The following is a 56,720-nucleotide window of genomic DNA, read 5'->3' as shown; positions in this document are numbered from 1 at the left end:
CATCTACACTATTCTTTTTTAACAATGATTTATAAACAATGCTTTCCTCTTGGTTCCTAGCAAACCTAGAGTACTTCCATACAAGTATTACATCGAAGGGATGCTCCTTAGACTTGGCCATACCTATCATTTTTTGAAACTGCGGACGCTTTTCGGCTCTTTTCCCCGAGATTCCGTCATCAATAAAGATATATTGATTTGACACACTATAGTTGTTTTTCTTAGCAAAGTCCGTTAATAATCGTCTTTGTGCATCAGGTGAGTACTCAATTTGATCATCTGTGCTAACTCTTATATATAAGGCTGCTAATTTCATGCGAATCACTTCCTAAAAGATTTTACCAACATTCAACGTTGGATAGAAATAAATTATGTAATTATCAAGTTTAGTATAAATTCCATATTTTGATTTATAGCAAGATAACGCATCCTCAAAAAAATCTTTTGTTACGTCCAGAAATTCAGCTATTTGATAAACATCCTTGCATCCTGCTTCAAAGGCATTTATTATGCCTACCAATCCTATTTTTATATCGTATGCCACTTTTCGCGCTCTATATTCTTGCTTTTGGTTGTCCTGTATTTTTTGGTCAAGAATATCACCAATAGAAGTTAAATGATGTCCTATTTCTTCTGCTAGAACACATCCTTTTTCTGACTGAGTCATGTTCTTATCAATAGCTATACAACTATCATAATAAAGCCCTTTTAAGCCGTTTATCTTACTTAGATCAGTTTCCATTATAAACAGATCATCGTATTGTAATTGTAATTCTTCATATGTCAATCAATCGCCCTCTTTAAATTTAATAATAAAAAGTTAACATATCTAACGGACAAACGATGTCTACTTTTTGTTTTTTCTTGCGGCTAACAGTAATTGCTTATATTCCTCAATTTTTTTCAATTCTTCAGGAGTCCAATTTTCACTATCATCTTTATGAGCAGCAACAGTGCTAATATAAGGTGCTGTATCTTCTTTAAGTACATCGCCATTAGATAAATCATCATAGTGAATCAAGGGAATATCCTCCCATCCCATCAGATATCCTGGCGGACAGTGAAAAATTTCAGCAAGTTGAGCTATTGTCTCATGTTTAATGTTTTTTATCTCGCCGCTCTCATATCTTTGCACAGTAGCTTCCTTTACACCAAGTGCTTCTGCAACCTGTAGAAGAGTCATATCTAAAGCAAGTCTTCTTTCTTTAATTCTTTCGTTCAAAATACTCATATTTATCTATCCTTTCTATGGAATTTACAATATTTACTATATCACTTTCTTACGCGTAATGCAACATTTTTTTTGCAAATTATAAAAAAACTTACGCATCACGTATTGACATACCATAAAATAGGTGATAACATAAACTTACGTAATAAGTAAGTATGAAAGGAGGTACTATATGGCAAGTATCTATAAAACTGATATTATTGCACTAAAAAAACTAATGGTTGAAAAAGAAATTGCAACAATTAGTGATTTGTCAAAACTGTCTGGGATCAATAGAAACACGCTTTCCAGCGTGTTAAATGGAGATGCTCAACCGTCAGCAGAAGTCATGGATAAACTTGTTTCCACTCTTGATATTGAACCCGAAATAGCTGGATGTATTTTTTTTAGCCTGAACTTACGCAGTAAGTAAGAATGTTTTTTCTGGAAACAAGTACAACCAATACTGCATACAAATTAATGGAGGTGGTAATTTGAAAAAAGAAATAACATCAACTATATATGTAAGCATAAATGGAGAGTACCGCCTTTGGGATAGCTTGTCAATGGAAGAAAAGAAAGACATATCCATTAATTTAAATGATAGAGCTATGCAGGCTATTGGGTATCAACGCAAAGACAAAACCGCCTAGGCGGTTACCGGCGGACAAGCCAGAAAGGAGGACGAGCCTTGAAACATTACATAACTAAGTACGAGGAAAACGGTACTCGATATGCTGAGGCATGGTTACAAATAAATTTATTTGGTAAATGCTTATGCTTCTGGAAAAAGAAAATCAGAGTATGAGCCACTGTTTAGTCGGTAGAAAGGAGGACAAGCCTTGATATTGATATCAAAGAAGAAATTTAAAGCCTTAGAAAAGAGAATTGCTGACCTTGAAGGGCAAGTTCAGGGCCAGCAGGTCATAAGTGTAGATTTAGTAACAAATACAATTAGTTATCAGTTGCAAGAACTTCACAAAGAACAGAGTAAAGCAGTTGTCTACTAAATACGATCGATTCTGAAAATGCGAATAATGCAAGATCGGTGTTAGAAATTTTTCCATTGTCATTTGCATGTTCTTTGAGTTTGTTTTCGAAATATTTATCCGCAACTACTTTTTCACTCAAGGATTTAGATTTTTCCATTATGATTTCACTAAGTTGTTCCTTTGTCATTGAGTACATCTCCCTTCCTATGTATTTCAGCCCTTCAGCTGATAAGGAGATTATACCACAATTTAACAAAAAGTTACATGGAAGTAGGTGATAAAAACGAAACAGCAAATACAACAGCTGGCCGCATTCTTTATACTGGTAATCGGGATAGCTGCAATAGTTCTACTGACAGGAGCCATGGTCAATCAATTCATAAAGCCAGGTACATATTTATCCGGAATGGCTGTAGCAGGGATTGCACTTTATTTTGATGCCGGTTGGATAGACAAGCACTTCATTGATGGAGAATGGATATAAGGAAGGAGGGAGTACATAGTGGCAGGAAGAGTAAAACATATGAAAAGGAGCCATAAGACGATTAATAAGCATTATAACGAGTATCAACGTAAAGCATCTGTAGTAGAAAGCCGTAAGTACGAAATGTCATTGTTCGACAGATTGAGAAGTCGTTTTAAGCATCAGGACAGGTAAGGAGGATCATATGAGCAAGATATTCAACACCGGATTCACAAAGGAATTTTTAGATGATGTAGCTGAGCAGAGAGACCAGATGTACATATGCATTAGTGAAGCGAATAGAGCTGATGAATTTAGCACTTTTAATGATATTGAAATAGCAAGAGCTCAGCTTCATGAAGCAAAAGGTATGTATGCAGTTCTTAGTGGTCTTGGGTTCTTATCTGATATTGATAAAGAGACCATTTCAAAAGAGCTAGAACGACTTACTGAGAAGCTAATCTATATCAGACGGGAGAAGCATCGGATGAACGGTATATTAATGAGAACACGTTAGGAGGCTTCTATGAGAGTAAAGAAATGTGTTTATTGTAGACAGGTATGGGGTATTAGTATTCATCAATGTATTCCGCGATCAGGATACGAGTGCCCAAGGTGTACCGGTAAAAGAAAACGAGCCCAGCTGAGTGCGAATCAGCAAAGGCCCAAAGCAAAATTAATCTAAGGTGAGTATATCACTAAATTTAAAGGAGGTCAAATCAAATTATGGCAAAGGGAATTATTAGGAAAATCGATGAACTCGGGAGAATTACCATCCCGATCGAATACAGAAGGTCAACAGGCATTGAAGTATTAGAACCATTGGATTTGTATTTTGAAGGCAATGTTATTCATCTGAAAAAGGGTAAAGGCAGAAAGTTGGATGAGCTTGGTAGATATACTATCCCAAGTGAGATCCGAGAGAAGTTTGGGTACCAGGAGAGACAGCCTCTGGAGATATATTGTGAAGGCGACGAGATCTGCATCCGGAAAGAAGGGTGTGAATGGTGTAGTAGCACTGATGATCTTATTAAGATAGGTGAACATCTTCTGTGTAAGAAATGTGCTTATGCTGTTGTTGATGCAGTTATGGAGGAATAGCCTATGACTGAACTACGAATTTTTAAGAATGAGGAATTTGGTGAAATTAGAACACAAGTAATCAATGGTAATCCATGGTTAGTTGGAAAGGATGTTGCAGATGTTTTGGGCTATGCAAATACAAATGATGCGTTAATCAGACACGTTGACAAGGAAGATAGAGCTAACCTCGTGATTTACGATGGCAGACAAGAGAGAACAATGGTAGGTGTAAATGAGAGTGGCTTATATGCTCTAATCTTTGGTAGTAAGTTAGAAGCCGCAAAGAAATTTAAGCATTGGGTTACATCAGAGGTTCTTCCCTCCATCCGTCAAAACGGTGGTTACATAGCAAATCAAGAAAACCTTACGGATTCCGAACTCTTGGCGAAAGCTGTAGTACTTGCTAATAATGTGATAGCGCAGAAGGATAAGCAAATAGCTGAACAGAAACCAAAAGTACTCTTTGCTGATGCGGTATCCTCTAGTCGTACATCAATTTTGGTTGGTGAATTAGCTAAGCTTTTAAGGCAGAACGGTGTAGATATCGGTGGCATAAGGCTCTTTGAATGGCTCAGAGATAACGGATATTTAATTAAGCGCAAGGGAACTGATTGGAATATGCCAACTCAGTATTCAATGGATCTTGAGTTATTTGAGATTAAGGAAAGCACTCATCTGGATGGAAACGGCTGTAACATAACCAAAAAGACACCTAAAGTAACCGGTAAAGGACAGCAATACTTTATCAATAAGTTTTTAGGAGAATAAATTATGGCATATTATCACACTTGCTCTGAATGTGGCGCATTTCTTGATCCTGGAGAAAAGTGTGATTGCTCCAAAAAGTCAGAGCAGCTTCGAAAAAAATATGAACAATTAACTGCCGTTACCAATGACGGTCAAATAGTATTAGGAGGGAACTTAATTGAAAATTGTAAAAATCAAAATAAAAAACCTATTTGGCATTAAAGAGTATGAAGCCGATGGGAGATCAATAGAATTAACCGGTAAAAATGGAGCCGGTAAGACATCAGTCATTGATGCAATTAGGTATGCACTCACCAATAAGAGTGATAGGGAGTACATAGTAAGGAACGGAGAGACAGAGGGAGAGATTCTCATTGAAACTGATAACGGGATCAGAATCGACCGGAAACCTCGTACCCAGCAGACTGATTATAAAAGTGTCAAGCACAATGGTATGGAGGTTGGTAGCCCAGAAACATTCTTGAAAGATATTTTTACCACACTGCAGCTTTCACCGGTTGAATTTATGGCCATGGATAAGAAACAACAGAACGCAATTATCTTGGACATGATTGAATACGACTGGTCCTTACAAACAATCAAGGAGTGGTTTGGAGAGATCGTGCCGGATATCAATTATGAGCAGAACATTCTTCAGGTTCTTAATGATATTCAATCTGAAAAAGGCTATTACTTTATGAAGCGTCAAGACATCAATCGTGATGCTAGAAATAAGAGGGCCTTCATAGAAGAGATTGCGGAGAATATCCCTGAAGGATACGAAGCGGAGAAGTGGGAGAAGGCAAGTCTTAATGAGATTTATACCGAGATAGAGCGAATCCGTAAGGAAAATGAGACTATCGATAAGGCACTACAGCTTATCGAGAATCGCAACAATAAGGTACGAAAGTTTGAAGCTGATAAAGAGATTGCAATCGCAGCACTTGACCGTGAATTTGATACCAGAGCCAATCAAATTGATAGAGACATAGCAAGCCTTAAGGCCCAGATAAAAGCTCTGGAAACAGAACGTGACGGCCTTGCAGACAAAAAGAAAGACAAGTTATCTGTTATAGAAAATCAGTATACAGCAGCTGTTGCTAAGTATGATGCTGAAGTGGAGGAATACAAGGAATACGTTGGTAAAGAAAAGAAGTCTACACTAGAGCTTTCAGAAAAGGCAGCTATGGTCGAGAAGATGAAATCACACATTAATGAGTATCACCGGATGGTTAACCTGCAGAATGAGGTTGAGGATCTACTAGCAGAGTCTGCAGATCTTACGAGAAAGATAGAAAAAGCCAGAACTCTTCCGGGTGAAATTCTTGAAACAGCTACTATTCCGATTAAAGGCCTTACAGTAAAGGACGGTGTTCCCTTGATTAATGGTCTTCCAGTATCCAACTTATCTGACGGTGAGAAGCTTGACCTATGCATTGATGTTGCTATCCAGAAGCCTAATGGTCTGCAGATTATTCTTATTGATGGTGTAGAGAAGTTATCTACAGATCTGAGAACAAAGCTTTATGAGAAGTGTAAGTCCAAGGGATTACAGTTTATAGCTACCAGAACCACGGATGATGAAGATCTAACCGTAGTGGAATTATAGGAGGTAACTGATGGGAAATGAATTATCAGTACAAGACGGTTTTATGCCGGTTAAAACAAGCCAAACGGAAATGATGATATCAAGACAGGCACAGGAAGTACAAGCAGCTATGGTTATCGCTAAAAAATTTCCAAGAGATGAGTACGAAGCTATGCAAAAGATTAAGCGAGCATGTCAGAGGCAGACATTAGCGGAGCAAGCTATTTATTCTTATCCTAAGGGCGGTCAGAATGTTTCTGGTCCAAGCATAAGGTTAGCTGAAGCCTTGGCTCAGACCTGGGGGAATATTGACTACGGAGTAATTGAGCTAGAACAGAATAATGGATCATCTGAAATGATGGCTTATGCATGGGATTTAGAGACCAATACTAGGGTAACGAAAATCTTTACTGTGGAACATGTTCGAGACACAAAGAAAGGCAGAGTTGACTTAACCGATGCCAGAGATATTTATGAGGCTACAGCCAATTTTGGAGCCAGAAGAATGAGAGCTTGCATCTTAGGTGTGATTCCGGGTGATGTCGTAGATATGGCTGTTGAAGAATGCAAAGCTACACAAAAGAAAGGCTATGGCGATCTTCCAAGTCAAGAGAAGATAGCGAAGATAGAAAAACTGTTTAAGAAAGATTTCGGTGTAACTAAGTCGCAGCTTGAAGAATATGCAGGGAGGAACTTAGCTGATTTTGGAGCTGAGGAGTGTACTGATCTATGGGGTGTTTATACCGCTTTAAAGAATGCTCAGGGAAAGGTTGAGGATTATTTTAAGACAGTAGCAAAAGCTGAGGATCCTTTCAATAAGGAAGGAAAAACAAATGATCTTAACCAGTGAGAATTACCACAGCCTGGAAGCTAATAAAGAGTATCTGTCAGTATCTCAATATAAAGACTTTGCCGGCACATTAGGAAAGCCTGCATGTGAAGAACAGGCACTTGCAAAACTTAATGGTGATTGGGAAATGGAAATGACTACTGCCTTACTCGTTGGCTCATATGTAGATGCACACTTTGAGAGTACATTAGATGTTTTCAAGGCTAAAAATCCAGAAATATTCACTAAGCAAGGTCAGTTAAAAGCTGAGTATCGAAGAGCAGAAGAAATAATCAATCGTATCGAACGGGATGATTATTTTATGAAGTATATGTCCGGCCAGAAACAGGTAATCATGACAGCTGAGCTTTTTGGTGCCAAGTGGAAAATAAAGATTGATAGTTATCTTGATGACATTGCGATCGTTGATCTGAAAGTGATGGAGAGCCTTACAAAGCAATTTTGGACCAAAGATTTCGGGTACATGGATTTTACCCAATACTGGGGTTATGACATCCAGGGAGCGGTATATCAGGAAGTTGTATATCAGAATACCGGCAAGAGACTTCCGTTCTTCATAGCTGCAGCCTCTAAGGAGAAGGAGCCAAACATAGAGATCATCCAAATTGATGATGATCACCTAAAAGAAAAGCTTTATGAGGTCGAGCAGAACACTCCTAAAATTCTGCTTCTCAAAGATAAGATGGCTGATCCTATCCGATGCGGTATCTGTGATTGGTGTAAGCACACAAAGGTACTCACTAAACCTATTCATTATTCTGAACTGCTAGGTGAAGTATGAAAAGTATAGTAACAGAATTTACTGAAATTTGTTTCTTTTGCGGTAAACCTGCTGAATGTGAGCATCACTTAATATTCGGAAAGGGTAATAGAGATCTATCAGAGGAGGATGGGCTTAAAGTTCCAAGCTGCAACCGATGCCATAATATTGGTACTACTATAGAGCGTATACATGATAATTCCATGGCAGAGAGGTTGTCTAAGATGCTAGGACAGGTAATTTGGGAATCTCATTACGGAGATAGAGAAGCATTCCGCAGAAGATATGGAAAATCTTATTTGTAGTATCTCCGGTATAACATATCACAGTGTCACCGGATTAACTAAACCTTATCCGTACCGGGGCGGTTGACCGCCGCTCCCGGAGAAAGGGGAACTATGGAATATAAACTTATAATTATCGGGAAACTTCCCGGTTTGAATGAATATACAGCTGCTAATCGTACTCATCCGAAGGAAGGTGGTAGGATGAAAAAAGATGCAGAGGAAGCCGTTATTTGGCCAATTAGACAACAACTAAGAGGAATACATATAACAAAGCCTGTATTGCTGAAATATAACTTCTACGAGCCAAATAGAAAGAGGGACCTAGATAATATCTCTTCATTTGCTCATAAGGTTATTCAGGACAGTCTTGTAAAGACAGGAGTACTTGCTAACGATGGCTGGAAGGAGATTGTTGGATTTTTGGACCAGTTTTATTGTGATCCAGAATATCCAAGGATTGAGGTTACTATAAAAGAGGTTGGTGATTAGGTGGATGGATGGGTAAGCATATATCGTGAACTTACAGAAGGTTGGTTATGGGAAGACAAGCCATTCTCAAAAGGACAAGCATGGATAGATCTAATCATCTTAGCTAACTACAAGGATGCAAAAATCTCATTAGGAAATGAAATAATTCTGGTAAAGCGTGGCAGTTTTATTACTTCTGAACTAAAGCTAATGGAGCGTTGGGGATGGAGTAAAACAAAGGTTAGGTCATTTTTAAACCAGTTACAAAATGATGAAAAAATAGTGAAAAAAACAGACCGAAAAAAAACCACGATAACATTAGTAAATTACGGACTTTACCAAGATATTGAAACCAATAAAGAACCAAAAAAAGACCACAAAAAAACCAGTGAGAGACCACGAAAAGACACAACTAATAAAGGAATAATAGAATCTAATATACATATATCTATGGACCCCCAATTTCAAAACTTTATTGAAAAGAAGAGAGAACTGCTAAGTAAGACAATGAGGGATGAAAATGAAACGTAAATCAAAATTTGATCCGTACATAAATGATATTATCTATTATCTCAATTTGGGCTACCCGGTCATTCGAGTAGCCGAACAGTTGGACCAATACTTTGATGACATTGTGGACATGAGTGCTTTATATACATTCATACGATCAAGAGCATTAAAAAATACAAGTGTTAGAAAGTACCGGGTACCGCACTGTGATAATTGTGAGGATTGTCATGAGGTTATAAACACGAATGATGAGGGAATTAGAATGTGTTATTATTGCAGGCTTATACCGAACAGTGTTATTACAGCACCCTTGTGGTGTCCTAAAAGGACAAAAGTGGAAAGAGTGAGCTGATAGATCAAAATGTAATAACAGAATTTATAACAACCTCATAAGGAGGAATTAAATGAATAACGAATTAATGTTTAGTAGCCAAACAGATGAATGGGCTACACCACAAGAATTTTTTGATGAATTAGACAAAGAATTTCAATTTATGTTAGATCCTTGCGCTACAAAAGAAAACCATAAATGTAATTATTACTACACTAAAGAAGAAAACGGACTATTAAAAGATTGGAGCGGCTGTACTGTGTTTTGTAATCCTCCATATTCGAAATCAGAAAAACCCTGTAAACCTAATTGTAAAAAGAAAAAATGTGTTGAACGTGGTTATCACATAAACGAATATAAACCCGGACAAGAAGATTGGATCAAAAAATGTTACGAGGAAAGCAGAAAACCAAATACCACAGTTGTTATGTTGTTGCCTGTCAGGACGGACACAGAAGCTTTTCACAAGTACATATACGGCAAAGCAAAGGAAATAAGGTTTATAAAGGGTAGGTTAAAATTCGGAAACAGTAATAATTCAGCACCATTTCCGAGCATGGTAGTGGTTTTTAGCAACCTCGAGGGAAAGGAGTAGTTATGAGAGCCGAACACAAAAGATTAACCAGAGAAGATAAACTTGCTCGTAAATATTACTGTCAGAGGGCATCCAGAGGACTTATAAAAGGACAGAAACGATATAACCATAGAAAGTTACGAAGAATATCGAAAGGAGCTGTCAAGGAATGAAACAGGTGCAGCGTTTTAAATGTGATTTCTGCAATAAGACTACCGCCAGAGCTGACACGATGGAAAGGCATGAAACAGAGTGCGTACATAATCCGAATACAGTAAATTGCTTTATGTGTGAATTTTCATGTGTTGATGATTACGAGGATTATCAACCATGGTGTGGCAATCAGACAATAAAAGATGTTCCTCAGTGTGTATATACTCATGACATTCTTCGTCGTGGAGACGCTTTAAAATGTGAGAAATTTAGGCGGTCAAAAGAAAATAATTACTCACGCTCTTTCAGCGATGCAGAGAAAAATTACGAACGATACGAGGAAGGAGCTGCCAAGGATGAATAAGCAAGTAATACAGGAAACTATAAATGAGTTACACCGCATGAAAAAGAGATTAACAGGGGCGCAAGGATGTTCTGTAAAACATGAAGAAGAGAATAGTTATTCTGCTAAATGCCTTAGATTGGCAATATCCGCACTTACCCATCAACTAACCAATGGATGGATACCAGTAACAAAAGGATTGCCGGAGAATGAAGAAAGAGTATTTATACTCGCAAATAAAAGGAGTTATAACGGTGACATAATACAGATTAGAACAACCGCTATGTATGAAGATGGAACGCTACATACAGAAGATAGCTCGTATGTTTGGGAAGATAACGATTTTGAATATTGCGAGGAAACAGATGATTATATTATTCCAGAAGGTTGGTTTGAACAGAATATGTACTGTGAAGAATATGGGATTATAGATGATTTCGTTACTCACTGGATGCCATTGCCGGAATTACCAAGGGAGAGTGATTAATCATGACAGGAGCAATTGAGTTTTTACGGAAGGCAAAGGCGATATGCGAGATTAGAGGATGCATTGGCGTTAAGGATAAATGTCCTGCATACAACCTTTGCCACACTTCCGCAGGAAAAATAACCGATGAAGCCGATCTTGTACGCAAGGTAATGGATTATAGATTGGAGGATGTGGATGCATAGAGAAATTAAGTTTAGAGGACGGAGCATTGACACTAAAGAATGGGTATATGGATTTTTATACATAAACTCCAATGATGGAAGAACCTTTGTTTTAGTCGATGGAGATTTGACTGAAGATTTCACAGCAGTTGTAGTTATTCCAGAAACAATCGGTCAATACATTGGATTAAAAGATAAGAACGGTAAAGAGATTTATGAGGAGGATATATTTTGTCACCCAAATGCACCTAAGTATAAATACGTTGTTGAATGGGAAGATGGAGGATTTTCAATTTTTATCGAAGATACCGGGTTTAAGCATAATTACATCGAGGTTATCGGTAATATCCACGAAAACCCAGAATTGATTAGCTGGTAAGCGGAAAGGAATGTTATGGTAAGATGGCATGATTTAAAATGTTTTAATCCATATTTTCAAGATATTTGGGACGGAAAGAAAAATTTTGATATCCGTAAAAATGATCGAGATTACCAAGTAGGTGAAATGCTTGTATTACGCGAATATTCGATTGCAGCCGGGTATCGTGGTCGGGCGATGCATAAAAAAATAGGATATATCTTAAAAGACTGCCCTCAATTCGGGTTACAAGAGGGGTACTGTATTTTAGGATTAGAAGACTAAACTGAAATTTAGGTTATAAGCGGAAAGGAGTATTATGGATAAGTGTAGACACTGTCTAGGAAATATCGAAAAGAATGAGATAGATGAAGATATTTGTTTTTGTGAACTGACTGATGAATATGAAAATGTAACATTGGGTGAATGCCTTGGGAATTGTGAATCGCAGGAGTGCTGATAAGCGGAAAGGAAGATATGGATAAAATAGTAGAAGCAAGAGAAAGATTAAAAAAAGCAATATGTGTAATAGCAAGCGAATTAGACATCGACCCTGGACTAACCAGAGCCTGTATACAAACACTTACCAAAGATGAATTAATAGATAAATACATAGAGTTAAAGGATTTAAGATTAAAAAAAGAAAACATGAGACTTGTTGACTTGTTGATTAGCTAATAAGCAGAAAGGAAGATATATGACAAAAAGTTATTCCAGAGGACATGAGATTTATTATGACGGAACCGATTGGAGATACACTAATAATGAAAAAGTGATTGATGAACATAGGCCGTGTAAAAAGTGCGGAAGAACACCAACACCAGAAGGATACGATGCGTGTCTTGGGCATATTGACGGTGCGTCATCAGCATGCTGTGGACATGGAATTGAAAATCCTTATACAATTATTGATTAGCTGATTAGCGGAAAGGAAGATATATGAATTGGGCAAGAAAAGCAAAGAAAAGTGTTCCTGGTGAATGGAATATGAATGACATGCCAGTTATTAAAGCTTTGGAAAAAGGCGAAACCTATACATATCCGCCTACTATGGTACATGGAGCAATGTGGTATAAATGTGAGAAGTGCTGTAAGAAGTGGAGAATGTGGTTGGAAAAAGGATTGGAGGATAAAATACAGGACAAGTTAGAACCTGATAAACACAAACCTGTACCATTCACAATAATGTGTAAATGCGGTGGACTTGCTAATCATGTATTCTGGCAGGACGATATCTCTCTTGGTGGATACAGACCAATATCGGAACATATGAGTTATTTTAAAAATGATCCTAGTAAGGATTGCGGAGTACCAGTCGTTAGGTAATAACTTAGCTGATAAGCGGAAAGAAGGTAAATTATGAACTGTTGTAAATGTAATAGAACTATGTCAGAAGTTAAAGGCATGATACCAATAGAGCCAAAAGGAACACCTAACCGTAAATGGGTTTGTACGGATTGTGCAAATATAGTACAGAAACAGACAATAGACAAAGACACAAGAAATTTATGTAACACGATAGCAGGAGAAAAGATATTTTAGCTGATAGCGGAAAGGAAGATACATGATAGGTAAAAAATTCTACAAATGTATTAAATGTGGCTTCAATAAATGCGTAAATAAAAAACATACAATTTGTAATGATTGCAAGCGCAAGCTAAAAAGTCAATTAATTTAATTCATCAAGAAGGGAGCAAAAGTTTATGAAGCAGTATTGTAGGTATTGTGCTAATGCAGTGGCAGCAGATCTAATCGGGATATGGTGTGAAGCCAAGAAAAAAGAATATAGTGCATCTACAGCTAAGGCAGAAAACCATTGCACAGACTTTATATACTGCGACATAGATGCATTCTATTGTGGTGATGATAGCAAAAGATATAAACCAAGAATACCAAAGCAGGAACAATGTGAAGGGCAAATAAGTTTATTTTAGAAGGGAGAAAAGCCTATGAAGAAAGTATACGATGTTGTATGGCAGTTCATTTTGGTAATAGCAATGTTTATATCTGCAATATTAGGTAACATCTCTTTAACAATAGCATTTGGGGTTATGGCTATTTTGAATATGGATATAGAAGGGAGATAAAGCCTATTGAATAAGAGACAGAGGAAAAAGCAGTTTAAAAAGAAGCTGCAAAAATTCTATTGTGGATTTGATTTTGCAAACGGACCAGATTATACATATTTACCAGATACTGTAGCGAGATTTATATATAACATATTTAACATACCGGAAGAATACATGAAAGAAAAAGCAAGGGATATTCACTTGCAATACAAAAGCTTTCTAAAGATGCACCGGATTGTGATAGGCGGTGATTGATTGAATAAAAGACAGAGAAAGAAATGGTTTAAGAAGATATTAGAAAGAAGTGACTATTTTCAGCACCTTTATACACCAATGCTTGGGAGAAAGAACGGAAAGACATATTTATGGAGAAAGCTACATCATGCCATATTCAGTACAAAGTACAAAGCGTTTAAAGAAATGAAGAGGTGCTTCACAAAGGGGAATAAAGATCAGTTAATAATGCATCAACTTAGTAAAGGTGGAATAATCAGTACAAAGGAGAAAAATTTCTTTTTGCTTCATTCAACAGAAGGACCGGAGATCATAGGAAGGTGGTAAATATGGCAAATGCAAAATTAAATACAACAGTGGATACAGATGGAATAGACAGGCTTGCTATAGGTGGAAGACTATATGATATGTTTAAGTGTAGCAGAGACTCCAAAATAAAGTTTGACGGACAGGAAATGTATATGAAAGAGCAAGATATAATTGATATGTTCTATTTGGTTAACAATGATAGAATAATCAGGAGCAAAAAATTTAAGATAGTACCATGAAATCATGTTTTAAATTCAACCTGGCAGCAGGACTAAGCATTAAAGAGGTGATAATATTACTGACAGAGAGCTAAATGAAAAGAAAAAAGAATACTTAAACAGCTATAGGAACCTATGCAGAAAGCTTAGATCCTTAGAAGAACAACTAGAAGAATTGAGAGAAACGAAACAATCAGCTAAGATGCAATCCATATCTGATATGCCAAAAGGGAATAAACAGACTGATTTATCAGATTACATGGTAAAGCTTGATGTACTCTTTACTAAAATTGTTAAGATGAGAAAAGCATGCATACAAAAGAAAATTGAAATTGAGAATATGATAGCTGATCTTCCGGATGGGATAGAAAGCTTAATACTTCATAAGAAGTACATAGAATTTAAGAAGTGGGAAGTAATCTGTGTTGAGATAGGTTATGAATGGGCTCATATTCATAGAAAACATTCAGATGCACTAAAAAATTTGAACATGATACACAATGATACACTTTTATGTGTTAATATGAAATCATAAAAAGAACAGAAAAAATAAAAGCATCCTTCGGGGTGCTTTTTTCATGGGTGGCACATTGTGCAGGGCAGAGCAATCACATAATATCAAGGGACTGGGTGATAGATTGCAAAAAATGAGGTGGTGATTTTGGCAAGAAGCAGGAGTCCGAATAGAGACAAGGCTTTTGAAATCTTTAAAAAGCACAAGGGCAAAATAAAGAATAAAGACATAGCTAAAATGCTTGATGAAGATCCTAAAACAGTCTCAAAATGGAAGACATTAGACAAGTGGGAAGAGAATTTTAAAAATTCGAAAAAAAATAATAAAAATTCGAATTTCGAAAAAGATGATTTTTTAGGCGATGAAAAAGCTGAAAATATCGAGGTTGAAAATCAGCTGAATGAAATCGTTGAAAATATTGAATTGACTGAAAAACAAATTCTTTTCTGTATTTATTATATAAAGTGTTTTAATGCATCAAAAGCATATCAAAAAGCTTATAAATGTAACATGATGACAGCTTACACAGCAGGGCCAAGATTGTTGGGAAATGTTCATGTAAAGATGGCAATAGCACAATTAAAGCAAAATAGACTTAATCAAGCCATGTTAACACCACACGATATCTTTCAAAAATACATGGATATTGCCTTCGCTGATATCACCGATTATATCACCTTTGGGAAGAAGGATACTCTCTTAGGCTTTACTAAAGAAGGAGTACCAATATATGACCAATGTAACTATATTGACTTCAAAGAAAGTGATGATATAGACGGATCCTTAATAACGGAATTCAAGGAAGGTAAGAACGGTTTCTCTATCAAATTAATGGATAGATTAAAAGCTCTTAACTGGCTATCTGATCATATGGATATGGCAACAGAGGAACAGAAGGCAAAGGTAGAGTCCTTGAGAAACAAAGTCAGAGTTGAGAATGAAACCCTTGAACTTAAGAAAAAGCAAGCAGAAAAGGATGATTGGTAATGAGCACCGGAGTATTACATACTTTCTATAACTCAGATGAATGGTTAATATTCAGGGAACAATACATCCTGGAACATATAAAGATTAATAAGGGTGTCATTTGTAGTAAGTGTGGAAAGCATATTATTAATCGTGGAGATATACAGCTACATCATACACCAATAGAGCTGACGGAAGATAACTATAAAGATGTTAACATCTCCATGAATAAGGATAACATAGAACTGATCTGTAGGAGCTGCCATAATAAAGAGCATGGCCGGTTCTGTGGAGGCGGTCATAAGCGTAGAGAGAAAGCAGTCTACATTATATATGGTCCGCCAATGTCAGGTAAGACAACCTATGTCTATGAGAACATGGAACCGGGTGATCTGATCGTAGATATGGACAGGCTTTATCATGCTGTCAGTCTAAGGCCTATGTATGATAAGCCTGATAATCTTAAGTATAATGTGTTCTCTATTCGCAATCATATCATAGACAACATTAAGACTAGGTATGGAGGTTTTCGCACAGCATGGATTATAGGAGGTTATCCTGAGAAGTTTACCAGAGAGAAGTTGGCAGAGGACATAGGAGCAGAGCTCATCTATGTGGAGACTAGCAAAGAGTTATGTATCGAGAGATTAGAATGCTGTAATGATTATAGAGCAGAGCATAAGGATGAATGGGTGCAATATATAGAGAAATGGTTCGAAGATTATTCGAATTAATCACTCCCCCCATATCATTCTTTTTTGTTTGTCCGGAGGACCGTAGGGGGAGGAAGGTTAGATTCACACAAACCGAGATTTTGACTTTTTTCCAAAAAAGTTCAGAGAAAGTTGGTGATAATTTTGGATATCAAACAAGAGTATGAAAGAATTAAAAAGTTATTCGAGGGTTGTGACGATAGTCAGCTGGCCTTACTGGAAGGTTCCTTTTGGGAATGTGCTAGGCTTAGAGTAGAGCTTGATGACCTTCATGATATCGTTAAGGAAACCGGCCTTGTAAAAATTAATCCAAATAACCCAACGCAGCAGAAAGAGCTTCCGGTGTCCAAGCTTATTGTGAAAACTAGGGCAAACTATTTGAACTATATAGCAAAGCTTTCTAATATTTTAGGAAAATCCATTATAGAAGAGGATGATGATCTTGCAGATTACGAATAGTTACATCATCCAGTATTACAATGAGATAAAAGCCGGCAACATCATAGTAGGTCAAGAGCTTATGATGATGTTGAAGAAGCTAGTTGATGAGATACAGGGTAGAAACGTATTAAGAGATCACATCCGGATAGACTTTGAAGACTCTGAAAAACGAATTAAATTCATTGAGAGTGAATGTAAGCATTACGAAGCTCCTCATGCCGGAAAGCCATTCAAATTAGAGTTATTTCAAAAAGCTTTCGTTGAAGCGATATTCGCTATCAAAATATATGATGAAGAATTAGAAAGGTACGTTAGAAAATATCAAAACGTGCTTTTTTTAGTGGGAAGAAAGAACGGTAAGACACCATTAATCGGTGCCATATGTCTAGCGGAATGGTTTTGTGGTCCTACTGGATTGAAAGTACTATGTGCTTCCAATGATTATGAACAGGCTGACCTCATGTTCCAGGCTATTAATGCTATGAGGGAAGAAAGTAAAACCCTTGAAAAGGTTACACGTAAGAATATTAAGGGTATCTTCTTTGGTAATCCGAAACAGAAAAAGAAGAAAGGCAAATTCAGTTATCAGAACAAAGGCAGCATTCGTAAATTATCAGCAAAGACCGGAGCAAAAGAAGGTCGTAATATCGGTATCGGTGCAGTCGATGAAGTATTCGAGATGGAAGATAACAGTCTGGTAATGCCGATTAGACAGGCTCTTTCTACGCAGGATGAACCTCTTTACTTTGAACTGACAACGGAAGGCTTTACGAATGATGGGTACCTGGATAAGAGATTAGTAGATGCCAGAAAGGTATTAAGGGGAGAGGTTGAGGATGAAAGATGGCTGATCTGGTTATATACCCAAGACAATGAGAAGGAAGTCTGGATTGATGAAAAAAGCTGGTATAAATCGAACCCCGGCTTAGGGAAAATTAAGAAATGGTCCTTCCTACGGCAGATGGTTCAAGAAGCAAGAACAAAGACAGATACCAAAGCCTTTGTCTTAGCAAAAGATTTCAATGTCAAACAGAATAATGCTCAAGCATGGCTGCAACCGGAGGATATTAAGAATGACTTAACCTATGACATAGAAGATTTAAGAGAATGTGTAGGAATAGGTGCAGCAGATCTTTCAGAGACAGGTGACTTAACCAATGCCAGAGTATTAATCTATAATCCGAAAAACAAGATGAAGTATCTTATCACAAAATACTTCATTCCAATATCCAAATTGGAGCAGATGGAAGGGGAAGAGAAAGAGAAATACCTTCAATGGGTGAAAGATAATCATTTAGCTATCTGTGAAGATACGGAAGTAGATCAGTCCGATGTTGTAGCATGGTTTGTTAGTCTGTATAAGAAATATAAAATCAGAGTATTCATGACCGGTTATGATAAATGGCAGGCCAAGGCATTTAAAAAGGAAATGCAAGACTATGGTTTCGATATCGATAAGATAGAACAGGGTTATGATTTATCTAATGCCATGACAAGCCTTGAGACAGATCTAAAAGCGAACAGAGTAAATTACAATCAAAATCCGATCGATATCATGTGTCTTGAGAATACCTCTATGAAATGGAATTCTGCCGGTACCAAGAGAATGCCGGTGAAAGTACAGGGAGATCAGGATAAGAAGATAGATGGAGCAGTCACAATGTTAATATGCTATGAGACATTAGACAGGCATCGAAAAGATTATATGGATATCATCAACAGGAGGTGAGTACAAAGTGGGGTTATTAAACAAAATTAGGTCATGGACCGGCAATTTGAAGTCTTTAACCTATGCAAAAATGATGAAAGGTTATATACCGGTATTTACTCAGTTTGGTGATGAAATCTATGCTAGTGATATCGTACAGATTGCCATTAGGTGTATTGCCACTGAGATCAGTAAATTAAATCCGCAGCATATCAGGACGGAGAATGATACAGGGCTTCAAAGTGTGGTAAATGATAGCATTCATAGATTACTAAAGTTCGGGCCTAATCCATTAATGTCTACATCAGATTTCCTTGAAAAGATAGTATATCTCAGGGAAATCAATAAGAATGCTTACATATACCCATCATATGTGAAAATACCGCTAGGCGAGGGAACTTATAGGAGAGAATATACCGGCTTGTATCCTCTAAATCCCTTAGAGGTAGAATATCTGGAAGATACATCAGGTAAGCTGTTCATTAAGTTTTACTTTGTTAATGGATATGATTATACCTTGCCTTATGAAGACATCATACATTGGAGAAAAGACTTTACTGCCAATGATTTTGTCGGTGGGGATGCACAGGGAAAATCAGATAATAAAGCCTTAATAAAATTGTTGGAGACAGATGATACAGCAATTCAGGGAATTGGAAAAGGTATCAAATCCACAATGGTCATTCGAGGTATACAAAAGATTAATACACTGTTAGATGATGAAGAACAGAAGAAAGAAAGAGAAGCTTTTGAACAGAAGATAAATGAGTCTCAGAGCGGTATCTTAGCAATTGATTTAAAAGGTGACTTTACACCAATCAAGATTGATCCTAAATTCATTGATAAGGATACCATTGAATTTATTGCTAAGAGGATACTAGCAAATTACGGAGTATCTCTAGCCATATTCAACGGAGAATTCACAGAGGAAGAATATCAGGCTTTCTATGAAAAGACAATCGAACCGCAGATAATCAGTTTGGGTAGAGTTTTCAGTAAAGTGTTATTCACAAAACGTGAATTAGAAGTCGGGAATGAGATCATCTTCTATAATCAAGGCTTAATGTTCATGAATACAACGAATAAAATAAATGCTGCTGATATTCTGACTAGACTTGGTACCCTTACAGATAATCAAGTATTAGCTATCTTCGGATATCCTCCGTTTGAAGGTGGGAATGTCCGTAAGCAGTCACTTAACTATATCAATCGTGATATAGCGGATCAGTATCAGCTATCAAAGAATAAGGGGAAGGAAAAACAGAATGAGTAAGAAAAAGTTAGATGAATTTAAACCTCAGAATGAAATGAGACTGGTTGAGTTTAGAGCGGTTGACAATGATGAAGGAAAGATGATTATCGAAGGTCAGGCAATTACATATGATCAGCCAGCTACTCACCAATACGGTAAGTACAAATTCACAGAAACAATCAGAAAAGGAGCTCTTGATTTTACAGACATGAAAGATGTACCGCTAAGGTATAACCATAATGATACCTGGATCATCATCGCAAGGACAAGGAATAAGAGCCTACAGTTAATCTTGGATGAAACAGGGCTTAAGATCAGAGCAGAGTTAATCGATACGCAGGCAAACATAGACATCTATAAATCAATTCAAGCAGGATTGATTGATAAGATGTCTTTTGCATTTACAGTAGCAGACAAAGGAGATACGTGGACCTATGGAGAAAATGAAACCTTCAGGGAGGTCACTTCTATTAACCGTTTATACGACGTAAGTGTGGTGGATACCCCATTTTATGATACAACAAGCGTTTATGCGAGGAGTGTTGAGTTACTGGAGAGTAATTTTGCACAGCTGGAGAGCTTTGACTTGCGAAAACGTAAGTTGGCACTGGAACTAGAGTTTAGCAATCAATGAAAGGAATGGTAATCGTATGGATTATGCAAAATTATTGAAAGAAGCAGAAGAGAAAAGAGCAGCCCTCCTGCCACAGATTAGGGATGCAAAGAATACAGAAGAACTGGACAAGCTGGAACTCGAAAAGAGAAGATTAGACAGCGAGATTAAGATGTTGAAAGAATTAGTAGGCCAGAGTGAAGATCCAGCAGCCAGAAGTGAAGGCCAGGTTGAGCCTCAGGGTCAGTTAAATCCTTTAGCTACCTTCAGAACAGGTGCAAAGAAAACAGAAGAGAATGAAGATGTCTACTCTTCCTTAGAGTATCGGCAAGCATTCCGTAACTATGTTGTATCCGGAACTCCTATCCCGGAGAAATTCCGTCAGGCTGAGGAAAGAGCAGATGCTCTTACCGTAGTAGGTGATGTAACTGCTGTTATCCCTACAACCATTCTCAATAAAGTAATTGAGGATCTTACGATTGAAGGAAAGGTCATTAAGAGAATTACTCAGACTTCCTTCCAGGGCGGTATTCAGATCCCTATTTCAGAAATTAAACCTACTGCAACATGGTTAGGAAGTGAAGAAGCTGTTTCTGATGAACAGAAAGCACTGATGGAAGCAAAACTTTCGTTTGCTTATCATGTATTAGAAGCAAAGGTAGCTATAGGTTTATTAACTTCAACTGTTACGCTACAGGTATTTGAAGCTACCGTTGTGAAGCAATTAAAGAAAGCTATGATTGATGCTATTGAAACAGCTGTTGCAGTAGGAACTGGTGTAGGTCAGCCTTTAGGATTTACTAAGTATACATTACCTGCTGAACAGGTAATTTCATTTACCGCTGCTCAAGTTGGTTCTGTAAAAGGATGGGCTAGAGCTGAAGCTGCAATCCCTGAAGCTTATGAAGATGGTGAAGTATACCTCATGAATAAGCAAACATGGGAAATGCACTTAAACAGTATGGTAGACTCTGCCGGTCAGAAGATTGGCCTTGGTAAAATCAATGAAAAAGGACAGAAGATCCTTAATGGTAGAGAAGTTATTACGATTGATAAGTTACCGGGTTATGATAATGCAGCAGCAGGTGATGTCTTTGGTGTTCTGATTAACCTTGAAGATTATATCATCAATTCAAACCTCAATATGTACTACAAAAAGTACTACAATGAGGATAAGAATAAGTGGATCCATAAGGCACTCATGATTGCTGATGGCAAGATGGCAATTGGTGAGGTTCCGGATGGAGTAGGGACCAAGTTAGTAGGAGCGAAAGGCCTTATTTACTTGACTAAGGCTTAATTAGACTTAATCAACTATACATATCCCTTTGTCTGTTAATTCAGGCAAAGGGATTTTATAAATAGGCGGTGATAACATGGATGATGCAATGGATGATGTAACTTTACTTAGTAAGGTAAAGGAAGCAATAGGGATAGTGACCGATGATCCTGGTGTGAACAGTAACATAAAAGGGAAAGCAATAGCAGTAAAGAATTATCTGATAAAGGCCGGTGCAAAACACATGACACCGGATCCTGTGACACAGAAAAGTGTTATTACTGAAACAGATATTGCTTGCATAGCCATCGGTGTAAATGATCTCTTAAATAACAAAGCAGGAGAAACCAAGTTTTCACCGGCTTTTAACATTATAGCAATGCAGATATGTAGGGGGTAGATGAATGCAGTTTATTTTACCTATATACCTATGTTCAAAGCAATACGGAGAGGAAACCAGTGAGATAGGGGAAGCTCCGGAGACATTAATCGAAAGAAAAGTATATGCCAGTGAGGAGTCTGCCAAAAGACAAGAGTTTTATCAGGCAAACGCGAACGGATATAAGATTGAAAAAGTACTTACGATAAGAAAATTTGAATATGGTAACGAGGAAATAGTTAAGATTGGACCGGATGGCAGCAGAATTGAGTATACGGTCTTGAGAACTTATGATAAACAGGATGGTAACATAGAACTCACTTTAACGAAGGGAGTGAGTAAAGATGCCGGTACCTAAATCTGTAGTGAAAATTAATAAAAAAGGAGTTCAATACACATCCAGTGTGGATAGAGCTCAATACACTATACGAGAACTGACAAGAGCTGCCCTTCGAGATGTAGGTAAGTTTATATGTAGAAAATTCAGGGACAGCTATTATTCTCATTTTTCAAGGAAAAGAGGAAGAGTGGGAAAATATACGCAGTACTGGGTGAAATACAAACAAAAACAGCTTGAGCTCCAAGTCGGACTTAAACCTTTTGCTTTTTATGGTGGGTTTCAAGAATTAGGATCCAGTAAAACTACTAGACTTGGACTCTTATCAAATGCGGCAGAGAATAACATAGCAGAAATCGTTAAGATTGAAAGTAAGTATCTTAGTGCTTTAGAGGATGAAGCAGAGGCACTATCACTTATATCTGAAGATGATTATGAGGGTGGTGCTGATGGCTAATAAATCAGAAGAACTAAGAAAAGTAATAACACGGTTATTAAAATTAAGCTGTACAAGGACATATTATAGCGAAGCCAAGGATAACGCAAAGTATCCCTACCAAGTATTCATCTTTGACAGCCAAACTAGAGAACAATACCCAAGAGAAGATGACATCATAATCATTGATATATGGGATAAAAGTAATAGTTGGACAGAAGTTGAAAGACTTGCAGATGAAATAGAAGCGAATATGAACATGAAGAATGAACCGAATAGTTTCGTGCTTCCAACATTTTTTATGATCGATAGAAAAAACCTGAAGGACCCGGACAAAAATCTAAAACATGTGCTACTGAAGTTTTTAATACAAAATTATTATATAGGAGTGTGAGATTATGGCCTTAAGAAAATTTACCGGAACAGGTAGAATAACAGATGCCGATTATAAGCTAGTCAAATGGGTCGGAAAGACAAAAGCAGGCAAAGCCATTCAAATAACTATTAAAGAAGCAATAAATCTTGGTAGTACAGAATGGGCTTTTGCTGACAAAGATGATACAGTAGCGGAAGCTGTATTCACTGCCTGTTACACACAGGCGGATTTGGATGCAGGAAAGACAGATGAACCATGGGAAGTAGAATATGATGATACCGTAGTAAAAGCCGAGGAAGAAATTGTACTTGGAGCAGGAAAATTCTATATTGGTGATACACCAATAGCACTTACCAGAGGTGGCGGTAAATTCTCCAGAGAGCCTGAATACAGAGAGATTGAAGCCGATGGAGACCGTGGACCTGTAAAAGGTAGAATTACCATAGATGGGGTAAGGGCTACTTTAACAATGAATACATTACAGATCCTTACGAGATTGGCGGATCTGTACACTGGATTACAGGAAGTGGTAGAACAGCCTGCAGGTTAATTAAATATAAAATAATATTATTAAAAGATAGGAGAGCTGACAACTCTCCTTTTCTTTTTATGGGAGGTATTTATGAGAAATTTACAGGCAAGAGATGTATTTGCTGCTTGCAGAGTTTTAAATAAAATTGGTATTAAGGATGATATCAAAAAACTTGCTAAGAAAGCTGACAAGGCAGCAGATGTATGGGATAACGGATTTGATCTGTTATTCTCAGTATTTGAAAAAGCCACTTCTAAGAATGCAGAAAAGCCTATCTATGAATTCATTGCCGGTTTATTCGAGTGTGAGCCGGATGAGGTCGAAAAGATGGACTTTTTTGACTTGTGTGAAAAGTTAAAGGAAGTTGCTGATCCGGAGAAGTGGAAGAATTTTTTCAACAAAGCAGCAAACTTGATGAAATAGAACTCAAGGAGCTGCTTCTAAGAAGGTACCACAATATAGATTACATAATGTCCATGGAGATCATGGACTTTCTTACATTTATTGATAAAGCTATTCAGAAAGAGGATGATGAAAAGCTTTATCAAATGTGGTTAGCGAGATACATTCTTATGACTAAAGAAAGCTTCATTACCTTTGAGGCATTTAAAGACATGGTTACCGGTAAAAACATAGATATGCGTTCTACAGCTGAAATACTTTCAGAGATAGATGAAGTAGAAGCCTTATTTGAGAGAAGGTGAGAAAGTGGCACTTGAAATATTTAAACTTGTCGGGTCGATATTCGTAAATAATGAAAAAGCTGATGAAAGTATCGCTAAAACCGATAAAAAAGCTCAGGGCTTAGGTACAACCTTAGTAAAAGGTGTAGGTACAGCTGCTAAGTGGGGAGCTGGACTTGCTACGGCAGCAGGGGCAGGAGTAACAGCTATTACAGGCTTAGCAACAAAAACAGCTAAGACAGCAGACAATATAGATAAAATGTCTCAAAAAATTGGCATATCGAGAACAGCATATCAAGAATTAGATTTTGTAATGAGCCAATCGGGTGCCAGTGTTGATAGTCTTAAATCAGGATTAAAAGCACTAACAAACCAAATGAGCATGGCACAAGATGGTAGTGCAACATCTCAAAAGATGTTTGATGAGTTAGGTGTTTCATGGGATGATGGGACAGGTAAATTAAAAGATCAGGAAACAATGATGTTTGAAGCCATGACAGCCCTTCAAAACATGGAAGATCAGACAAAAAAGGCAGCATTGGCCAATGATTTATTTGGTAAGGCAGGTTCGGAAATGATGCCTATGCTAAACGGAGCTGCCGGAAGCATTGATAAGATGCGAAAGCAAGCACATGATCTAGGATTAGTTTTATCTGATGAAACGGTAGATGGTGGTGTTAAATTCACAGATACAGTTGATCAGATAAAAAGGTCATTAGGAGCTATGGTGAGTAATCTTGGAGCTTCGGTTATGCCTTTGGTTCAATCATTTGCAGATTTTCTATTAGCTAATATGCCGATGATACAAAGTTTATTTCAACAGTTGGCACCGGTTATTGCTCTAGTATTTACTAATCTGTTACCGCCAGTCATGCAACTAATAGAAACATTACTTCCGGTATTGATAGAGTTATTCACTACGATTATACCGGTAGTTACAGAAATCATTAATGCAATATTACCGATCCTGATTGAACTCTTTAATATGCTATTACCTCCGATCATGGAGCTTGTATCTACCCTGTTACCGCCACTGTTAGAGATATTTAAGGCACTCATGCCAATATTAACAACAGTCATTGAGTTATTGAGACCAATCCTGAAGCTGATAACAGACTTGATAGGACCAATAATATCATTAGTTACAAGTGCAATCACACCCTTGGTTAACATTGTGACATCTCTGATAAACATGGCATTGAAGCCTTTAATCCCGGTTATTAAAATCGTAGCTGAAGTATTTAATTCAGTCTTAGGAAATGCTATAGATTACATAAAAAGCCAGATTGATAACCTCAAAGGTGTATTCAACGGTATCATAACATTCTTCAAAGGAGTCTTTACAGGAAACTGGAAACAAGCATTTGAAGGACTTAAGCAAATAGCCGGTAACATTATGAATGGTGTTATCAATGTGGTTAAGTATCCAATTAATTCAATGATATCTTTGGTTAACGGATTTATTCGGGGATTAAATAAACTTAAGATACCGGATTGGGTTCCGGGAGTAGGTGGAAAAGGAATTAACATTCCGGAGATACCTAAGCTTGCGAAAGGTGGAACAGTATACAAAGCAGGTAGAGCAGTAGTCGGAGAGGCAGGAGCAGAGCTCTTAGACCTTCCTGCCGGTGCAAGGGTTACACCTCTTAATGGTAGTCAAAAAGCATTGGGAGGAGAGGAAACAACCAACTTATTATTACAGATTATAGACTTCCTTAGCAGATATTTCCCTGAATTCCTTGAAGCAATTAAGCAAGGTAAGGACGTTTATCTTGATGATACAAAGGTATCGAAAAAATTAGCACCGTCTATGAGCAGGGAACTGGCTTCAAGAAATAAGATTGGTGCAAGGAAAGTCGGGGTGGCACATCCATGATTATATTAGACGGAAAGAAATTAAGTGAATTCGGATTAATCTGTCAGCCAGGACATGAACATCCAATGACACCAATATTTGAAAATTTATCATTGGCTATACCGGGTAAAGATGGCTTATATGTGTTCGGTACCGAAATAAGAGAAAGACTTATTACATTACCATTAACATTAATAGAAATAGATAGAGTTATAAGGCAGCAGAGACTTCGTGAATTTGCTGCCTTTTTAGTTGATGTATATGGTAAGCCAAGAATGATAAAGCTTGTCTTTGATTATTCTCCTGATAAGTATTATATGGTGAAATGCAGTGAACAGATGATACCGGAATTACTTAAGAGTACAGGATCCTTTGCTTTACCATTCACAGCTTATGATCCTTATGCTTATTCCGTTGTATATGCAGATGAAGTAACCTGGGGAAGTGATGTAATAACATTTCAATCCAGTTATAAACTAGGACATCCCGGATCAGCAGGTACCATTAATATTACAGGACCAAAGACACTTGATATCTATTTAGATGGATTAGCTATAAAGCCGGTAGTAGAGATATCCGGAAGTGCTACAAGCTTAAGTCTGAGTGTTAATGGATATACAATAAACTTACCAGCCTTTAGTAATGCATCATGGGTAATAGACTGTGAAAAGTATACGGTTCTGAAGAATGGCAGCAGTGAGTTTGGAGCAGTCAGCCTCCGGGACTTTATTCTTCTACCGGGGAACAATCCGGTACAGGTGGCCGGAAGCAATATCAATGTAACAATGCGGATTAAGGTGAGGGATAAATACATATAGGAAGGGTGATGGCATGGCAATATTATTAGATCCAAATGATAGTCTAAATAAGGGCTATCCTAAAATAAATGCAGCAATAGAGCAGGCAGAAAGAGCAGAAAATAAGTCAAATGAGGCTATCGAGACAGCCAATGAAGCAAAATCAAAAGCAGACCAAGCTAATCAAAAATCAGATAGTACGCAGGAGCAGTTAAACCAAATTGTGATACAGGGCGACTCTTCGGTTGAAGCAGCTCAGGCAAGAGTGGATGCAGACGGATACGCATACGGCACTCTTAAAGAAAGATTAGATACAGAAAACAACAAAGTTAAATCCAAGTTAGACGGTATAGCAATCAATGTAAAAGATTTTGGAGTTGTTGGTGGAGGTATAGTAGACGATACACAAAAGTTTTTAGAATGTATTGCTGCAATGCCAGAGGGCAAAAAACTAATATTTCCCCAAGATACTTATTTGATAGATGATGTTAATATTACAAAATCTATTAATATAGATTTCAATGGGTCAACTATACTATGTAGTGGTTCCAACGGAATTACATTAAGTGGTACGCTAAAATCTACTCATGCCGTAACATCGGATTATGTTGAGGCTACAAGTAAAAACTCTTTATTATTAGATAGTGTTGCAGGTATCGAGGTAGGCGACTTGATTAATGTAATATCTACTGAGCTTTATGACACATCAAGAGCGTACTATTATAAAGGCGGAAATGCTATAATTACAAAAATAAATGGCAATACGGTTTACTTTGATTTAGTATTTCCTTTTGATATGACCGCAGCATCTATTACCGTTAAAATTTATTCACCTATTACTACAAAAATTGAAAATGCCGGAGAAATAAAAGGACAGCAACTTCTTTCGACTTCAGTAAGTGGGCTTACTATAAAATACGGCAAAAATATAGAGGTAAGCAATGTTAAAACTGACAATTTTCAAAACAATATAGTGGTTGAAAGATGTGTTCATACGACACTAAATCTTCCAATTACTGGACATGCGAAAAACACGACATCTGATGCATGGGATGGATACGGAATTCTGATAAACAGTTGTACGGATATCAATATTAACAACGCTCAAACCAATAGCGGACAACACGGAATAACATGGGGTGGATGGGAGGTTAATTTTGGTATACATATTAATGGCGGTGTCTATAAATCCGAAGTGTGGAGCTTGGGAATTGGCGGTCACGAAAATGCCTATGATATAATCATTAATAACTGCAAGGCATACGGTTTCAATGTGACAAACAATACAACTATGAGAAATTTTACTAATCTAGTTGGAGAAATAAGCACTCATGAGTCAAGAATTGCTCTTTCTGAAAGTGGCAGATATGCAAATTATTTATTTGAAAATTGCGACTTTGGGAAAAAGCAAATATTATTAGTTGATAATTATCAAGTTGTATGTCCAACTAGAAAGTACGTTGGCTCAATAGTTTTTCAAGATTGCAAAAACTTTTATTTAAAAACAGAAGTAAACTCTTTATCATCTGGGGTTAAGATTGCTGAAATTGATAAGATATCCTTTACACGATGTAAAGATTTTTATCATTATATTTCTGACATAATCAACACTCTAAAAATTAACGATAGTGAAAGTAAAGTGTTGGCAAACATTATATATCAAAACGCTGTTGGCGGCATAACACAGAAGATTAATAATATCATTATGGATAACTTTATTATACCAAAATACTATAACAGTATTTTTATTGCTAATGCAGATAATGTTTTCGTAAAAAATCTATCATATAACACCGCAGATGGTGGTAATGCACAAGAGGTATTTAAAGGCATAGCATATTTGTACTTAGAGAATTACAACAACAACACGGCGCAAAGAGGTTTATTATTAAACACTATCGGAAACCTTAAAATAATAGGAGGAGATATATTATTATACGACACACTTGCAACAGCATTAAGCGCAACAACAAGAACAGAAGCGAAAGGTGCTAAAATCAAGGGTGAATTTATGGATATTATGTCCGCAACAGACAGCCGAAAATATAAGGTTCAAATTAATTCAAGTGGCGCACAGTTTATAACGTTGATAGTTTAATAGAACAGTAAGAAGGTGATACATTGCTTATAGTAAAAGACAAAAACATGACAGAAATAGGCATTCTTGAAAATACCTATAACATATCAGTACAGAGGACAGTCAACGAGGTTTGGCAGTCCTCTTTTTCATTACCAAAAACAGATCCAAAGAATTCGCTCTGTAGTCATTTGAATTATATCGAGATAATCAGTCCATCTGGAAGAAATTACGGATTATATCGTATTATGCCAACAGAGACGATTAAGAGTACAGATGATGATAGTATTACATACAAATGTGAGCATGTTCTTGCCACTCTAATGGATGATGTAATAGATGATTACTTACAACTTACCGGTTATAGTACAGCCAATGCTTTACAGGCTATATTAAATTACCAAGATACGCAGAGATGGGTTTTAGGACAGGTAGACTTCAATTATTTCTTCAATTACTCCTATGAAAATGAAAACGGCTTACTTGCACCTTTATTAAGTATCCCGGTACCATTTGCAGAGCCATATGAGTTTACATTCGATACAACAGTTTTCCCATGGGTATTAAATCTAATCAGACCTAGTGATGATGTCAAAGCGGAGATCCGTTGGGGTAAAGATATGATTGAGTTTAACAAAGTATCTGATCCTACAGAGATTGTTAACTACATCATCCCTAAAGGTACCGGTGAAGGTGTAAATCAGCTTACGATAGCAAGTGTAAATGAAGGATTGAAATATCTTAAGGATGATGCATCAATAGCTCAATGGGGTAAGAGATCGTATATATGGATAGATAAGTCGTATGAAAATGCTCAGCTACTTAAAAACAGCGCGCAGTCACTTATTAATCAGTGGAAGGATCCTAAGATATCCTTTGAAGTCGGAAGTGCTGATTTATCCATCCTTCCGGAATATGCTCAGGAACGTAAGGTCCTCAATGGTGTAACTAGGATAATAGTTGAGGATGAAGAATACCTGGCACGTATCATAGGAGAGGAAGTCGGTGACATTACAAAAGAATATGAGGTAAGTTACCAGATCAGCAATAAACTAGACGATATAGCGACCACACAGGCTGATATGGAACGTAAGCAGCAGGTAGCAGCTGCTTATGCTCAGGGAGCTACTAACATCATGAATTTTAGTTATCAGGATAATTGTGATAACCTCATACCGGCATTAATACCATTTTACATTGATGATGATGTGGTTAACGTGAATACGTGTGAACTTACCTTCAGGACAAAACCTTTCAGGGCTTATGAAAAGGCCATAGCAGGCGGTGGAGCAACGACAAAAACATCTACTGATAGTAATATCCCTATAATCAGAGTCAATTCAGATATTTCAGAGCCTTATAGTGGAGATCATAGGCACAAAGTAACCATTGCAAGTGACTTTGTATTACACACTCATAATATTGTACTAGAAGATCACGTTCATGAGATAGAATTTGGTATTTATGAAAGTGATTTACAAGCTGAAGCAGTACAGATCTGGATAGACGGAAATGCTTATCCAACGACAGAAATAAGCGGAGACAGAATAGATCTTGTTGATTATCTTTCAAAAGATGGTAATGGAAAAGTTACAAGAGGAAGACATGAAATATTAATGTACCCAAGCACCCTGGCAAGGATTGAAGCAGATGTTATTCTCCGGGTGTTTATTCAGAGCCGGATCGGTGGAGTTTACTAAAAAAGAAAGAAGGTAGAAAGAATGAACAGAGTTAAAGCTTTATTTACAGCATTTTTCTCAGCATTGGCTGGCTGGTTAGGGATACTGGCAATACCTATGCTTATTTTGGTTTTATGTAATCTTATTGATTACGCTACAGGATTGGCAGCAAGCCCATACCGCAAACAAAAGATAGACAGCTATAAAAGCTTCCGGGGTATAGTGAAAAAGGTGTGCATGTGGTTATTAGTAGGTATTGGAGCCATAGTAGATTGGCTGATTATTTACGCTGGTGAAACAGCAGGTATTACAGTACCGATAACGTTCTTAATAGCTTGCATTGTAGCCATATGGCTTATCTGCAACGAGATTATTAGTATATTAGAAAATATAAATGATATTGGAGTAAAGCTGCCGCCTTTCCTGAAACCTTTAGTTAAAAATATTAAGAAGCAGGTTGAGGATAAGGCAACGATAGGAGATGAGTATCAATGAAAATCAACATTGATGCCGGCCATGGAACGAATACAGCAGGCAAACGTACTCCTCCAATGCCTAAGGATATCATCATAGACGGTAAAGTCATATGTAAAAAAGGAGAGCAATTCCGGGAGCATATAGCTAACGTAGGAGTTGCTTTTTTATTGGAACAGGAACTTAAGCGTTGTGGATTTGAAACCTTTAGGACCGGTTGGGATGATGATAATGCGTATGATGATCCTGATCAGGGATTAGCTGATCGTCAGAGAGCGATAGCAAAAGCAAATTGTGATTACAGCATAAGTATCCACTTTAATGCCTTTGGTGATGGCAAGACATTTAACACAGCAGAAGGTGTTGGCATTTACATACATAACAGGTACCAAGGGCAATCTAAGAAGCTGGCTGAGATAGTCCTTAAGCATCTGGCCGGAGGTACCAAACAGAAAGACAGAGGAGTAACTCCTTATGGTTATGCAATGGTAAATTGTAATAACATGGATGTCAAAGGTGCTATCTTAGTGGAGCTTGCCTTTATGACAAACCTCCGGGAAGCCACAGAGTTAATGGTGGTAGAAGAATTCTGGAAAGAGTGTGCTTTAGAAATAGCAAAAGGACTTTGTGAGTATACCGGTATAAAATATATTCCTGAGCAAACTCATCCTGAAAGAGTAACAGTATACTCTCCGAAGGAAGATATCAGATGGCTTCAGAGAGGACTTAATCAGATCCTTCCGGAATGGTTTCCAAAAATATCAGAACATGGCATATATGATGATTGGACACGTTTTGCAGTCTTAGCACTATGGATTGAGAACGGATGGGGTAAACACATGAATGATGATGGAAAGACAGCAGGTAGATCAACTTGTAAAGATATATATAAAAGAATATCGAAATAAGAAATCCCCCGGTTCAATTAAAACCGGGGGGATTTTTATGCCTTCCAATTGAAGCCACAGCTTTGGCATACAAACATTGATTTATGTATAGTTTTAGTTTTGTAATTTTTAGGCTTAAATATTTTGATAATTAACATCGGTAGTGTAAGGAAAAACCATAATAACAATTCAATTAACCAACCAAAACACAACCAATATAATATTCCATGATGCTTTTTCTTTAGTTTAGTTTCTGAGACCATTTGAACATTTACATTCTCACTTCCACACTTTTGGCAAATCATATTAATACCCTCCTTAGTAAATACAATACTTACCACTGTATTATATTACCATTTTGATTATTTGTAAATAAAAAGATACCCCACGCATCTCTCTCCAGATGCGCAGGGCTCCTAATTTTCTTAGATTATATACACTATGGGTTATTGCAATTTGGCGGACCGGACGGCGAACTTGCCGCTTCACAAAGGTATTTATCACAGCGGTATGCGATGCCTTATAAAGAGTGTATTGCAATTTTAAACGATATCGGAACGGAAGAAATGGCACATATGGAGATTGTCAGTGCAATCGTTCATCAGTTGATTAAGAATATTACACCGGAACAGATTGTAGAAAGTGGATTTGACAAATATTATGTAGATCATACCTTAGGTTTATGGCCACAATCAGCTGCCGGAATTCCGTTTACCGCAACCTTCTTCCAAAGCAAGGGCGATCCGATTACAGATCTGGTTGAAGATATGGCCGCTGAACAGAAAGCAAGAACCACCTATGATAATATTCTCCGATTGGTTCATGACCATGATGTATGTGAGCCGATTAAATTCCTTAGGGAAAGAGAAGTAGTTCATTTCCAGAGATTTGGTGAAGCCTTAAGAATTGTTCAGGATCATCTGGACTCAAGAAACTTCTATGCGGTAAACCCTGCGTATCTACCTGATTTATGTAAATAGTTTTATATTATATAATATAACATTATAGCCTAAACTCTGAATGCAAAAAGCTCCCTGCTAAATGGCAGGGAGCTGAATAATATAACTAATCATGATAAAAATTCATCGCTAAGGTCTCAGCCTCTTCTGCGGTCTTTGCGGGACCATAATAGGTATTTATATCATCACCGTTTGCTATATAAAGGTTTATTTTAGTAAAACTCATGTCACTAACTGATAACGATATAATATTATCGAATAAATCATGATTATCTTTTCCATCAATAACAAAGAGGGGAATATGTTCTTCCTTGTTTCGTTTCCGTGTTAGGTTATCAATAAAACTTCCATAATCATAGGATGAATTCATATCATTTATGCTACGATACGTAACGTTACCTTCCATAATAGTTCCCTTTAACTCGGTCGGACGAAAGAAGGATTTTTGCCAGCGAACATGTAAAGTAACAATGGACTTTTTTCCTTCTAATGTACATACAGAAACTGTTTTATTGATACCAATCGGAATATGATATAGTATAGCTCCTACCAATAAAATCAGTATCATAATAATGAATATCTTTTTGCTTTTCATACTAATTCCCCTAATAACTCTATGTTTTCATTTGTATTATACATTACATACACAAAATTAACAATAAAAGGAAACAGAGTTTCGTATTATATCAAAATTGAATTTATAAATATATGGTTGAGTATAGTTAGATGAGCAGGACAGATGATAGTTTCAAATAAAGCCCATGAGGAAAATCGAAAAAAGTGATTGACAAATTCTGATTGTAGTATTATGATGTTCACATCAATAAAGTGAAACCGTTGAGAAAGAAGAGTAGGCTTTAGTACAACATTACAGAGAGTCGCAGGTGGTGGGATGCGATATGGAGTTTTTAGCTGAATGGGCTTTTGAGGGCAACCCGAACTAAGAGTAGGCGTTGACGGAAACCATAACCGTTATAATCATGGCATATATTATTGTATATGAAAGAGTGGACAATGAATGTATTTCATCACGGATACATTCATAAAGAGTATATTCCTTAGGAACATATTCTTTCGTCAATTTGAGTGGTACCGCGGATTTTTATTCGTCTCAAGTATATTAATACTTGGGGCTTTTTTTATTGTATAAATGTTCATCATATATGATAAAAAACGCATCAAGTTGAATTCTTCCAAGCCGGTAAAATCGTTAATAACATAAAAGAAGTGAGATCACTCACAAGACAGACAATGTTGTTAATGCTTATCAGTAAGGAATTTAATCAGAGACAGAATAAAAAACCACAAAAATGACAGGACACAAACAGTAAAAAACAACGGAGAAAAACAAACGGGATAACTAATAGTTGATAATATTATTCAGAAGTAGACGATCTAAAAACGGTCCATATATTAAAATAATATGAGTGATTTAGTAATGGAATCGGCATATAAGAAAGAAAAGGGAGGAAAGTAATATGAAAAAATTGATAATGTCAGCATTAATTTTAACTATGGCAGCAGGGCTGTTAGCAGGATGCGCTAATAGCAAGAAGGAAGGACAGGTAACCATTGGTATCGGCCAATTTGCTGAACATGGGTCCTTAGATAATTGTAGAGAGGGTTTTTTAGCGGGTCTCGCTGAGGGCGGATATGTAGAAGGAGAGAATTTAAAGGTTCTTTTTGAGAATGCACAGGCAGACGGAGGAACAGCTGCTCAAATCGCAGATAATTTCATGGCAAAAAAAGTTGATTTAATTGCAGCAATTGCAACACCGATGGCACAGAGTGCATATAGCGCAGCTAAGAAGAAGGATGTTCCGGTTATCTTCACCGCAGTAACCGATCCGGTGATGGCAGAACTGGCCAAAGAGGATAAGACACCAAATGGTAACATAACCGGTACCAGTGATAAACTGCCGGTGGAGAAACAGCTGGAGATGATTCGTAAAGTATTACCGGAAGCGAAAACAATAGGCATTATGTATAGCACCAGTGAAGTGAACTCTGTTTCCGCTATTGAAGAGTATAAGGCAGTAGCCCCAAATTACGGTTTTGAAATCATAGAGAGCGGTATCTCTACAGCGGCAGATATTCCGTTAGCGGCAGATAATTTATTGGAGAAGGTAGATTGTCTGAATAATTTAACGGATAACACGGTAGTAAGCTCCCTTCCTGTTATTCTGGATAAAGCGCAGGAAAAAAACATCCCTGTCTTTGGTAGTGAAGTGGAACAGGTTAAACTTGGATGTTTAGCAACGGTAGGCCTGGATTATTTTGACCTTGGCGTTCAAACCGGTAAGATGGCAGCGCAGGTTCTTAGGGGAGAGAAAAAAGCCAGTGAGATTAATTTTGAAGTGATTGAGGAAGCATCCTTCTATGGTAACAACGCTGTAGCCGATCAGTTGGGAATTACGCTACCGGAAGAACTGGTAAACAGTGCAAAAGAAATGTTTGATGAGATATCAGAATAGAAAACTTGATTATAAAATAATGATTCGTTTCATTTATATGTGACATGCTCATGCCGGCTACTTTTCAAAACGTTTCATGGCACTGAGTAATTATAATTCATTATCATAAGCATGGCGGTTTGATTGGTAGCCAGCGTAACACATTGTAGGAGGTAATTATGTTAACGATACTGTTAGGAATATTGGAGGAAGGACTCGTCTATGGGATCATGGCTTTGGGAGTCTACATAACGTATAAAATACTGGATTTTCCTGATCTATCCGTGGATGGGACGTTTCCATTAGGAGGAGCGGTAACGGCCATTTTAATCGTGTCGGGGGTAAATCCCGTATTAACATTAGTTATCTCCTTTTTTGCCGGAGCAGTTGCCGGTGTTATAACAGGACTGATTCATGTGAAATTAAAAGTCAGGGATTTACTGTCAGGTATTATTATGATGACTGCGCTATATTCAATAAATCTTAGGATTGCAGGTCGTGCCAATCTGAGCATATTTTCAAAAGAGTCTATCTTTGAAAATTTTGTATGGGATAAACTTATTCCGGATTTCTTTTCTCCTTATTTGGTTGTATCCCTTTTATTCTTTATTATAGTTATTATGAAGCTGTTATTAGATCTGTATCTAAAAACAAGATCCGGATATCTATTAAGAGCGGTTGGTGACAATGAGGCCCTGGTTACATCCTTGGCAAAGGATAAAGGAACTGTTAAAATTCTTGGGCTGGCAATCGCCAATGCTTTGGTGGCTCTGGCCGGAAGTATCTATGCTCAGATGAGCGGGTTTTTCGAAATTTCACTTGGTACAGGAACGATTGTCATTGGTCTGGCCAGTGTAATTATCGGAACGAATATCTTTAAAAGATTTACTTATTTTAAAGCAACTACAGCAGTTATTATAGGAGCCATTCTTTATAAAGCGTGCGTATCCTTTGCCATATCTCTTGGTATGGAGGCATCGGATCTAAAGTTGATTACAGCAACCCTGTTTCTGGTCATTTTAATAGTCAGTAATGAACGAAAAAGGAGGGTTAAAGGCAATGCTTGAATTAAGAAATATTAATAAATACTATAATCCGGGAACCATCAATGAAATGTGTTTGTTCAGGGATTTTAACTTAACCATTCTGGATCAGGAATTTGTATCAGTTGTGGGAAGTAACGGTTCAGGTAAAACCTCCATGCTAAATATTATCTGTGGCAGTATTCCTACGGATCAGGGAAGTATCATTGTTAATCAAACAGATATTACTACTATGTCCGAGTTTAAAAGGCTTAGAAAGATCGGTAGGGTTTATCAAAATCCTGCTATGGGAACCTGCCCTAGTATGACCATTCTGGAGAATATGTCTCTTGCTGATAATAAAGGACAAAGCTTTAACCTTCGATGGGGAACCAATAAAAAGAGGATTGAGCGATACAAGGAAAGTCTAAAAAGCCTGAATTTAGGTCTGGAGGATAAATTAGATGTGACCGTAGGAGCTTTATCCGGGGGACAAAGACAGGCCATGGCGCTTCTGATGGCCACAATGACACCAATTGAATTCTTAATACTGGATGAACATACAGCAGCTTTGGACCCCAAGACCGCGGAGCTTATTATGGAATTAACAGATCGAATAGTGAAAGAGAAGAAGCTGACCACCATTATGGTAACCCATAATCTTCGTTATGCAGTGGAGTATGGGAATCGTCTGTTGATGATGCACCAGGGAAATGTTGTGATTGACCAGGCAGGTAATAATAAAAGAACTTTAAAAATCGAGGATATTCTGGATAAATTTAATGAAATTAGTATCGAATGTGGCAATTAATTCTGTAATAATGGATATTGCATTTATAGAATCTTATGATATACTAAGAATACTTAAAAAATTTTAAGCAGAGTAGGATCATGTGCGTTAAGTGCCGGTTGAACAGGGAGTTGTCAATCGGACGAAAAGGAAACTTGCGGTGCGTGGTCCGCATCCCGCTGCTACAGTAGATAATCAAATATTTCAATTATTTGATGTTATCTCTTATTGTAGTAAAAGGTCTGCAAAGGAGGTAATTTTTTTATGCAAAGATTTTTATTATTATTGAAAGAATCTTACGCAGAGTTTAAGAATGTAAGATGTATCACCCTCGCAGCCATGTTTGGTGCAATCTCAATTGTTTTAGGAAGTTTAACCGTAATGGTCGCAGATTATCTAAAGATTGGATTTTCCTTTCTTCCGAACCGATTTGTCTTTTTCCTTTTCGGACCGTTGGTCGGTGGTTTTTATGGTGCCGCCATGGATATCTTAACCTTTATAGTGAAACCGACCGGCACGTTTCATCCGGGTTTTACGTTTAATGCAGTGTTAACCGGAATTATATTTGGATTTATCCTATATAAGAAACCGGTCAGTATAAAGCGTATCTTAATTGCTAGTATTATTCATATGGTTGTGATTAATTTTTTCTTAACAACTTTATGGCTTACTACCTTAACCGGAAGAGGATTTTTTGTTATGCTTCCTGCGAGAGCATTAAAGGCTTTGATTATGTTGCCGATTGAAACCATTCTATTCTATACCGTGGTAAAGGGAGTAGAAGCCAGTGGTATACTAAAACTGATTCAGGGTAAGAAAAGTTATGTACAATAATCTGGTCTTCACCTTACCAAATAAGGATACGAAGTAAGTCGGGTATTAACTTATTTATGATACGATTGCATTGGATTAATTAAAATCTTTATAAGATAACTGAAATACGGAGTAGATCAAGATACAGTGATATGTATTTTGTATCAACTCCGTATTTTATATTCTTAATTAAAATCCATATCAATTTAGTGACTTGTTGATACGTGCTATAGATGAGCATAAGAAAGGGAATAAAGGTTTTGATTAATTATGCTAAGCAGAAAGGATAATTGAATTGAAAGATAAAATCGTAAGAGAATATTTTCAAACCGGGTTGACAAATCCTATGAATAATCCTAAATTAATTAGTAGATAAAAACTGGAAACTTATAATCTATTATAGGAGGATTTGAAAATGCCTTATATCAGTACAAAAACCAACTTAGAGATTACGAAAGAGAAAGAAAACGTGCTAAAACAAAAGCTTGGAAAAGCGATAGAATTAATCCCGGGTAAAAGTGAAGCTTGGCTCATGTTATCTTTTGAAGATAAGGTTAACCTGTATTTTAAAGGTCAATCTGATCAGGGAATTGCGTTCGTGGAGATTAAGCTTTTTGGCTCGGCTAATTCAGGTATATATGATAAAATGACAGCGGCAATCACGGATATTTTGAAAGAGGAGTTATCCATAGCTCCAAGCCAAATCTATGTCAGATATGAGGAAACGAAAAATTGGGGGTGGAACGGTAGCAACCTATAGATAAGTCTAAGCGTTAACGTTCTATTGTTTTACTTACCATACGGAAAGTAATGTATTGTAATCCCTACAAAAATGAAGCTTTATAATTAGTTTAGTGTATTGACTAATTATTAACATGCATGCTAAAATGGGTAATTAGATAACAAATGAATTAAATAAATCATATAAGGAGGAAGAAAATGAGTAATTTATTAGTAGCACAATCCGGCGGACCTACCGTTGCAATAAACGCTACCTTGGTTGGTGTATTACAGGGAGTTCGTGCCAGCGGAAAAATTGATAAAGTATATGGTGCCAAAAACGGTATAGAAGGTGCAATAAAAGATAATTTAATTGATTTAAATGAGTTAATAAGGGATACGAAAGCAATGGATACCCTTACTTATACACCTTCATCCGCTTTAGGTTCCTGTAGATATAAAATGAAGGATTGGCGTAAGGATGATGAACCTTATAGGAAAATAATCGAAACCTTCAAAAAATATGATATTAAATATTTTATCTACATCGGCGGTAATGATTCTATGGATACTGTTGATAAGCTGTCTGAATACTGCAGCTTGAATAATCATGATTTTTTCATCATGGGAGCTCCTAAGACAGTAGATAATGACTTAAACTTAACCGATCATAGCCCCGGCTTTGGATCTGCGGCAAAATACATCGCAACAACGATTGCAGAGTTAGAAAGAGATATTAATGTCTATGATATACCTGCAGTTACTATCGTAGAAATCATGGGTAGAAATGCTGGCTGGTTAACAGCTGCTGCAGCGCTTGCAAGAGTGAATGGCGGTACAGGTGCGGATTTAATCTACTTATGCGAGAAAGATTTTGACAACGAAAGATTTATTGCTGATGTGAAAAAGAAATTGGCTGAAAAACCCGGTGTATTAGTAGCTGTGAGTGAAGGTGTAAAGGACAGTACCGGTGCCTATGTATCCGATCAGATGTCTTCAGGAGCCGTTGATAATTTCGGTCACAAATACATTGCCGGTGCTGCCAGAGCTTTAGAGCAGATGGTAAGAAATGAAATTGGATGTAAATGCCGTTCCATCGAGTTAAATCTGATGCAGAGAGCAGCAGCTCATATTGCCAGTGAAACTGATATTATTGAATCCCTTATGTTAGGTCAAAAAGCACTTACCTGCGCTTTGGACGGACAGACCGGTAAAATGGCTGCGATTAAGAGACTTAGCGACAAACCTTATCTTGTAGAATTCATTAGTGTACCGGTGAATGAAGTAGCTAATCATGAGAAGGTTGTTCCCATGGAATGGATTACACCGGACGGCCATGATGTAACCGAAGAGATGATGGATTACTTGAAACCATTAATTCAAGGAGAGACTAATCTGAAATACGAGAACGGAATACCAAGTCAGATTAAACTATATTAATATTTTTTTAAGTAGTAAAAATCTATATATGATCATATAGACCAAAAAGAGGAGGTCTTAAAAAGTTATCGGGATACGAACCTTTTAAGATCTCCTCTTTTTTATTACATTTTAATAATTGTCTTTTTCGATAATGCTTTATTCTTTCTACTAAAAGAATGCATGACATATCCGGTAAAAATCATCAGATAATATAAGAGTCTAGTTGCAATGTAAGATATATCTTTGAATTAAATTAATTTTACCAGAATAAATGATCCTGTAGCTTTACACTGTTCTTTTTTTGATCATAGCCCTTTCTGACAGCTGATTTATACGTGTGGAAGTACAAACGGGTACCTATGTTATTGGCACCTGCCAAGGCAGCCTTTGCAGCTTTTATGGATAGTTGCTGCGATTTTGAAGTATAATTATCATAATTGTCCAATTGCTTTGCCAATGAGCCGCTCTTTGCTACGGAGAACTGTCCGGGCTGATAGATAACATCCTTAAGGTTATTAGGATATTTACCGGATTTTATCCTGTTTAATACCACGTTTGCAACGGCTAGCTTACCCTCGTATCTTTGATTTCCTGCTTCTGCGTGAACAAGACAGGCCAACAGCTTTAAATCGCTGTTTGTGTAATCTACTTCATCACGGTATTTAACAGCAGTTTCCCTTTTGATTCTTTCCTCTTCCTTGAGTTTTAGTAGTTCCAACTCTTCTTCTTTCGAAATGGCATCTTCAAAGTCAACCAATAGTTCTACATATTCTCTTCTTACATAACCGATTACTTTATCGTCATCAATATCAACTTTAAGCCATTCATCTTGTAAATCGATTACGTTATATTTTTCATTTTGGTAAATAACTGTTAGTTTTTTAGATTCTAAATCAGGATGCTCTCTTACATTTAATCCATCAACACTTACTTCAATACGTAATTTTCCGTATTTGTCGATTAATTCTTCATCAGGTATTCCTGTTTTTATATAATCAGAGCTAATATATCCTTTGACACTTCCTGACTCAACATAATACCAATCGCCAATCGTATCTAATATTTGTGCGGCTGAATTACGGTAAAGCTTACCTAATACATCGCTTTGTGTATTTGCTTTGGAGCGGATATTAACATAGGATTTTGCGATGGATATTCCAATGTTGGCGTATCTCGATACTTCTTGTATAGGTTCTTCTTCGATGTTAAACTCGGATGAATCGGCTGTTGCTTCAAATGCCTTTATATTGGACCTGGCTTCCTGAGCGTCCATTGCAGAGATATTGAAGGTAGCAACATCAATGGTTCCGGTAACAACATCTGTTGTAGCATTTTCCAATGGTAAGTCTTCTGTTTTTTTATTTTTAATTTCGGTTTTTGGGTTATCGTTATCAACCAATATATTCTCATCTAGGGGGTCTGATAAAAGACTTTTGCTGATAACCGTGCCGTTTTCCTGAGAGCCATTTTTAGCAATGGCAACAGCTTGTGAATCCTCCCCCACTTGGGTTGTTATGGAACCGGTATCGTTATTGCCTGTTCCTTCTTCCAGGGATGAGGTTGTTGGATTCTTAATATCAAATAAAACGGAAAACCAAAATACGGATAAAAACATTACCATGGAAAATACGGTTCGTTTTGTTTTCATAATTCACCTTCCATAAGTAAGGATTTACATTGCACAAGCTATTATAGCTTAAAATAAGAGTAAAATCAACCTTTTCGGGACTAAGCTGGGTAATCAAGTAAATTATATACATAAAATGGTAGTTTTATACATAAGACTTTTCTTTGAAAAGGAAAAGCCCGCCGTAAATTTGGCAGGCTCATTTGTAATGTCACTTGATAGCACATCAAGTGATGCTTTTATTAATTTGCTGAAGTATCTTCGGTTCCTGTATTACTCTTAATAGTGGAGGATATCAATGATGAAACTAATTCTGCAATTTCAGTGGATTTCATGTTTTTGTAATCCTCATAATATAAGGGTTTAAGGTAATGAATTTGTACATTAAGTTTTTTTATGGAACTAGTGTCAAAGGCTTTGTAGGAATCTATTAAAGCAACCGGAACAATAGGACATCTGGCATTCATAGCGCTTTTGAAACTTCCACCTTTAAACTCCAGAATATTATTACCGTTTCTTGATCTGGTGCCCTCGGCAAAAATTAGAAAATTTTCGCCCTCCTTTACACGACGGGTCATGTTCATAATAACCTGCATGGATTGTCTTACATCCTCGCGATCAATGATTTCTGCCTGTAATAGTTGTATGATTTGTTTTAAAAGAAAGATATCCTTTACTTCTTTTTTCATAACAGTTACAAATGGCCGTTCATGGGTCTCTAAAAATGCAAGGGCATCAAATAAGCCCTGATGATTAGGAAACATGATATATCCGGTCTCTTTTGGCAGGTTATCAAGTCCATGGCAGCTTATTTTTATCCTGCCCCGCCGAATTACGATGGGTGTTATTTTGTGTAAAAAAGCATAGCGGGTTTTGGTATCATACTTTTCAATATTACACAGCCGGAATAGCTTGACAAGCCAAAACGGTAGAATAAATATATTTCGAAATACCATGTATAGAATTCTTTTCATGGAAACATCCTTTCATTTATAGTAAATCAGACATTATCATATTGGTATAGTATACTATATCTATAAAAGTTTAAATGCCGTTACAATTAGGTCGCAATAAAATATGTATAGGATAAGCTATAATCGAATATGTTTAAGTCTATTAAATATTAGCCTCTACTTATATTATTTCATATCCTTTCAGCATTTTAGCACGGCTAGGATGTCTGAGTTTTCTTAAGGCCTTAGCTTCAATCTGGCGAATACGTTCTCTGGTTACATTGAATTCCTTGCCGACTTCTTCCAAAGTTCTGCTTCTGCCATCCTTTAAACCAAATCGAAGTATTAATACCCTTTGTTCTCTCTCGGTAAGGGTATCTAAGAGTCTGGAAATCTGATCTCTTAGGATTGAATAGGATGCTGCATCTTCAGGACCCATAATATTATCATCTCTAATAAAATCGCCGAGATGGCTGTCATCTTCCTCGCCGATAGGAGTATCCAATGAAATCGGATCGGCTGATACTTTAAGGATCTCTCTTACCTTCTCGATGGGTAAATTAAGTGCATCAGAAAGTTCCTGTTCGGTTGGCTCTCTTCCTAAATCCTGAAGTAAGTTTCTTGATATACGATAGGTTTTATTTATTACTTCAGACATATGTACAGGAATTCGAATGGTTCTGGATTGATCCGCTATTGATCTGGTTATTGCCTGCCTTATCCACCAGGTTGCATAGGTACTGAATTTGTAACCCTTAGTATAATCAAATTTTTCTACTGCTTTTATCAAGCCTAAATTACCTTCCTGAATTAAGTCAAGGAAGGATAACCCTCTTCCTACATATCTTTTTGCAATACTTACAACGAGCCTAAGATTTGATTCGGCTAATAATTGCTTCGCTATTTCATCCCCCTGTTCTATTCTTTTCGCTAATGTAACCTCTTCTGACATAGAGAGAAGAGGATAATTTCCGATTTCTTTTAGGTATAGATGCACAGGGTCATCAGACATTGCTGAGGAGGTAACATGAGTAAGAGTATCTATCTCTGATCCGGAATCATCTGAATCATCCTCAAGTTCGATGAGAATGTCATCACTTGGCTCATCTTCTTCATCACCGGAGTTTAAAACCACTATATTATAGGCTTCAAGCCTCTCATATATTTTGTCGATCTGGGTATTGTCTAAATTTAGTTCATTAATTAATGTATTTACTTTATCCGCCTCAATAATGCCTTTTTGTCGATTGGCAAATACAATTAATTCTTTGAATTTTTCCTCTAATACATCATGGATAGGTTGCTCGTTCATTATATTTCCTCCATCTTTTGGAATAGAAAAATAGCACTAAACAATATTATAACATAGGGCGGCTAATATGAAAATATGTAAATTGCAATCCCGTGGAAAATAATGTAGGATCTTAATTCATGTAATCAAATAAGTATGAGGAATCCAAAACATGTACTTATGAATATTGGAAACGTTCTGTTGTATATAATATTCCATAATATACAAAAAAACATTGTGAAACACAACGAATACCGATATAATAGACTATAAAAATTATAGTACTTTAGCATACATTAATCGATACGATAGTTTCATTAAATATTAAAACAGAAGGATTTGATGATTTGGCACAGGTAAGATTTGGATATATTTTGTATATGTAATAGTTGATTTTATTATACGAAAGCAGATTAGGAAGGATAGATTATGACGCAAAAGCAAATTTCCAGGGGAGGGACACAGGATAGACTGGGGACAAAGAACATAGGAAGATTACTGGCGGAGTTTTCAATACCTGCTACAATCGCAATGTTGGTTAACGCGATTTATAATATGGTGGACCGAATGTTTATTGGTAATGCCGAGGGATTAGAATCAATTGGATTGACAGCTCTTACTGTATCTTTTCCGATTATGATGATTATGATGGGCCTTGCCCTTATGTTTGGTGCCGGAGGTGCTGCTCTGTTTTCCATAAGGCTTGGGGAAAAAGATCGTGAGGGAGCTGAAAAGGTTCTTGGCAATGCTATCATGATGATATTCATAACAGCCTTTGTCTTTATGGTGTTAGCGCTTTGGAATTTAGATAGTCTGTTATGGTTGTTTGGAGCAAGAGAAGAAAGTATGCCTTATGCAAAAGAGTACATGAGCATTATTTTATATGCAGCGGTGTTACAGGGACCTGCTATGGGATGTAATCATTTTATGAGAGCAGATGGAAGTCCCAAAACCGCTATGGTATCTATGTTTATTGGAGCGGGTTTCAATATTATATTTGATTATATATTTATCTTTATCTTCCATATGGGTATGACAGGTGCTGCTTTAGCAACGGTTGGAGGGCAGGGACTTTCTGCAATCTGGGGTATCTCATACTTTTTATCAAGGCGAAGTAATATGAAACTGAGACTAAAGAATATGAGGCTTAAAGCGGAGCTGGTTGTAAAGATTATATTGGCAGGATTACCGTCCTTTGTAAATCAGATCAGTGCCAGTGTATTAAGTTTAGTTTTGAATAACAGCTTACGTATCTATGGCGGAGACGTAGCAATTGGAGGCATAGGAGCCATCACCAGCCTCCAGCAGCTTTTAGTACTGCCAACCATTGGAATCAGTCATGGGGCTCAGCCAATTATAGGATATAACCGAGGTGCAGGTAAATATCGACGTATTAAAGAGACGCTAGCAAAAGCCATACTATCAGCCACGGTTGTTGCTTTATTAGGCTTTACAGCTACCAGATTATGGCCGGAAGCGTTAATAGGTTTTTTCGGTAAAGAAGAAAAATTTCGAGAGTTTGGAACAAAAGCCATCGGCGTATGGATGCTTATGCTACCCACGATTGGAACTCAGATTATTGGAGCCTTATACTTTCAAGCAGTTGGCCGACCGAAAATATCTCTTGTATTAACCCTGAGCCGCCAGATACTGGTGTTGCTTCCTATGATATTAATTCTTTCTCGTGTGTTTGGGCTTATGGGAATTCTTGCAGCAGCTCCAATTTCAGATGCAATTTCCTTTTTACTTACCGGAAGCTTTTTATTGGTTGAGCTTAAAAGATTAACTCGAATGGAAAGGGAGAAGCAGTTTCATTAAATTAACGGGTTTGGATTAATGAAGTAACGATAGGAATCAAGAGTATATATAATTAGGATAATTGAGATTTTCCATAAAACCATACCAATGTGATTATGAACGGAGTGTGCAACATGGTTGACAATAAATTCCTATACTGTTATTATATACCCAATTAATTAATTAAAAAGGAGGAAGGCACATGAAATTATGGTTTGATACAGGCCAGTAATACCAATATGCTCGAGGTCCACCGACTTAGTAATGTTGTATATTTTTTCTAAAAAGAAATGATTAGTCTCTTTTGAAAAGCATAAAAGACATGCTCAAAGCATAAAAAACATGCTCAAAGCATAAAAAACATGCTTTTAATATAAAACAAACATTATTTGGTTGGAGGTATCTATGAACATTAAGAAATACTATGTTCGGCAGTTTTTTCATGAATTAATGCCGATTTATCCGATCTATTCTTTGCTTTTTCAAAGTAAAGGTTTATCGGTTCAACACATATCGCTTTTGCTGGCTATTTGGTCTTTACCTCTTGTATTATTAGAAATTCCGACAGGTGTGCTATCAGATCGTTGGAGCCGGCGTAATATGATAACCCTGGGAAGTTTTTTTAAAGCCTCCTGTTATTTTCTATGGATATTTTCAGAGGGGTTTCTTTTATTCGCCATAGGCTTCGTATTATGGGGAATAGGAGAAGCATTTATATCCGGTGCGGAGGAAGCCTTATTATATGATTCATTAAAATCGCAGGACAAGGAAGATATATTTGATCAGGTTCTAGGGAAAGGACGGTTCTTGGCAGGAACAGGCAATGTAATTGCCTCCATTGCCGGTGGGTTCATCGGTATGTACGGAGGATATCAATATGCCCTCTATCTTTCTGTGATTACCGCACTGTTATCAACGGCCATAGGATTTGGTTATAAAGAAGTTAATTATTACAAACAAAGAGTCATAGAGAAGATTCATAAGGATAGCGGTGATACTTTTCGGAATGCGTTATTATTTTTAACCAGCAACATGAAAATACTGATTTTTTCTCTATTAGCTATTTTTGTTATTGGATTTGCCGGAGTCTTGGATGAATATGATCCTCTGATTGCTAAGAGTTATGGTTTATCCATAGCCGGTGTAGGTATATGGGCTTCTATTCGATTTTTGTTGATGGCTCTTGGTGGATATTTATCCCATGGCCTTCAAAAAGCAGTTAAAAAATTATTCAGAATTAAGAATAGGTTCTATACATTAATATTACTGTGTTTATCTGCAGTCGCTTGCCTGATATGGGCCGGTGTTATTCGAAATCTGTTCATTATGGGGATTTATGGACTTTATTATCTAATCATGTCAGCCTCTGAAGTACAGGTAGAGGATTATATCCAAAAGAAGATTGAAGATGAAGGTAGGGCGACGGTGCATTCCATCCTGTCCCTATCCTATAATCTTTATGGGCTGGCAGCTTGCGGAGCAATAGCAATACTATTCCATTGGATCGATATACAGGAGTTTTTACTTTGGGTTGCAGGGTATATTACCTTGCTGGTATTTGGTTTGGCCATACTCTATTATTGTAAGAGTTGTAAAAAAGGATAATTGAGTGAAACGATATGCATAAGTAATTAAGTTTCAATTGAGGGGCTTATGCATAATATAACAGTTGTAGACAGTTTCACAAAATGCTTCTAAATAAGACGGAACGGAATATAGGAAACATCTAAATACACTCCTTGGAGAACAGTATAGAAGCTGTTCTCCAAGGAGTGTATGTTGTTTTCTGTGTTCCGTTTTATTAGTTTCATAAAAATAATATATTCCTAGTAATCGTATTAACAACGTCATACATATAATAGCTCAATTATGAAACAACTCATAGTATTAGAATTGCTTCTATAGCTATGTAGAACTATTGAATTCCCGGTATACTGGGAAGACCATCAAATCCTTTTTGCAGGTCTTCATCACTGGGGATGTAATCATTCATGGTTTTTTCCAGATATGCATTATAAGCGGTCATGTCAAAATATCCGGTTCCGGTCAGACCAAATAGGATGGTTTTAGACTCACCACTTACTTTGCATTTTAGGGCTTCATCAATTGCAGTTCGAATGGCATGGGCTGACTCCGGTGCGGGCAGGATAGTTTCCTGTTTTGCAAAGAATACAGCTGCTTCAAATACCTTGGTTTGCTCTACCGCTACCGCTTCCATATAACCGTCATGATATAATTTTGACAGAATTGGTGACATGCCGTGATAACGTAAACCGCCGGCATGGTTTGCAGATGGAATAAAGCCGCTGCCTAAGGTATACATTCTGGCAAGAGGGGTGACCTTACCGGTATCACAAAAATCATATGCATATTTGCCACGGGTAAAGGATGGACAGGAGGCAGGCTCAACTGCTATGATTCTTGGATCTGCTTTTCCCAGTAATTTATCTTGCATAAAAGGTGCAATCAGGCCACCTAGATTAGAACCACCACCGGCACATCCTACAATAATATCGGGATATTCATCTAATATTTCCATAGCTAATTTGGATTCAAGACCAATGATTGACTGATGGAGTAATACCTGATTAAGCACGGATCCCAAAACATAACGGTATCCCGGTGTGGTGACAGCTTTTTCTATTGCTTCAGAAATAGCACAACCTAGGCTTCCGGTTGTATCGGGATTCTTTTCTAATATAGCATTACCGGCATTGGTGGTAGTGCTGGGACTTGGAAAAATCTCTGCATTGAAGGTCTTCATTACAGTTTTACGGAAAGGTTTTTGCTCATAAGAGCACTTTACCATATAGACCGTTAACGGTAAATTGTAATAAGCACATGCTTCTGCCAGAGCTGTTCCCCATTGACCGGCTCCCGTTTCGGTGGTGAGACCGGATAGACCCTGATCCTTAGCATAGTAAGCCTGTGCAATGGCAGAGTTTAGTTTGTGACTACCGGAGGTGTTATTGCCTTCAAATTTGTAATAAATTTTTGCAGGTGTACCTAATGCTTTTTCCAGATTGTAGGCTCTGATTAACGGAGAAGGACGATACATTTTATAGAAATCCTGAATCTCTTCTGGGATATCAATGTATCTATTACTTGAATCCATTTCCTGCTTTGCCAGTTTCTCGCAAAAAACAGGATATAGATCTGCCTCTGTAACCGGTTTCATGGTACCGGGATTTAACATAGGATCCGGCTGTTCCTTCATATCTGCGCGAAGATTATACCATTGTTTTGGCATCTGCTCCTCCGACAGATATAGTCTGTGTGGGATTCTCTTTGACATAATAAAACTCCTTTCATGATATAATTTTTTTCTTGCATAGCATTCGTCGATTTGAGCTAATACTTAGTAGGTATATGTAACGAATAGGATATAATTATCTATATAAAAAAAGCTTTTGTCTCAGTAATATTACTGGGACAAAAGCTTAAGATTTACTTTTGCGGTACCACCCGGTTTGGTGCTTGACACCCTCTTACTCCATATACTTACATATATGCTCCCTTGGTAACGGACGGAGATCCCGTTGGGCATTACTTAGCTTTCTAAGAAAGCCTTTCTTCCCACCCTCGTAAGGCCATTCAATACAGCTGTTATTACTGCAATTCCACCATCTGCAGCTCTCTGAAAATAAATTGCCATATCTACTATTCTTACTCATCGGTTTGTTGTTTTGATTGTTAGAAACGTTATTACGTTAACGCTCTAAAGTCCTATTAATATAAAGTATATACGACATGGTATATAATGTCAATCTTTTTATGCTATATTATAAACTTTACTACTTTACAAAGAATATTGAAAATACTCTTCATACGAATAGATACACCGAACTCATTAATACCTAACATATCATCGATCTGCTCTGTCTGCTCATATATGAATAGAAACAACATTATAAATGATCTTCTAAGTTAAATATTGATTTAAGCTCTTACTTAACTCTTGTCTGATTTTGTCCTTCAAGTGAGCAGGGTTAAGAACTCTGGCACCGGGCCCGTATTGGAGTATCCATCGGATTAGTTCATCGGTCACCGCAGTGTTTCTCATAAAGGTGATGCCATCTTCTGTTTCAATAATCTCATCTGCCAAATCAAATTCATATTCCATGATATATTTTGCTGTAGGTTTATCAAAAGCGATGATGATCTGTTCAGTTACATTTCCTGATAAATGAATGAACTTATTCCGGTCCTTGTTTTGATGATATGCTTCCGGGACTGTAAATGTTTCTTCCAGGGATGTTAAGGCTCGGATGCGGGACACGCGAAAATCACGAATATCATTTCGGAGTTCGCAATAGCCTACCACACTTAAAGCACCATCATTAATCATAAGCTCATAGGGCTGAATTACTCGAATGGTATCCTCATCACCGGCAAAGCTATGATAAATAATTCGAACCTTACTTTTATTACGGATTGCTTCCTGTAGTTTGTTCTCAATCTCAGGATTTAAGGAATCGCTGATATAATCATTGGTATTAATTGTAACAAGTCCGGTAAAATGCTTTATAAACTCCCGGTTTAAATTGGTTGTATTGTCTAGGAGCTTATGAATTAGCTCCTGTGAGGTTTTACCCATAGTCATATATTGATAAGGCTTTAAAAGTTCCAACAAAAAGGCCAAAGAAATTAATTCAGGAGAGGTGAAGGTGATATCCCGCAATCGGAATTTATCAGCGGTATAATAGGTCTTGCCGCATCTTTCCTCTTCCGATATAAAGCAGATACCGGATAAGCTGTCAATATCACGCATTATGGTCTTTTTATCAACAATCACATCCCATTTTTCTAAAGATGCATGGATATCATTGATGGTATATCCCCGTTTATTTTCAGATAATAGTAATAAGATAAAGATCTGTCTTTCTGTTTGTGCCATATCTTTCATACGTGGTTCCCCTCCCCGAATTATACTTTCTTCCTATTATAATATACTGTATATTATAATAAGTGAAATGAAACTATAACAATCAGCTTGTTGATAATGTTGTTTATAAACGAAATCAGATAAGAAGATGGTAATTAATTCATGAATACATATTACTATAAAATGACAGAATAGAAAAGAGTATAGTTGGTTTATCTTAATTTATTAAAAAATCCCTTGACAATTCCATGGGAAAAAAGTATAATCATTTAGCGTGCAAATTTCTGCATGCTATGTATTTTTTATGCGCTTTTTGCTGATGCTTATATCATATTCGAAAGCGCCTCATAGACCACAGAATATTCTATAATCAATGAAAAATTTCAGGAGGTGAAAAATTAATGCCAACATTTAACCAGCTAGTAAGAAAAGGCAGACAGACAGTAGAGTATAAATCAACATCACCTGCTTTGCAGAAGGGATTTAACTCTTTGAACAAAAGAACTACGGATGTATCTTCTCCTCAGAAGAGAGGTGTATGTACCGCAGTTAGAACAGCGACTCCGAAGAAGCCTAACTCAGCGCTTCGTAAGATTGCCAGAGTACGTCTGTCGAACGGAATCGAAGTAACAAGCTATATCCCCGGTGAAGGTCACAACCTTCAGGAGCATAGCGTTGTTCTGATCAGAGGTGGTAGGGTTAAGGATTTACCCGGTACCAGATACCACATCGTCAGAGGTACACTTGATACTGCAGGCGTTGCTAAGAGAAGACAGGCACGTTCCAAGTACGGTGCTAAGAGACCGAAAGACGCTAAGAAATAAAACTACTAATTGAATTTAAGTGCCGGATTAATTTTTTATTTCCATTTAATTTGTATTTCTGTGGGTTACAGATTGAAATAAATTGGTAAACCGATTTATCTATAGGAAAACGAAGTTAAACTGAGCACGAACACAAGCAAAGTAAAATAGCATGTTTTACGATGCTGTTATTACATTTGTGAGTACCGAGGAATTAATTGGCTGACGAATAACAGATTCGTTAAGCATCGTTAAGGAGGGAAGAAACGTGCCAAGAAAAGGACATATACAGAAAAGAGATGTATTGGCAGACCCGTTGTACAACAATAAGGTTGTAACAAAGCTTATCAATAACATTATGTTAGACGGTAAGAGAGGTACTGCCCAGAAAATCGTATACGGAGCTTTTGATAAGGTAGCGGCAAAATCCGGTAAGGAAGCCCTTGAAGTGTTCGAAGAAGCTATGAACAACATCATGCCTGTATTGGAAGTAAAAGCAAGACGTATCGGTGGTGCAACTTATCAGGTTCCGATTGAAGTAAGACCTGAGAGAAGACAGGCGCTTGCTCTGCGTTGGTTAACAATGTTCTCACGTAAAAGAGGCGAAAAAACCATGCAGGATAAGCTTGCAAATGAGATTTTAGATGCAGCGAATAACACCGGTGCAGCTGTAAAAAGAAAAGAAGATATGCATAAGATGGCAGATGCTAATAAGGCATTCGCACATTACAGATGGTAGAAATAGTATCATAGCATGTTCTTCTTAATTCTAGAATGATAGGCTGCAGTGAGGATTGCTGTAAATGATAACAGGGCATAGGAACATCCTATGGTCTGTTTCATATAACGAATAGATGGCTTTTATAAGGCTTTCTATGAACTGCAAGGCGGAGGCATTATCAAGTACACCAAAAGAAGTGTGAAAGTACTTAGAGAATGATATAAACTATAAGGAATATCAATGCTTTGGTGTATTCTCAGAACGTTTTGCGGATTAGTAGCAAGAATATAAGATAAGATGAATTGACATACGAGAGAATTATTTATAATTCGCTTTTCATGTGTTCACTTGTAATGAATTAAGGAGGAATTATCCTTGGCTGGAAGAGAATATCCGTTAGAGAGGACTAGAAATATCGGTATTATGGCGCATATCGATGCAGGTAAGACAACGCTTACCGAACGTATCCTATATTATACCGGTGTTAACTACAAAATCGGTGATACTCATGAAGGTACTGCTACCATGGACTGGATGGAACAGGAGCAGGAAAGAGGTATTACCATTACATCAGCGGCGACGACTTGTCATTGGACTCAAGAGTTTGAGCATAAGAAGATACCGGGAGCTTTAGAACATCGTATCAATATTATTGATACTCCAGGTCACGTTGACTTTACCGTTGAGGTTGAGCGTTCCTTGCGTGTACTTGATAGTGCGGTAGGTGTATTCTGTGCAAAAGGCGGTGTTGAGCCCCAGTCTGAAACAGTATGGCGTCAGGCTGATAAATATAGCGTACCTAGAATGGCATTTGTAAATAAAATGGACATATCAGGTGCAGACTTTTTCAACGTTGTTAAAATGATTAAAAACCGTTTAGGTAAGAATGCAGTTCCAATTCAATTACCAATCGGTAAAGAAGATACCTTCAAGGGCGTTGTTGATTTATTTGAGATGAAAGCTTATTTATATAATGATGATAAGGGCGAAGATATCTCAATTGAAGAAATTCCTGCTGATATGAAGGATGATGCAGAGTTATACAGAGGCGCAATGATTGAATCTATCTGTGAGACAGATGATGATCTACTTGAAAAGTTCTTAGAGGGTGAAGAACCTACGAATGAAGAACTGAAAGCTGCCCTCAGAAGAGCAACCATCGCAGTAGAGATTATCCCTGTTCTTTGCGGTTCCGCATATAGAAACAAGGGTGTACAGAAATTATTGGATGCTGTTATTGAATTCATGCCTGCTCCTACTGATATCCCAGATATTAAGGGTGTTGACGAGGACGGTAATGAAATTCGCAGAAAATCTTCCGATGAAGAACCTTTCGCAGCATTGGCATTTAAGATTATGGCTGATCCTTTCGTAGGTAAATTAGCGTTCTTTAGAGTTTACTCCGGTACCTTAAACTCCGGTTCCTATGTATTAAACTCTACAAAGAACAAGAAAGAACGTGTTGGACGTATTCTACAGATGCATGCTAACAAAAGAGAAGATCTGGAAAAGGTATATTCCGGAGATATCGCAGCAGCAGTTGGTTTAAAGGTAACAACTACAGGTGATACCATCTGTGATGAGAAAAGTCCTGTTATCTTAGAATCCATGGAATTCCCCGAGCCGGTTATCAATGTTGCAATTGAGCCTAAGACAAAAGCCGGTCAGGATAAGATGGGTGAAGCACTTGCTAAGCTTGCAGAAGAAGATCCAACCTTCAGAACTTATACCGATGAAGAAACCGGTCAGACGATTATAGCCGGTATGGGTGAGCTTCATCTTGAAATTATCGTAGACAGACTTCTTCGTGAATTTAAGGTAGAAGCCAATGTTGGTGCTCCTCAGGTTGCATATAAAGAAACCTTTACAAGAGCAGTTGAAGTTGACAGTAAATATGCAAAGCAGTCCGGTGGACGTGGTCAGTACGGTCACTGTAAGGTTCGTTTCGAGCCTATGGATGCCAATGCAGAGAAAACCTTCGAATTCGTATCTACCGTAGTGGGTGGTGCTATTCCTAAGGAATACATCCCAGCAGTAGGTAATGGTATCGAGGAAGCTTCTAAAGCAGGTATTCTTGGTGGTTATCCGGTACTGGGTATCAGAGCTACCGTATACGATGGTTCCTACCATGAAGTTGACTCTAATGAAATGGCCTTTAAGATTGCCGGTTCCATGGCATTCAAAGATGCGATGCATAAAGCAGGCGCAGTTTTATTAGAGCCTATCATGAGAGTTGAAGTTACGGTTCCGGAAGATTATATGGGTGATGTTATCGGTGATATCAGCTCCCGTCGTGGTCGTATCGAGGGTACAGAGGACGTAAGCGGCTCTAAATTAATCAGAGGCTTCGTTCCGTTATCCGAAATGTTCGGATATTCTACATCCCTTCGTTCCAGAACCCAGGGACGTGGTGCATACTCCATGTTCTTCTCTAGCTATGAACCGGTTCCTAAGAATGTTCAGGAGAAAGTTCTCGCTGCAAAAACTGGTAAAAACTAATCGTTTTTTAACGGAAGACAAATTAAGCAAGAAAAAAGTTAAGATATCAATTGTTTGTGCTTGAAAATATTTCTAAGTTGAAATATAATAGGGCATATGAGGCAATATATAAACAAGCCCCTTAATGGGGAAATTGAAAACATTTGCTTATAAGCATTTTATTAAAGGAGGACGTTGTAAAATGGCAAAGGCTAAATTTACAAGAAACAAACCACATTGTAATATCGGTACCATCGGTCACGTTGATCATGGTAAAACAACTCTTACAGCAGCTATTACTAAAACTCTTCATGAAAGACTTGGTACTGGTGAAGCAGTAGCATTCGACCAGATCGATAAAGCTCCGGAAGAGAAAGCAAGAGGTATCACAATATCTACAGCTCACGTTGAGTATGAGTCTAAAGCTAGACACTACGCACACGTTGACTGCCCCGGACATGCTGACTACGTTAAGAACATGATCACCGGTGCTGCACAGATGGATGGTGCTATCCTCGTTGTTGCTGCTACTGACGGTGTTATGGCTCAGACAAAAGAGCACATCTTACTTTCCCGTCAGGTAGGTGTTCCTTATATCGTTGTATTTATGAACAAGTGTGATATGGTTGATGATCCTGAGCTTCTTGAATTAGTTGAGATGGAAGTTAGAGATTTATTAACTGAGTATGAATTCCCTGGCGATGACACTCCTGTAATCCAAGGTTCTGCTCTTAAGGCTCTTGAAGATCCTAGCAGTTCTTGGGGAGATAAGATCATTGAGTTATTTGATGCAGTTGATAGCTGGATTCCAGATCCTCAGAGAGAGACTGATAAGCCTTTCTTAATGCCTGTAGAGGACGTATTCTCCATCACAGGTCGTGGTACTGTTGCTACCGGTCGTGTAGAGCGTGGTGTTCTTCATGTATCAGAGGAAGTTGAAATCGTTGGTATTAAAGAAGAGACCCGTAAAGTTGTTGTTACCGGTATCGAGATGTTCAGAAAGTTACTTGATGAGGCTCAGGCTGGTGATAATATCGGTGCACTTCTTCGTGGTGTTCAGAGAACTGAAATCGAAAGAGGTCAGGTTCTTTGTAAACCCGGCTCAATCAAATGCCATAAGAAATTCACAGCTCAGGTTTACGTATTAACAAAAGAAGAAGGTGGACGTCATACTCCTTTCTTTAACAACTACAGACCTCAGTTCTATTTCAGAACAACTGACGTTACCGGTGTATGTAACCTTCCTGAAGGTGTAGAGATGTGTATGCCTGGCGATAACATTGAGATGAGCATTGAATTAATTCATCCAATCGCTATGGAGCAAGGTTTAGGTTTCGCTATCCGTGAGGGTGGTAGAACCGTAGGTTCCGGTAAGGTTGCTACTATCGTTGAATAATTAAATAAAACAAGAAACCAGGCGCTTAGCGATGGTTGTTGTTAACAGATAATAAAAAACTGTTCCTTGGATCGTTAGATCAAAGGAACAGTTTTTTTATATCTTGTTATTGATAATGCTATGATGTAATTTGATACGATAATATAATATTAATATCAAGCGTAAGAATAATCCTGAAGTAATTATAAATAAAGGCAAATAGGATATTACAGCATTGATATCCGACAAAGTACTATAGTTATATTGCCATAAGCTGAGTAATAATAGTGGCTCATTGTCAAGTGTTGGGGTGTGATTCATTTGAATCATGCCCCAACACTGGTTTTAGAGCTATTTTTATGTTTATAGGTTCTATAAGGTGTTTTAGGGTGCACTTAATAAGCCTACCACTATT

General features: G+C 37.3%; 77 protein-coding genes, 1 riboswitch and 2 other annotated features (1 of these 80 running past the window's edge). Of the genes, 67 read left to right on the top strand and 10 right to left on the bottom strand.

The window, feature by feature from the left end; genetic code table 11:
- The 3 genes in view from I5677_RS12325 to I5677_RS12315 are tightly spaced (at most 60 nt apart) and all read right to left on the bottom strand, a layout consistent with a single transcriptional unit that may run on beyond the window.
- On the bottom strand, positions 1-316 hold the 5' portion of the coding sequence (locus I5677_RS12325; protein WP_197661928.1) for a recombinase family protein. Its footprint begins 1,127 nt before the window's first position; only the first 316 of its 1,443 coding nucleotides appear in the window; its start codon is at positions 314-316; its stop codon lies off the left edge, out of view.
- A gap of 12 nt (positions 317-328) precedes the next feature.
- Positions 329-787 (bottom strand): ImmA/IrrE family metallo-endopeptidase, encoded by a 459-nt coding sequence (locus tag I5677_RS12320; protein WP_243456592.1) that lies wholly within the window; start codon positions 785-787, stop codon positions 329-331.
- Between the two features lie 60 nt (positions 788-847).
- Complete coding sequence (locus tag I5677_RS12315) at positions 848-1,231, bottom strand: helix-turn-helix domain-containing protein (protein WP_197661927.1); 384 nt, start codon at positions 1,229-1,231, stop codon at positions 848-850.
- Between the two features lie 172 nt (positions 1,232-1,403).
- Here I5677_RS12315 and I5677_RS12310 point away from each other — a divergent pair, with 172 nt between their 5' ends.
- Positions 1,404-1,643 (top strand): helix-turn-helix domain-containing protein, encoded by a 240-nt coding sequence (locus tag I5677_RS12310; RefSeq protein WP_197661926.1) that lies wholly within the window; start codon positions 1,404-1,406, stop codon positions 1,641-1,643.
- A 61-nt stretch (positions 1,644-1,704) separates the two neighbouring features.
- Positions 1,705-1,863, top strand: a complete 159-nt coding sequence (locus tag I5677_RS12305) for a hypothetical protein (protein ID WP_197661925.1) — start codon at positions 1,705-1,707, stop codon at positions 1,861-1,863.
- A gap of 301 nt (positions 1,864-2,164) precedes the next feature.
- Here I5677_RS12305 and I5677_RS12300 read toward each other — a convergent pair whose 3' ends face one another.
- Positions 2,165-2,389 carry a hypothetical protein gene (locus tag I5677_RS12300; protein WP_197661924.1) on the bottom strand — a complete coding sequence of 75 codons (225 nt, stop codon included), beginning with the start codon at positions 2,387-2,389 and terminating at the stop codon, positions 2,165-2,167.
- Between the two features lie 87 nt (positions 2,390-2,476).
- On the opposite strand from I5677_RS12300, the gene I5677_RS12295 reads away from it, so the two are divergent.
- From I5677_RS12295 to I5677_RS12035, 53 genes are all read left to right on the top strand, one after another.
- Positions 2,477-2,686, top strand: a complete 210-nt coding sequence (locus I5677_RS12295) for a hypothetical protein (RefSeq protein WP_197661923.1) — start codon at positions 2,477-2,479, stop codon at positions 2,684-2,686.
- An 18-nt stretch (positions 2,687-2,704) separates the two neighbouring features.
- Entirely contained in the window at positions 2,705-2,860 is a 156-nt protein-coding gene (locus I5677_RS12290; protein ID WP_197661922.1) for a hypothetical protein, read from the top strand.
- Between the two features lie 10 nt (positions 2,861-2,870).
- Positions 2,871-3,182: a hypothetical protein gene (locus I5677_RS12285; protein ID WP_197661921.1), complete on the top strand. Its 312-nt coding sequence runs from the start codon at positions 2,871-2,873 to the stop codon at positions 3,180-3,182.
- Positions 3,183-3,191: 9 nt separating this feature from the next.
- Positions 3,192-3,350, top strand: coding sequence for a hypothetical protein (locus I5677_RS12280; RefSeq protein WP_197661920.1), 159 nt, complete (start codon positions 3,192-3,194; stop codon positions 3,348-3,350).
- A gap of 41 nt (positions 3,351-3,391) precedes the next feature.
- A complete protein-coding gene (locus I5677_RS12275; protein ID WP_197661919.1) occupies positions 3,392-3,766 on the top strand; it encodes an AbrB/MazE/SpoVT family DNA-binding domain-containing protein in 375 nt (124 codons plus the stop codon).
- Between the two features lie 3 nt (positions 3,767-3,769).
- The gene (locus I5677_RS12270) at positions 3,770-4,516 is read left to right on the top strand and encodes a phage antirepressor (RefSeq protein WP_197661918.1); all 747 of its coding nucleotides are present in this window, start codon (positions 3,770-3,772) and stop codon (positions 4,514-4,516) included.
- A 3-nt stretch (positions 4,517-4,519) separates the two neighbouring features.
- Positions 4,520-4,717, top strand: coding sequence for a hypothetical protein (locus tag I5677_RS12265; RefSeq protein ID WP_197661917.1), 198 nt, complete (start codon positions 4,520-4,522; stop codon positions 4,715-4,717).
- On the top strand, positions 4,674-6,104 hold the full coding sequence (locus I5677_RS12260; RefSeq protein ID WP_197661916.1) for an AAA family ATPase: 1,431 nt from the start codon (positions 4,674-4,676) through the stop codon (positions 6,102-6,104). The genes I5677_RS12265 and I5677_RS12260 overlap by 44 nt, the downstream gene beginning before the upstream one ends.
- A gap of 10 nt (positions 6,105-6,114) precedes the next feature.
- Positions 6,115-6,933: a hypothetical protein gene (locus I5677_RS12255; RefSeq protein ID WP_197661915.1), complete on the top strand. Its 819-nt coding sequence runs from the start codon at positions 6,115-6,117 to the stop codon at positions 6,931-6,933.
- The gene (locus I5677_RS12250) at positions 6,917-7,714 is read left to right on the top strand and encodes a PD-(D/E)XK nuclease-like domain-containing protein (protein WP_197661914.1); all 798 of its coding nucleotides are present in this window, start codon (positions 6,917-6,919) and stop codon (positions 7,712-7,714) included. Before I5677_RS12255 ends, I5677_RS12250 begins: the two co-directional genes overlap by 17 nt.
- Positions 7,711-7,998, top strand: a complete 288-nt coding sequence (locus I5677_RS12245; protein WP_197661913.1) for a hypothetical protein — start codon at positions 7,711-7,713, stop codon at positions 7,996-7,998. The genes I5677_RS12250 and I5677_RS12245 overlap by 4 nt, the downstream gene beginning before the upstream one ends.
- Before the next feature lie 93 nt (positions 7,999-8,091).
- Entirely contained in the window at positions 8,092-8,469 is a 378-nt protein-coding gene (locus I5677_RS12240) for a RusA family crossover junction endodeoxyribonuclease (RefSeq protein WP_197661912.1), read from the top strand.
- Positions 8,470-8,979, top strand: a complete 510-nt coding sequence (locus I5677_RS12235; protein WP_197661911.1) for a hypothetical protein — start codon at positions 8,470-8,472, stop codon at positions 8,977-8,979.
- The gene (locus tag I5677_RS12230; protein ID WP_197661910.1) at positions 8,969-9,310 is read left to right on the top strand and encodes a hypothetical protein; all 342 of its coding nucleotides are present in this window, start codon (positions 8,969-8,971) and stop codon (positions 9,308-9,310) included. The genes I5677_RS12235 and I5677_RS12230 overlap by 11 nt, the downstream gene beginning before the upstream one ends.
- Positions 9,311-9,362: 52 nt before the next feature.
- A complete protein-coding gene (locus I5677_RS12225; protein ID WP_197661909.1) occupies positions 9,363-9,884 on the top strand; it encodes a DNA N-6-adenine-methyltransferase in 522 nt (173 codons plus the stop codon).
- Between the two features lie 2 nt (positions 9,885-9,886).
- Entirely contained in the window at positions 9,887-10,036 is a 150-nt protein-coding gene (locus tag I5677_RS12220; protein ID WP_197661908.1) for a hypothetical protein, read from the top strand.
- On the top strand, positions 10,033-10,380 hold the full coding sequence (locus I5677_RS12215; RefSeq protein ID WP_197661907.1) for a hypothetical protein: 348 nt from the start codon (positions 10,033-10,035) through the stop codon (positions 10,378-10,380). The genes I5677_RS12220 and I5677_RS12215 overlap by 4 nt, the downstream gene beginning before the upstream one ends.
- Complete coding sequence (locus I5677_RS12210) at positions 10,373-10,846, top strand: DUF551 domain-containing protein (RefSeq protein WP_197661906.1); 474 nt, start codon at positions 10,373-10,375, stop codon at positions 10,844-10,846. Before I5677_RS12215 ends, I5677_RS12210 begins: the two co-directional genes overlap by 8 nt.
- Positions 10,847-10,848: 2 nt before the next feature.
- Positions 10,849-11,031, top strand: coding sequence for a hypothetical protein (locus I5677_RS12205; protein WP_197661905.1), 183 nt, complete (start codon positions 10,849-10,851; stop codon positions 11,029-11,031).
- Entirely contained in the window at positions 11,024-11,389 is a 366-nt protein-coding gene (locus I5677_RS12200) for a YopX family protein (protein WP_197661904.1), read from the top strand. Before I5677_RS12205 ends, I5677_RS12200 begins: the two co-directional genes overlap by 8 nt.
- A 15-nt stretch (positions 11,390-11,404) precedes the next feature.
- Complete coding sequence (locus I5677_RS12195; RefSeq protein WP_197661903.1) at positions 11,405-11,653, top strand: DUF3850 domain-containing protein; 249 nt, start codon at positions 11,405-11,407, stop codon at positions 11,651-11,653.
- A 34-nt stretch (positions 11,654-11,687) separates the two neighbouring features.
- Positions 11,688-11,828 carry a hypothetical protein gene (locus I5677_RS12190; RefSeq protein WP_197661902.1) on the top strand — a complete coding sequence of 47 codons (141 nt, stop codon included), beginning with the start codon at positions 11,688-11,690 and terminating at the stop codon, positions 11,826-11,828.
- Positions 11,822-12,046 (top strand): hypothetical protein, encoded by a 225-nt coding sequence (locus tag I5677_RS12185; RefSeq protein WP_197661901.1) that lies wholly within the window; start codon positions 11,822-11,824, stop codon positions 12,044-12,046. Before I5677_RS12190 ends, I5677_RS12185 begins: the two co-directional genes overlap by 7 nt.
- A 19-nt stretch (positions 12,047-12,065) precedes the next feature.
- On the top strand, positions 12,066-12,284 hold the full coding sequence (locus I5677_RS12180; RefSeq protein WP_197661900.1) for a hypothetical protein: 219 nt from the start codon (positions 12,066-12,068) through the stop codon (positions 12,282-12,284).
- Between the two features lie 23 nt (positions 12,285-12,307).
- Positions 12,308-12,694, top strand: a complete 387-nt coding sequence (locus I5677_RS12175; RefSeq protein ID WP_197661899.1) for a hypothetical protein — start codon at positions 12,308-12,310, stop codon at positions 12,692-12,694.
- 33 nt (positions 12,695-12,727) lie between these two features.
- Positions 12,728-12,910: a hypothetical protein gene (locus I5677_RS12170; RefSeq protein ID WP_197661898.1), complete on the top strand. Its 183-nt coding sequence runs from the start codon at positions 12,728-12,730 to the stop codon at positions 12,908-12,910.
- A 161-nt stretch (positions 12,911-13,071) separates the two neighbouring features.
- A complete protein-coding gene (locus I5677_RS12165; protein WP_197661897.1) occupies positions 13,072-13,302 on the top strand; it encodes a hypothetical protein in 231 nt (76 codons plus the stop codon).
- Positions 13,303-13,317: 15 nt separating this feature from the next.
- Positions 13,318-13,455 carry a hypothetical protein gene (locus I5677_RS12160; protein WP_197661896.1) on the top strand — a complete coding sequence of 46 codons (138 nt, stop codon included), beginning with the start codon at positions 13,318-13,320 and terminating at the stop codon, positions 13,453-13,455.
- A 6-nt stretch (positions 13,456-13,461) separates the two neighbouring features.
- Positions 13,462-13,692 (top strand): hypothetical protein, encoded by a 231-nt coding sequence (locus I5677_RS12155; protein WP_197661895.1) that lies wholly within the window; start codon positions 13,462-13,464, stop codon positions 13,690-13,692.
- Positions 13,693-13,998, top strand: coding sequence for a hypothetical protein (locus I5677_RS12150; protein ID WP_197661894.1), 306 nt, complete (start codon positions 13,693-13,695; stop codon positions 13,996-13,998).
- A gap of 2 nt (positions 13,999-14,000) precedes the next feature.
- Entirely contained in the window at positions 14,001-14,219 is a 219-nt protein-coding gene (locus I5677_RS12145) for a hypothetical protein (RefSeq protein WP_197661893.1), read from the top strand.
- A gap of 154 nt (positions 14,220-14,373) precedes the next feature.
- On the top strand, positions 14,374-14,733 hold the full coding sequence (locus I5677_RS12140) for a DUF1492 domain-containing protein (RefSeq protein WP_197661892.1): 360 nt from the start codon (positions 14,374-14,376) through the stop codon (positions 14,731-14,733).
- 126 nt (positions 14,734-14,859) lie between these two features.
- Positions 14,860-15,699: a terminase small subunit gene (locus tag I5677_RS12135; protein ID WP_197661891.1), complete on the top strand. Its 840-nt coding sequence runs from the start codon at positions 14,860-14,862 to the stop codon at positions 15,697-15,699.
- Positions 15,699-16,412 (top strand): HNH endonuclease family protein, encoded by a 714-nt coding sequence (locus I5677_RS12130; protein WP_197661890.1) that lies wholly within the window; start codon positions 15,699-15,701, stop codon positions 16,410-16,412. Before I5677_RS12135 ends, I5677_RS12130 begins: the two co-directional genes overlap by 1 nt.
- A 123-nt stretch (positions 16,413-16,535) precedes the next feature.
- Positions 16,536-16,850, top strand: coding sequence for a zinc-binding protein (locus tag I5677_RS12125; RefSeq protein ID WP_197661889.1), 315 nt, complete (start codon positions 16,536-16,538; stop codon positions 16,848-16,850).
- Entirely contained in the window at positions 16,834-18,561 is a 1,728-nt protein-coding gene (locus I5677_RS12120; RefSeq protein ID WP_330617916.1) for a terminase large subunit, read from the top strand. Before I5677_RS12125 ends, I5677_RS12120 begins: the two co-directional genes overlap by 17 nt.
- Before the next feature lie 7 nt (positions 18,562-18,568).
- Positions 18,569-19,813 (top strand): phage portal protein, encoded by a 1,245-nt coding sequence (locus I5677_RS12115; protein WP_330617915.1) that lies wholly within the window; start codon positions 18,569-18,571, stop codon positions 19,811-19,813.
- Positions 19,806-20,426 carry an HK97 family phage prohead protease gene (locus I5677_RS12110; protein WP_197661888.1) on the top strand — a complete coding sequence of 207 codons (621 nt, stop codon included), beginning with the start codon at positions 19,806-19,808 and terminating at the stop codon, positions 20,424-20,426. Before I5677_RS12115 ends, I5677_RS12110 begins: the two co-directional genes overlap by 8 nt.
- Positions 20,427-20,442: 16 nt before the next feature.
- Positions 20,443-21,705 (top strand): phage major capsid protein, encoded by a 1,263-nt coding sequence (locus I5677_RS12105; RefSeq protein WP_197661887.1) that lies wholly within the window; start codon positions 20,443-20,445, stop codon positions 21,703-21,705.
- Positions 21,706-21,781: 76 nt separating this feature from the next.
- On the top strand, positions 21,782-22,084 hold the full coding sequence (locus I5677_RS12100) for a hypothetical protein (protein WP_243456590.1): 303 nt from the start codon (positions 21,782-21,784) through the stop codon (positions 22,082-22,084).
- Between the two features lie 4 nt (positions 22,085-22,088).
- Positions 22,089-22,421 carry a phage head closure protein gene (locus I5677_RS12095; RefSeq protein ID WP_197661886.1) on the top strand — a complete coding sequence of 111 codons (333 nt, stop codon included), beginning with the start codon at positions 22,089-22,091 and terminating at the stop codon, positions 22,419-22,421.
- Positions 22,408-22,857 (top strand): hypothetical protein, encoded by a 450-nt coding sequence (locus I5677_RS12090; protein WP_197661885.1) that lies wholly within the window; start codon positions 22,408-22,410, stop codon positions 22,855-22,857. The genes I5677_RS12095 and I5677_RS12090 overlap by 14 nt, the downstream gene beginning before the upstream one ends.
- The gene (locus I5677_RS12085; RefSeq protein ID WP_197661884.1) at positions 22,850-23,230 is read left to right on the top strand and encodes a hypothetical protein; all 381 of its coding nucleotides are present in this window, start codon (positions 22,850-22,852) and stop codon (positions 23,228-23,230) included. Before I5677_RS12090 ends, I5677_RS12085 begins: the two co-directional genes overlap by 8 nt.
- 4 nt (positions 23,231-23,234) lie before the next feature.
- Positions 23,235-23,762 carry a hypothetical protein gene (locus tag I5677_RS12080; RefSeq protein ID WP_197661883.1) on the top strand — a complete coding sequence of 176 codons (528 nt, stop codon included), beginning with the start codon at positions 23,235-23,237 and terminating at the stop codon, positions 23,760-23,762.
- 72 nt (positions 23,763-23,834) lie between these two features.
- Entirely contained in the window at positions 23,835-24,167 is a 333-nt protein-coding gene (locus I5677_RS12075; protein ID WP_197661882.1) for a hypothetical protein, read from the top strand.
- Between the two features lie 62 nt (positions 24,168-24,229).
- Positions 24,230-24,448 carry a hypothetical protein gene (locus tag I5677_RS12070; protein ID WP_197661881.1) on the top strand — a complete coding sequence of 73 codons (219 nt, stop codon included), beginning with the start codon at positions 24,230-24,232 and terminating at the stop codon, positions 24,446-24,448.
- Entirely contained in the window at positions 24,435-26,303 is a 1,869-nt protein-coding gene (locus tag I5677_RS12065) for a phage tail protein (RefSeq protein ID WP_197661880.1), read from the top strand. Before I5677_RS12070 ends, I5677_RS12065 begins: the two co-directional genes overlap by 14 nt.
- Entirely contained in the window at positions 26,300-27,100 is an 801-nt protein-coding gene (locus I5677_RS12060) for a distal tail protein Dit (protein ID WP_197661879.1), read from the top strand. The genes I5677_RS12065 and I5677_RS12060 overlap by 4 nt, the downstream gene beginning before the upstream one ends.
- A 13-nt stretch (positions 27,101-27,113) precedes the next feature.
- Positions 27,114-29,177, top strand: a complete 2,064-nt coding sequence (locus I5677_RS12055; protein WP_197661878.1) for an alanine-zipper protein — start codon at positions 27,114-27,116, stop codon at positions 29,175-29,177.
- Positions 29,178-29,200: 23 nt separating this feature from the next.
- On the top strand, positions 29,201-30,856 hold the full coding sequence (locus I5677_RS12050) for a phage tail spike protein (protein ID WP_279380764.1): 1,656 nt from the start codon (positions 29,201-29,203) through the stop codon (positions 30,854-30,856).
- A 21-nt stretch (positions 30,857-30,877) separates the two neighbouring features.
- The gene (locus I5677_RS12045; RefSeq protein WP_197661876.1) at positions 30,878-31,330 is read left to right on the top strand and encodes a phage holin family protein; all 453 of its coding nucleotides are present in this window, start codon (positions 30,878-30,880) and stop codon (positions 31,328-31,330) included.
- Entirely contained in the window at positions 31,327-32,217 is an 891-nt protein-coding gene (locus tag I5677_RS12040) for an N-acetylmuramoyl-L-alanine amidase family protein (RefSeq protein WP_197661875.1), read from the top strand. The genes I5677_RS12045 and I5677_RS12040 overlap by 4 nt, the downstream gene beginning before the upstream one ends.
- Positions 32,218-32,615: 398 nt before the next feature.
- Positions 32,616-33,176 carry a manganese catalase family protein gene (locus I5677_RS12035; protein ID WP_408632540.1) on the top strand — a complete coding sequence of 187 codons (561 nt, stop codon included), beginning with the start codon at positions 32,616-32,618 and terminating at the stop codon, positions 33,174-33,176.
- A gap of 85 nt (positions 33,177-33,261) precedes the next feature.
- On the opposite strand, the gene I5677_RS12030 is transcribed toward I5677_RS12035, so the two are convergent.
- Positions 33,262-33,750, bottom strand: coding sequence for a hypothetical protein (locus I5677_RS12030; protein ID WP_197661874.1), 489 nt, complete (start codon positions 33,748-33,750; stop codon positions 33,262-33,264).
- Between the two features lie 233 nt (positions 33,751-33,983).
- Positions 33,984-34,272, top strand: a binding site (T-box leader).
- A 397-nt stretch (positions 34,273-34,669) separates the two neighbouring features.
- Here I5677_RS12030 and I5677_RS12025 point away from each other — a divergent pair.
- From I5677_RS12025 to I5677_RS12000, 6 genes are all read left to right on the top strand, one after another.
- Complete coding sequence (locus I5677_RS12025) at positions 34,670-35,629, top strand: ABC transporter substrate-binding protein (protein WP_408632539.1); 960 nt, start codon at positions 34,670-34,672, stop codon at positions 35,627-35,629.
- Positions 35,630-35,787: 158 nt separating this feature from the next.
- A complete protein-coding gene (locus I5677_RS12020; RefSeq protein ID WP_197661872.1) occupies positions 35,788-36,675 on the top strand; it encodes an ABC transporter permease in 888 nt (295 codons plus the stop codon).
- Positions 36,668-37,441: an ABC transporter ATP-binding protein gene (locus tag I5677_RS12015; protein ID WP_197661871.1), complete on the top strand. Its 774-nt coding sequence runs from the start codon at positions 36,668-36,670 to the stop codon at positions 37,439-37,441. The genes I5677_RS12020 and I5677_RS12015 overlap by 8 nt, the downstream gene beginning before the upstream one ends.
- A gap of 66 nt (positions 37,442-37,507) precedes the next feature.
- Positions 37,508-37,604: riboswitch (THF riboswitch) on the top strand.
- A gap of 80 nt (positions 37,605-37,684) precedes the next feature.
- Positions 37,685-38,254 carry a folate family ECF transporter S component gene (locus I5677_RS12010; protein ID WP_197661870.1) on the top strand — a complete coding sequence of 190 codons (570 nt, stop codon included), beginning with the start codon at positions 37,685-37,687 and terminating at the stop codon, positions 38,252-38,254.
- A 394-nt stretch (positions 38,255-38,648) separates the two neighbouring features.
- On the top strand, positions 38,649-38,993 hold the full coding sequence (locus tag I5677_RS12005; RefSeq protein WP_197661869.1) for a phenylpyruvate tautomerase MIF-related protein: 345 nt from the start codon (positions 38,649-38,651) through the stop codon (positions 38,991-38,993).
- Positions 38,994-39,172: 179 nt separating this feature from the next.
- On the top strand, positions 39,173-40,393 hold the full coding sequence (locus tag I5677_RS12000) for a 6-phosphofructokinase (protein WP_197661868.1): 1,221 nt from the start codon (positions 39,173-39,175) through the stop codon (positions 40,391-40,393).
- Between the two features lie 241 nt (positions 40,394-40,634).
- Here the strand turns inward: I5677_RS12000 and I5677_RS11995 are convergent, their stop codons facing one another.
- The 3 genes from I5677_RS11995 to rpoD form a co-directional block, all read right to left on the bottom strand.
- Positions 40,635-42,023 (bottom strand): cell wall hydrolase, encoded by a 1,389-nt coding sequence (locus I5677_RS11995; RefSeq protein ID WP_197661867.1) that lies wholly within the window; start codon positions 42,021-42,023, stop codon positions 40,635-40,637.
- A 221-nt stretch (positions 42,024-42,244) separates the two neighbouring features.
- Positions 42,245-42,976, bottom strand: coding sequence for a lysophospholipid acyltransferase family protein (locus tag I5677_RS11990; RefSeq protein ID WP_197661866.1), 732 nt, complete (start codon positions 42,974-42,976; stop codon positions 42,245-42,247).
- A gap of 160 nt (positions 42,977-43,136) precedes the next feature.
- Positions 43,137-44,267: an RNA polymerase sigma factor RpoD gene (gene rpoD, locus I5677_RS11985; RefSeq protein WP_197661865.1), complete on the bottom strand. Its 1,131-nt coding sequence runs from the start codon at positions 44,265-44,267 to the stop codon at positions 43,137-43,139.
- Positions 44,268-44,675: 408 nt separating this feature from the next.
- On the opposite strand from rpoD, the gene I5677_RS11980 reads away from it, so the two are divergent.
- Together I5677_RS11980 and I5677_RS11975 are read left to right on the top strand one after the other, a co-directional pair.
- A complete protein-coding gene (locus tag I5677_RS11980; RefSeq protein WP_197661864.1) occupies positions 44,676-46,064 on the top strand; it encodes an MATE family efflux transporter in 1,389 nt (462 codons plus the stop codon).
- 384 nt (positions 46,065-46,448) lie between these two features.
- Positions 46,449-47,648, top strand: a complete 1,200-nt coding sequence (locus tag I5677_RS11975) for an MFS transporter (RefSeq protein ID WP_197661863.1) — start codon at positions 46,449-46,451, stop codon at positions 47,646-47,648.
- Between the two features lie 310 nt (positions 47,649-47,958).
- Here the strand turns inward: I5677_RS11975 and I5677_RS11970 are convergent, their stop codons facing one another.
- Together I5677_RS11970 and I5677_RS11965 are read right to left on the bottom strand one after the other, a co-directional pair.
- The gene (locus I5677_RS11970) at positions 47,959-49,341 is read right to left on the bottom strand and encodes a TrpB-like pyridoxal phosphate-dependent enzyme (RefSeq protein WP_334298802.1); all 1,383 of its coding nucleotides are present in this window, start codon (positions 49,339-49,341) and stop codon (positions 47,959-47,961) included.
- Positions 49,342-49,468: 127 nt separating this feature from the next.
- Positions 49,469-49,726: a binding site (T-box leader), on the bottom strand.
- 239 nt (positions 49,727-49,965) lie between these two features.
- Positions 49,966-50,949, bottom strand: coding sequence for a helix-turn-helix transcriptional regulator (locus tag I5677_RS11965; RefSeq protein WP_197661861.1), 984 nt, complete (start codon positions 50,947-50,949; stop codon positions 49,966-49,968).
- Positions 50,950-51,329: 380 nt separating this feature from the next.
- Here I5677_RS11965 and rpsL point away from each other — a divergent pair, with 380 nt between their 5' ends.
- The 4 genes from rpsL (at position 51,330) to tuf (ending at position 56,326) form a co-directional block, all read left to right on the top strand.
- Positions 51,330-51,752, top strand: a complete 423-nt coding sequence (gene rpsL, locus I5677_RS11960) for a 30S ribosomal protein S12 (protein ID WP_197661860.1) — start codon at positions 51,330-51,332, stop codon at positions 51,750-51,752.
- A 247-nt stretch (positions 51,753-51,999) separates the two neighbouring features.
- Positions 52,000-52,470, top strand: a complete 471-nt coding sequence (rpsG, locus tag I5677_RS11955) for a 30S ribosomal protein S7 (protein ID WP_197661859.1) — start codon at positions 52,000-52,002, stop codon at positions 52,468-52,470.
- A 357-nt stretch (positions 52,471-52,827) separates the two neighbouring features.
- Positions 52,828-54,951 carry an elongation factor G gene (fusA, locus tag I5677_RS11950; protein ID WP_197661858.1) on the top strand — a complete coding sequence of 708 codons (2,124 nt, stop codon included), beginning with the start codon at positions 52,828-52,830 and terminating at the stop codon, positions 54,949-54,951.
- Positions 54,952-55,132: 181 nt separating this feature from the next.
- Positions 55,133-56,326, top strand: coding sequence for an elongation factor Tu (gene tuf / locus I5677_RS11945; RefSeq protein WP_197661857.1), 1,194 nt, complete (start codon positions 55,133-55,135; stop codon positions 56,324-56,326).
- Positions 56,327-56,720 lie beyond the last annotated feature (394 nt).

This window comes from Mobilitalea sibirica (assembly GCF_015999265.1).
GTDB classification, from domain to species: domain Bacteria; phylum Bacillota; class Clostridia; order Lachnospirales; family Lachnospiraceae; genus Mobilitalea; species Mobilitalea sibirica.
The sequence above is the reverse complement of the archived record's forward strand: the minus strand, read 5'-3'. Positions and strand labels throughout refer to the sequence as shown.

Bases quoted from the DNA above. Each gene is read 5' to 3' on its own strand.
- I5677_RS12200 (WP_197661904.1), top strand. From the start codon at position 11,024: ATGCATAGAGAAATTAAGTTTAGAGGACGGAGCATTGACACTAAAGAA.
- I5677_RS12085 (WP_197661884.1), top strand. From the start codon at position 22,850: ATGGCTAATAAATCAGAAGAACTAAGAAAAGTAATAACACGGTTATTA.
- I5677_RS12220 (WP_197661908.1), top strand. From the start codon at position 9,887: ATGAGAGCCGAACACAAAAGATTAACCAGAGAAGATAAACTTGCTCGT.
- I5677_RS12110 (WP_197661888.1), top strand. From the start codon at position 19,806: ATGAGTAAGAAAAAGTTAGATGAATTTAAACCTCAGAATGAAATGAGA.
- I5677_RS12170 (WP_197661898.1), top strand. From the start codon at position 12,728: ATGAACTGTTGTAAATGTAATAGAACTATGTCAGAAGTTAAAGGCATG.
- I5677_RS12020 (WP_197661872.1), top strand. From the start codon at position 35,788: ATGTTAACGATACTGTTAGGAATATTGGAGGAAGGACTCGTCTATGGG.
- I5677_RS11995 (WP_197661867.1), bottom strand. From the start codon at position 42,023: ATGAAAACAAAACGAACCGTATTTTCCATGGTAATGTTTTTATCCGTA.
- I5677_RS11975 (WP_197661863.1), top strand. From the start codon at position 46,449: ATGAACATTAAGAAATACTATGTTCGGCAGTTTTTTCATGAATTAATG.
- I5677_RS12285 (WP_197661921.1), top strand. From the start codon at position 2,871: ATGAGCAAGATATTCAACACCGGATTCACAAAGGAATTTTTAGATGAT.
- I5677_RS12105 (WP_197661887.1), top strand. From the start codon at position 20,443: ATGGATTATGCAAAATTATTGAAAGAAGCAGAAGAGAAAAGAGCAGCC.
- I5677_RS12245 (WP_197661913.1), top strand. From the start codon at position 7,711: ATGAAAAGTATAGTAACAGAATTTACTGAAATTTGTTTCTTTTGCGGT.
- I5677_RS12075 (WP_197661882.1), top strand. From the start codon at position 23,835: ATGAGAAATTTACAGGCAAGAGATGTATTTGCTGCTTGCAGAGTTTTA.
- I5677_RS12045 (WP_197661876.1), top strand. From the start codon at position 30,878: ATGAACAGAGTTAAAGCTTTATTTACAGCATTTTTCTCAGCATTGGCT.
- I5677_RS12215 (WP_197661907.1), top strand. From the start codon at position 10,033: ATGAAACAGGTGCAGCGTTTTAAATGTGATTTCTGCAATAAGACTACC.
- I5677_RS12030 (WP_197661874.1), bottom strand. From the start codon at position 33,750: ATGAAAAGCAAAAAGATATTCATTATTATGATACTGATTTTATTGGTA.
- I5677_RS12130 (WP_197661890.1), top strand. From the start codon at position 15,699: ATGAGCACCGGAGTATTACATACTTTCTATAACTCAGATGAATGGTTA.
- I5677_RS12270 (WP_197661918.1), top strand. From the start codon at position 3,770: ATGACTGAACTACGAATTTTTAAGAATGAGGAATTTGGTGAAATTAGA.
- I5677_RS12060 (WP_197661879.1), top strand. From the start codon at position 26,300: ATGATTATATTAGACGGAAAGAAATTAAGTGAATTCGGATTAATCTGT.
- I5677_RS12010 (WP_197661870.1), top strand. From the start codon at position 37,685: ATGCAAAGATTTTTATTATTATTGAAAGAATCTTACGCAGAGTTTAAG.
- I5677_RS12190 (WP_197661902.1), top strand. From the start codon at position 11,688: ATGGATAAGTGTAGACACTGTCTAGGAAATATCGAAAAGAATGAGATA.
- I5677_RS12180 (WP_197661900.1), top strand. From the start codon at position 12,066: ATGACAAAAAGTTATTCCAGAGGACATGAGATTTATTATGACGGAACC.
- I5677_RS12000 (WP_197661868.1), top strand. From the start codon at position 39,173: ATGAGTAATTTATTAGTAGCACAATCCGGCGGACCTACCGTTGCAATA.
- rpsL (WP_197661860.1), top strand. From the start codon at position 51,330: ATGCCAACATTTAACCAGCTAGTAAGAAAAGGCAGACAGACAGTAGAG.
- I5677_RS12230 (WP_197661910.1), top strand. From the start codon at position 8,969: ATGAAACGTAAATCAAAATTTGATCCGTACATAAATGATATTATCTAT.
- I5677_RS12205 (WP_197661905.1), top strand. From the start codon at position 10,849: ATGACAGGAGCAATTGAGTTTTTACGGAAGGCAAAGGCGATATGCGAG.
- I5677_RS12165 (WP_197661897.1), top strand. From the start codon at position 13,072: ATGAAGCAGTATTGTAGGTATTGTGCTAATGCAGTGGCAGCAGATCTA.
- I5677_RS12015 (WP_197661871.1), top strand. From the start codon at position 36,668: ATGCTTGAATTAAGAAATATTAATAAATACTATAATCCGGGAACCATC.
- I5677_RS12195 (WP_197661903.1), top strand. From the start codon at position 11,405: ATGGTAAGATGGCATGATTTAAAATGTTTTAATCCATATTTTCAAGAT.
- I5677_RS12005 (WP_197661869.1), top strand. From the start codon at position 38,649: ATGCCTTATATCAGTACAAAAACCAACTTAGAGATTACGAAAGAGAAA.
- I5677_RS12040 (WP_197661875.1), top strand. From the start codon at position 31,327: ATGAAAATCAACATTGATGCCGGCCATGGAACGAATACAGCAGGCAAA.
- I5677_RS12025 (WP_408632539.1), top strand. From the start codon at position 34,670: ATGGCAGCAGGGCTGTTAGCAGGATGCGCTAATAGCAAGAAGGAAGGA.
- I5677_RS12095 (WP_197661886.1), top strand. From the start codon at position 22,089: ATGCAGTTTATTTTACCTATATACCTATGTTCAAAGCAATACGGAGAG.
- I5677_RS12250 (WP_197661914.1), top strand. From the start codon at position 6,917: ATGATCTTAACCAGTGAGAATTACCACAGCCTGGAAGCTAATAAAGAG.
- I5677_RS12070 (WP_197661881.1), top strand. From the start codon at position 24,230: ATGGACTTTCTTACATTTATTGATAAAGCTATTCAGAAAGAGGATGAT.
- I5677_RS12315 (WP_197661927.1), bottom strand. From the start codon at position 1,231: ATGAGTATTTTGAACGAAAGAATTAAAGAAAGAAGACTTGCTTTAGAT.
- I5677_RS12225 (WP_197661909.1), top strand. From the start codon at position 9,363: ATGAATAACGAATTAATGTTTAGTAGCCAAACAGATGAATGGGCTACA.
- I5677_RS12145 (WP_197661893.1), top strand. From the start codon at position 14,001: ATGGCAAATGCAAAATTAAATACAACAGTGGATACAGATGGAATAGAC.
- I5677_RS12255 (WP_197661915.1), top strand. From the start codon at position 6,115: ATGGGAAATGAATTATCAGTACAAGACGGTTTTATGCCGGTTAAAACA.
- I5677_RS12160 (WP_197661896.1), top strand. From the start codon at position 13,318: ATGAAGAAAGTATACGATGTTGTATGGCAGTTCATTTTGGTAATAGCA.
- I5677_RS11965 (WP_197661861.1), bottom strand. From the start codon at position 50,949: ATGAAAGATATGGCACAAACAGAAAGACAGATCTTTATCTTATTACTA.
- I5677_RS11990 (WP_197661866.1), bottom strand. From the start codon at position 42,976: ATGAAAAGAATTCTATACATGGTATTTCGAAATATATTTATTCTACCG.
- I5677_RS12310 (WP_197661926.1), top strand. From the start codon at position 1,404: ATGGCAAGTATCTATAAAACTGATATTATTGCACTAAAAAAACTAATG.
- I5677_RS12090 (WP_197661885.1), top strand. From the start codon at position 22,408: ATGCCGGTACCTAAATCTGTAGTGAAAATTAATAAAAAAGGAGTTCAA.
- I5677_RS12240 (WP_197661912.1), top strand. From the start codon at position 8,092: ATGGAATATAAACTTATAATTATCGGGAAACTTCCCGGTTTGAATGAA.
- I5677_RS12275 (WP_197661919.1), top strand. From the start codon at position 3,392: ATGGCAAAGGGAATTATTAGGAAAATCGATGAACTCGGGAGAATTACC.
- I5677_RS12100 (WP_243456590.1), top strand. From the start codon at position 21,782: ATGGATGATGCAATGGATGATGTAACTTTACTTAGTAAGGTAAAGGAA.
- I5677_RS12210 (WP_197661906.1), top strand. From the start codon at position 10,373: ATGAATAAGCAAGTAATACAGGAAACTATAAATGAGTTACACCGCATG.
- tuf (WP_197661857.1), top strand. From the start codon at position 55,133: ATGGCAAAGGCTAAATTTACAAGAAACAAACCACATTGTAATATCGGT.
- I5677_RS12175 (WP_197661899.1), top strand. From the start codon at position 12,308: ATGAATTGGGCAAGAAAAGCAAAGAAAAGTGTTCCTGGTGAATGGAAT.
- I5677_RS12280 (WP_197661920.1), top strand. From the start codon at position 3,192: ATGAGAGTAAAGAAATGTGTTTATTGTAGACAGGTATGGGGTATTAGT.
- I5677_RS11980 (WP_197661864.1), top strand. From the start codon at position 44,676: ATGACGCAAAAGCAAATTTCCAGGGGAGGGACACAGGATAGACTGGGG.
- rpoD (WP_197661865.1), bottom strand. From the start codon at position 44,267: ATGAACGAGCAACCTATCCATGATGTATTAGAGGAAAAATTCAAAGAA.
- I5677_RS12300 (WP_197661924.1), bottom strand. From the start codon at position 2,389: ATGACAAAGGAACAACTTAGTGAAATCATAATGGAAAAATCTAAATCC.
- I5677_RS12080 (WP_197661883.1), top strand. From the start codon at position 23,235: ATGGCCTTAAGAAAATTTACCGGAACAGGTAGAATAACAGATGCCGAT.
- I5677_RS12265 (WP_197661917.1), top strand. From the start codon at position 4,520: ATGGCATATTATCACACTTGCTCTGAATGTGGCGCATTTCTTGATCCT.
- I5677_RS12055 (WP_197661878.1), top strand. From the start codon at position 27,114: ATGGCAATATTATTAGATCCAAATGATAGTCTAAATAAGGGCTATCCT.